The 45,312-nt window shown below is 39.1% G+C and carries 48 protein-coding genes; 16 read left to right on the forward strand and 32 right to left on the reverse strand.

Features of this window, described 5'->3' with window-relative positions; genetic code table 11:
- The 4 genes from ASU00_RS21410 to ASU00_RS21425 form a co-directional block, all read right to left on the reverse strand.
- Positions 1-1,427 (reverse strand): aldehyde dehydrogenase family protein (locus tag ASU00_RS21410; protein ID WP_082630558.1); only part of this gene is annotated, 1,427 nt, incomplete at its 3' end.
- Between the two features lie 29 nt (positions 1,428-1,456).
- Complete coding sequence (locus tag ASU00_RS21415) at positions 1,457-2,182, reverse strand: GntR family transcriptional regulator (protein WP_236712802.1); 726 nt, start codon at positions 2,180-2,182, stop codon at positions 1,457-1,459.
- A 92-nt stretch (positions 2,183-2,274) separates the two neighbouring features.
- A complete protein-coding gene (sftI, locus tag ASU00_RS21420; protein WP_057915494.1) occupies positions 2,275-3,615 on the reverse strand; it encodes a sulfoquinovose isomerase in 1,341 nt (446 codons plus the stop codon).
- 289 nt (positions 3,616-3,904) lie between these two features.
- Complete coding sequence (locus ASU00_RS21425; protein ID WP_057915495.1) at positions 3,905-4,258, reverse strand: winged helix-turn-helix transcriptional regulator; 354 nt, start codon at positions 4,256-4,258, stop codon at positions 3,905-3,907.
- A gap of 133 nt (positions 4,259-4,391) precedes the next feature.
- On the opposite strand from ASU00_RS21425, the gene ASU00_RS21430 reads away from it, so the two are divergent.
- Positions 4,392-5,033: an NAD(P)-dependent oxidoreductase gene (locus ASU00_RS21430; protein WP_057915496.1), complete on the forward strand. Its 642-nt coding sequence runs from the start codon at positions 4,392-4,394 to the stop codon at positions 5,031-5,033.
- A 64-nt stretch (positions 5,034-5,097) separates the two neighbouring features.
- Positions 5,098-5,736 carry an FMN-dependent NADH-azoreductase gene (locus tag ASU00_RS21435; protein ID WP_057915497.1) on the forward strand — a complete coding sequence of 213 codons (639 nt, stop codon included), beginning with the start codon at positions 5,098-5,100 and terminating at the stop codon, positions 5,734-5,736.
- Between the two features lie 175 nt (positions 5,737-5,911).
- Here ASU00_RS21435 and ASU00_RS21440 read toward each other — a convergent pair whose 3' ends face one another.
- The 9 genes from ASU00_RS21440 to ASU00_RS21480 form a co-directional block, all read right to left on the reverse strand.
- Positions 5,912-6,238, reverse strand: a complete 327-nt coding sequence (locus tag ASU00_RS21440; protein WP_057915498.1) for a PTS lactose/cellobiose transporter subunit IIA — start codon at positions 6,236-6,238, stop codon at positions 5,912-5,914.
- Positions 6,239-6,268: 30 nt separating this feature from the next.
- Complete coding sequence (locus ASU00_RS21445; protein ID WP_269085347.1) at positions 6,269-6,607, reverse strand: PTS sugar transporter subunit IIB; 339 nt, start codon at positions 6,605-6,607, stop codon at positions 6,269-6,271.
- A gap of 26 nt (positions 6,608-6,633) precedes the next feature.
- The gene (locus ASU00_RS21450; RefSeq protein WP_057915500.1) at positions 6,634-7,716 is read right to left on the reverse strand and encodes a DUF871 domain-containing protein; all 1,083 of its coding nucleotides are present in this window, start codon (positions 7,714-7,716) and stop codon (positions 6,634-6,636) included.
- 8 nt (positions 7,717-7,724) lie between these two features.
- The gene (locus tag ASU00_RS21455) at positions 7,725-8,003 is read right to left on the reverse strand and encodes a hypothetical protein (RefSeq protein WP_057915501.1); all 279 of its coding nucleotides are present in this window, start codon (positions 8,001-8,003) and stop codon (positions 7,725-7,727) included.
- Entirely contained in the window at positions 7,996-9,324 is a 1,329-nt protein-coding gene (locus tag ASU00_RS21460; protein WP_057915502.1) for a PTS sugar transporter subunit IIC, read from the reverse strand. Before ASU00_RS21460 ends, ASU00_RS21455 begins: the two co-directional genes overlap by 8 nt.
- Before the next feature lie 411 nt (positions 9,325-9,735).
- Positions 9,736-10,158, reverse strand: a complete 423-nt coding sequence (locus tag ASU00_RS21465) for a VOC family protein (protein WP_057915533.1) — start codon at positions 10,156-10,158, stop codon at positions 9,736-9,738.
- Positions 10,159-10,646: 488 nt separating this feature from the next.
- Positions 10,647-11,516: a cation diffusion facilitator family transporter gene (locus tag ASU00_RS21470; protein WP_057915503.1), complete on the reverse strand. Its 870-nt coding sequence runs from the start codon at positions 11,514-11,516 to the stop codon at positions 10,647-10,649.
- 770 nt (positions 11,517-12,286) lie between these two features.
- On the reverse strand, positions 12,287-12,838 hold the full coding sequence (locus tag ASU00_RS21475) for a dihydrofolate reductase family protein (RefSeq protein ID WP_057915504.1): 552 nt from the start codon (positions 12,836-12,838) through the stop codon (positions 12,287-12,289).
- Between the two features lie 89 nt (positions 12,839-12,927).
- On the reverse strand, positions 12,928-13,728 hold the full coding sequence (locus tag ASU00_RS21480) for a nucleotidyltransferase domain-containing protein (RefSeq protein ID WP_236712800.1): 801 nt from the start codon (positions 13,726-13,728) through the stop codon (positions 12,928-12,930).
- 231 nt (positions 13,729-13,959) lie between these two features.
- Here ASU00_RS21480 and ASU00_RS21485 point away from each other — a divergent pair, with 231 nt between their 5' ends.
- The 3 genes from ASU00_RS21485 to ASU00_RS26735 all read left to right on the forward strand — a co-directional run bounded on the left by ASU00_RS21485 (position 13,960) and on the right by ASU00_RS26735 (position 17,474).
- The gene (locus ASU00_RS21485; RefSeq protein ID WP_057915506.1) at positions 13,960-14,286 is read left to right on the forward strand and encodes an antibiotic biosynthesis monooxygenase family protein; all 327 of its coding nucleotides are present in this window, start codon (positions 13,960-13,962) and stop codon (positions 14,284-14,286) included.
- A gap of 615 nt (positions 14,287-14,901) precedes the next feature.
- Positions 14,902-16,722, forward strand: a complete 1,821-nt coding sequence (locus ASU00_RS21490) for a laminin G domain-containing metallophosphoesterase family protein (protein WP_057915507.1) — start codon at positions 14,902-14,904, stop codon at positions 16,720-16,722.
- Between the two features lie 617 nt (positions 16,723-17,339).
- The gene (locus ASU00_RS26735) at positions 17,340-17,474 is read left to right on the forward strand and encodes a hypothetical protein (RefSeq protein ID WP_269085345.1); all 135 of its coding nucleotides are present in this window, start codon (positions 17,340-17,342) and stop codon (positions 17,472-17,474) included.
- 323 nt (positions 17,475-17,797) lie between these two features.
- Here ASU00_RS26735 and gloA2 read toward each other — a convergent pair whose 3' ends face one another.
- Complete coding sequence (gene gloA2 / locus ASU00_RS21495; protein ID WP_057915508.1) at positions 17,798-18,190, reverse strand: SMU1112c/YaeR family gloxylase I-like metalloprotein; 393 nt, start codon at positions 18,188-18,190, stop codon at positions 17,798-17,800.
- Between the two features lie 343 nt (positions 18,191-18,533).
- Here gloA2 and ASU00_RS25700 point away from each other — a divergent pair, with 343 nt between their 5' ends.
- Positions 18,534-19,019, forward strand: a complete 486-nt coding sequence (locus tag ASU00_RS25700) for a hypothetical protein (RefSeq protein WP_057915509.1) — start codon at positions 18,534-18,536, stop codon at positions 19,017-19,019.
- Positions 19,020-19,239: 220 nt separating this feature from the next.
- On the opposite strand, the gene ASU00_RS21505 is transcribed toward ASU00_RS25700, so the two are convergent.
- Positions 19,240-19,611, reverse strand: a complete 372-nt coding sequence (locus ASU00_RS21505) for a MerR family transcriptional regulator (RefSeq protein WP_057915534.1) — start codon at positions 19,609-19,611, stop codon at positions 19,240-19,242.
- Positions 19,612-19,701: 90 nt separating this feature from the next.
- Here ASU00_RS21505 and ASU00_RS21510 point away from each other — a divergent pair, with 90 nt between their 5' ends.
- Positions 19,702-20,472: an SDR family NAD(P)-dependent oxidoreductase gene (locus tag ASU00_RS21510; RefSeq protein WP_057915510.1), complete on the forward strand. Its 771-nt coding sequence runs from the start codon at positions 19,702-19,704 to the stop codon at positions 20,470-20,472.
- Between the two features lie 330 nt (positions 20,473-20,802).
- On the opposite strand, the gene ASU00_RS21515 is transcribed toward ASU00_RS21510, so the two are convergent.
- From ASU00_RS21515 to ASU00_RS21525, 3 genes are all read right to left on the reverse strand, one after another.
- Positions 20,803-22,242, reverse strand: a complete 1,440-nt coding sequence (locus tag ASU00_RS21515) for a DHA2 family efflux MFS transporter permease subunit (protein WP_057915511.1) — start codon at positions 22,240-22,242, stop codon at positions 20,803-20,805.
- A 556-nt stretch (positions 22,243-22,798) separates the two neighbouring features.
- Complete coding sequence (locus ASU00_RS21520) at positions 22,799-23,551, reverse strand: TerC family protein (protein ID WP_057915512.1); 753 nt, start codon at positions 23,549-23,551, stop codon at positions 22,799-22,801.
- A gap of 219 nt (positions 23,552-23,770) precedes the next feature.
- The gene (locus ASU00_RS21525) at positions 23,771-24,541 is read right to left on the reverse strand and encodes a GH25 family lysozyme (protein WP_057915513.1); all 771 of its coding nucleotides are present in this window, start codon (positions 24,539-24,541) and stop codon (positions 23,771-23,773) included.
- A gap of 343 nt (positions 24,542-24,884) precedes the next feature.
- Between ASU00_RS21525 and ASU00_RS21530 the strand changes: the two genes are divergently transcribed.
- Positions 24,885-25,346 (forward strand): general stress protein, encoded by a 462-nt coding sequence (locus ASU00_RS21530; protein WP_057915514.1) that lies wholly within the window; start codon positions 24,885-24,887, stop codon positions 25,344-25,346.
- 263 nt (positions 25,347-25,609) lie between these two features.
- Positions 25,610-26,044, forward strand: a complete 435-nt coding sequence (locus tag ASU00_RS21535) for a ferritin-like domain-containing protein (protein ID WP_057915515.1) — start codon at positions 25,610-25,612, stop codon at positions 26,042-26,044.
- A gap of 163 nt (positions 26,045-26,207) precedes the next feature.
- On the opposite strand, the gene ASU00_RS21540 is transcribed toward ASU00_RS21535, so the two are convergent.
- The 5 genes from ASU00_RS21540 to ASU00_RS21560 form a co-directional block, all read right to left on the reverse strand.
- Entirely contained in the window at positions 26,208-27,140 is a 933-nt protein-coding gene (locus ASU00_RS21540; protein ID WP_057915516.1) for a D-2-hydroxyacid dehydrogenase, read from the reverse strand.
- A 316-nt stretch (positions 27,141-27,456) separates the two neighbouring features.
- Positions 27,457-27,786, reverse strand: a complete 330-nt coding sequence (locus ASU00_RS21545; protein ID WP_057915517.1) for an AzlD domain-containing protein — start codon at positions 27,784-27,786, stop codon at positions 27,457-27,459.
- A complete protein-coding gene (locus ASU00_RS21550) occupies positions 27,777-28,511 on the reverse strand; it encodes an AzlC family ABC transporter permease (protein ID WP_057915518.1) in 735 nt (244 codons plus the stop codon). Before ASU00_RS21550 ends, ASU00_RS21545 begins: the two co-directional genes overlap by 10 nt.
- Before the next feature lie 370 nt (positions 28,512-28,881).
- Positions 28,882-29,532 carry a GNAT family N-acetyltransferase gene (locus tag ASU00_RS21555; RefSeq protein WP_057915519.1) on the reverse strand — a complete coding sequence of 217 codons (651 nt, stop codon included), beginning with the start codon at positions 29,530-29,532 and terminating at the stop codon, positions 28,882-28,884.
- Positions 29,533-29,721: 189 nt separating this feature from the next.
- A complete protein-coding gene (locus ASU00_RS21560; protein WP_057915520.1) occupies positions 29,722-30,069 on the reverse strand; it encodes a hypothetical protein in 348 nt (115 codons plus the stop codon).
- 314 nt (positions 30,070-30,383) lie between these two features.
- On the opposite strand from ASU00_RS21560, the gene ASU00_RS21565 reads away from it, so the two are divergent.
- Entirely contained in the window at positions 30,384-30,686 is a 303-nt protein-coding gene (locus tag ASU00_RS21565; protein WP_057915521.1) for a hypothetical protein, read from the forward strand.
- A gap of 261 nt (positions 30,687-30,947) precedes the next feature.
- Here ASU00_RS21565 and ASU00_RS21570 read toward each other — a convergent pair whose 3' ends face one another.
- The 6 genes from ASU00_RS21570 to ASU00_RS21590 all read right to left on the reverse strand — a co-directional run bounded on the left by ASU00_RS21570 (position 30,948) and on the right by ASU00_RS21590 (position 34,599).
- On the reverse strand, positions 30,948-31,823 hold the full coding sequence (locus ASU00_RS21570) for a R2-like ligand-binding oxidase (protein WP_057915522.1): 876 nt from the start codon (positions 31,821-31,823) through the stop codon (positions 30,948-30,950).
- A 310-nt stretch (positions 31,824-32,133) separates the two neighbouring features.
- The gene (locus ASU00_RS21575; RefSeq protein WP_057915523.1) at positions 32,134-32,658 is read right to left on the reverse strand and encodes a GNAT family N-acetyltransferase; all 525 of its coding nucleotides are present in this window, start codon (positions 32,656-32,658) and stop codon (positions 32,134-32,136) included.
- A 115-nt stretch (positions 32,659-32,773) separates the two neighbouring features.
- Positions 32,774-32,905, reverse strand: a complete 132-nt coding sequence (locus ASU00_RS26740) for a hypothetical protein (protein ID WP_269085346.1) — start codon at positions 32,903-32,905, stop codon at positions 32,774-32,776.
- A 127-nt stretch (positions 32,906-33,032) separates the two neighbouring features.
- Positions 33,033-33,818 carry a DUF817 domain-containing protein gene (locus ASU00_RS21580; RefSeq protein WP_082630559.1) on the reverse strand — a complete coding sequence of 262 codons (786 nt, stop codon included), beginning with the start codon at positions 33,816-33,818 and terminating at the stop codon, positions 33,033-33,035.
- A 69-nt stretch (positions 33,819-33,887) separates the two neighbouring features.
- A complete protein-coding gene (locus ASU00_RS21585; RefSeq protein ID WP_057915525.1) occupies positions 33,888-34,106 on the reverse strand; it encodes a helix-turn-helix domain-containing protein in 219 nt (72 codons plus the stop codon).
- Between the two features lie 10 nt (positions 34,107-34,116).
- Complete coding sequence (locus ASU00_RS21590) at positions 34,117-34,599, reverse strand: DUF2975 domain-containing protein (RefSeq protein WP_057915526.1); 483 nt, start codon at positions 34,597-34,599, stop codon at positions 34,117-34,119.
- Between the two features lie 336 nt (positions 34,600-34,935).
- On the opposite strand from ASU00_RS21590, the gene ASU00_RS21595 reads away from it, so the two are divergent.
- Positions 34,936-35,244 carry a hypothetical protein gene (locus tag ASU00_RS21595; protein WP_057915527.1) on the forward strand — a complete coding sequence of 103 codons (309 nt, stop codon included), beginning with the start codon at positions 34,936-34,938 and terminating at the stop codon, positions 35,242-35,244.
- Positions 35,245-35,527: 283 nt separating this feature from the next.
- On the opposite strand, the gene ASU00_RS21600 is transcribed toward ASU00_RS21595, so the two are convergent.
- The 3 genes from ASU00_RS21600 to ASU00_RS21610 all read right to left on the reverse strand — a co-directional run bounded on the left by ASU00_RS21600 (position 35,528) and on the right by ASU00_RS21610 (position 38,034).
- Complete coding sequence (locus tag ASU00_RS21600) at positions 35,528-35,911, reverse strand: hypothetical protein (RefSeq protein ID WP_236712801.1); 384 nt, start codon at positions 35,909-35,911, stop codon at positions 35,528-35,530.
- A 322-nt stretch (positions 35,912-36,233) separates the two neighbouring features.
- On the reverse strand, positions 36,234-37,286 hold the full coding sequence (locus ASU00_RS21605) for a Gfo/Idh/MocA family protein (protein ID WP_057915528.1): 1,053 nt from the start codon (positions 37,284-37,286) through the stop codon (positions 36,234-36,236).
- Between the two features lie 22 nt (positions 37,287-37,308).
- Positions 37,309-38,034: a ThuA domain-containing protein gene (locus tag ASU00_RS21610; RefSeq protein ID WP_057915529.1), complete on the reverse strand. Its 726-nt coding sequence runs from the start codon at positions 38,032-38,034 to the stop codon at positions 37,309-37,311.
- Between the two features lie 746 nt (positions 38,035-38,780).
- Here ASU00_RS21610 and ASU00_RS21615 point away from each other — a divergent pair.
- The 5 genes from ASU00_RS21615 to ASU00_RS21635 all read left to right on the forward strand — a co-directional run bounded on the left by ASU00_RS21615 (position 38,781) and on the right by ASU00_RS21635 (position 44,549).
- Complete coding sequence (locus ASU00_RS21615) at positions 38,781-39,773, forward strand: LacI family DNA-binding transcriptional regulator (RefSeq protein WP_057915536.1); 993 nt, start codon at positions 38,781-38,783, stop codon at positions 39,771-39,773.
- A 142-nt stretch (positions 39,774-39,915) separates the two neighbouring features.
- The gene (locus ASU00_RS21620) at positions 39,916-41,145 is read left to right on the forward strand and encodes an ABC transporter substrate-binding protein (RefSeq protein ID WP_152983814.1); all 1,230 of its coding nucleotides are present in this window, start codon (positions 39,916-39,918) and stop codon (positions 41,143-41,145) included.
- 46 nt (positions 41,146-41,191) lie between these two features.
- Positions 41,192-42,025 (forward strand): carbohydrate ABC transporter permease, encoded by an 834-nt coding sequence (locus ASU00_RS21625; protein ID WP_082630560.1) that lies wholly within the window; start codon positions 41,192-41,194, stop codon positions 42,023-42,025.
- Entirely contained in the window at positions 42,025-42,846 is an 822-nt protein-coding gene (locus ASU00_RS21630; protein WP_057915531.1) for a carbohydrate ABC transporter permease, read from the forward strand. The genes ASU00_RS21625 and ASU00_RS21630 overlap by 1 nt, the downstream gene beginning before the upstream one ends.
- 29 nt (positions 42,847-42,875) lie before the next feature.
- Positions 42,876-44,549: a glycoside hydrolase family 13 protein gene (locus ASU00_RS21635; protein WP_057915532.1), complete on the forward strand. Its 1,674-nt coding sequence runs from the start codon at positions 42,876-42,878 to the stop codon at positions 44,547-44,549.
- The last annotated feature ends 763 nt before the right edge of the window (positions 44,550-45,312 follow it).

The raw sequence follows: 45,312 nt of genomic DNA on the forward strand, positions 1-45,312 counted from the left end.
TTCAAGACAATGATACGCTCTTCCGTCATTTCTTCAATCGCATATTTTGGGCCTTCTTTTCCATTACCACTTTTCTTCACGCCACCATAAGGCATATGGTCGACCCGGTATGCTGAAGCATCATTTACTATCAGTCCGCCCACTTCTATTTCACGCGCTGCTTTCATCGCTACTTGCAAATCGTTCGTGAAAAGTCCAGCTTGCAACCCGTAATCAGAGTCGTTAACTTTAGCGATCACTTCGTCTATTTCTTCATATGTGGCGATTGATACAACTGGGCCAAACACTTCTTGTCGGCAAACTTTCATGTCATCATTTACATTCGTTAAAATTGTAGGCCAATAGAAGGCACCTTCACGTTTGCCACCAACCTCAATCCGTGCACCTTGTTCCACTGCTTCTTTCACCCATGCCTCTACTCTCTCCGCTTCAGTAAGGCGAATCATTGGCCCAATATCTGTTTTTTCATCCATTGGGTTACCTACCACGAACTCTTCCGTTTTTTCTATTAACTTAGCAACAAAAGATTCATAGATATCTTTATGAACATAAATGCGTTGGACGGATATACAAACTTGTCCTGCATTGCTAAAGCTTTTTTGTGAAACTAAAGTTGCAGCTTTTTCTACATCTGAATCTTTATGAACGATGGTCGCTGAATTGTTTCCTAATTCAAGAGACACTTTTCGTAAGCCAGCTTTTGAACGAATTAATTCTCCCACTCGTGGACTTCCTGTAAATGTGAACATGTTAACATCTTGATTTTCCAGTAACCATCCACCGATTTGCGCACCATCTCCAGTCAGCACTTGGAGGCGTCCTTTAGGTAGCCCAGCTTCTTCCAATAAGCTTGCCAGTTTAATCGCACAGATTGGAGTTACTTCAGCTGGTTTTAAGACCACACTATTACCAGCCGCAAGTGCCGGTCCGATTTTATGGCAGACCAGATTTATCGGAGCATTAAATGGAGTGATAGCGGCAATGACACCTACTGGCACACGGACGGTAAAGGCCATCCGATTTTCGGAACCTTGAGCTGACTCAACAGGCACACCTTCTCCATGAATCCGCTTTGCTTCTTCTGCAGATATTTGTAAAGTTTGAGCAGAGCGGTCTACTTCTACGCGTGATTCACGAATGGATTTTCCAACTTCTATCGCTAAAATTCGGGCAAATTCTTCGCGACGCCCTAATAACAACTGAGCGGCTTTCATTAATACCTCATATCGATCATATGATGAGAAATTTTGCTTTAGAGCAGTTTTTGCACTCTTTACGGCTGAATCCACATGTTGTTTTGTTGCTATTGAAATTTCTGCTGCTGGTTTTTGTGTATATTTGTTTAATACGTTCATCGTTTCTGATGTTGTTTCCCAGAGACCCGCCACATATAAACCAAATTGCTCAACTTGTGTTGCATTCGTCATTCTCTCCACTCCCTTAGTCATATTAAAATTTATCTAAGAAGATCAATATCGTAATGATATTTATCACTGCGATATTTCGTTATCGTAAATTCAAGTGGTTTATCATCAAATCCAAAGCTTAGTCTTGTCATTTCAAGCAAAGCTTCTCCACCACGAATCCCAAGTAAATCCGCTTCATAAATAGTGGCGTTGATCGCGCAAATCTTTTCTTTTGCACGTTTTAAGAAAATTTCATTTTCCTCTAGGATGTCATAAAATTTCGCATTATTTAAATCATGCTTTTTAATGATTTCTCCAATATGGAGCGGCCAACATGAGCGTTCGATCGCAATCGGGACATCATCAGCGAAACGGACCCTTTCAATTACGCAAACTTCTGCCCCGTCTGCTAATTGAAGCATGGATGTTTCGTAAAAGAGGTCTTTTTTAAAATCGGCACGCAGTAATTTTGAATTAGGTGTTAAACCTCTCTTCGTTACTTCTTCCGCTAATCCCTTTAGCCTTCCTAAACTTCCACCGATAAGGGGCTGGGGCTTTACGATTGTCCCTCTTCCTTGTTTCTTCTCCAGTAAGCCGTCTTGGACGAGAATGGAAATGGCCTGCCTTAATGTAGTGCGACTTACATCAAATTCTTGCATCAACTCTTGTTCCGTTGGAATTAAAGCGTTTGCCTTCCATACTTTTTCCTGAATCCGCTTAACTAAAATGTCTTTCACCTGTAAATAAAGTGCCATATTTTTATTGGCATCTATCATATTTTTCACGTTGTCCAACTCCTTCAAGCCAGTCTTTAAGATAAAGTATATATCATGTCCTAGCTTTTGCTGTAAGGGAGAGATACTATTTCTTAAACATATACTTCGGTTTGTAATTGAAGCATTCGTCCCAATTCGATTAGGTGTTCGGTTACATCTCCGTAAACTAAAGCGAAGTGGGGTTCGTATCCTGCATGCATAAGTTTGTAAAGTGTATCCGTTACATCTGTTTTCAATTCAACTTCCACGGAAGTCCCTGAAAAAGGCTGCTCTACATCCAATGCATTTCCTTTCATGACTAAAAGGCGATAGCCTTCAGGTGTATGACTTACTCTAAAGATCGTCACGACTCCTGCTTTCAAACCAAAATCCATTGCAAATCCTATTTTCCGATTCGGATGTACACCGACTGTTGCTCCTGTAGAAGGATTGGCAAGAGAGTACGCTCCGGCACCGCAATGCCAAAATACGACCGAATTTTTTGCTTCATCCACATGGACCATGTCTCCCAAATATGGTGCATTTCCATCAGCTAATTCACGTAAAATAAACATGGAAACTGACCCGTGAATATCGGATTCACAAGATGTCACCATTCCGTCTTCCGTGAACTGAGATAAAGTCGAGCATGGCGCCGCTCCCAACTCGTTAAAAAAGTCAGGCCAACAACGCATCGCTAATGCGTCCAACTCTTCTTGCTGAATATGTTTTTTTATGTACGTTGAAAACTGAGCGAATTTCGTTACGGTTTCATCCTTTCGGTTCAACCCTATGACCTGTCTCTCTGCACGATCTATTTCACCAATCCATTCTTGCTCTGGAAGTTCCACGCACCGAGCAAACGCCTCTTGTAAATCAATCTTATGAAGTGTAACCCCAAGTGCTGTTTGCAGTTCTCCTTCATTTGCCTGTGAAAAGAAGAAACCTGGTGGATAATCCCCTACAACGCCTATTTTCAGTTCACTTAATGCCTTGAACACACGCATCACATTAAATTGCCTTAGTAAACGCTTTCTTAAATCTTCTTCATCCGGATTTCCGAAAACAAAAGCAAAAGGATGCTGATGATTACGCAGTACATTGCTTGTACTATTCCCACCCGTTAACGAGTTCAGGCGAAGACGACCTCCCACACTAGGTTCACGGACTGACCAAACAATGACAGGCTGCTTGAAATACTCCAATATCTTGACCATGAACTCTCCATCTGCAAACGTAACACTCTGATATAAAATCGAATCGATTTTCACATCTTTTATCGAATCCAGAAAATCTTGAAGTTCCTCAACGGATGTCACAGTTTGATCTGGTGCTACAAGATGGCTGCAACTTTCTTCTAACCACTTCATACTTTGTTTACGATATGTTTCAGCGGCTTCTATATCAAACGTTTTTCTACCAATAGGTACATATAATACGACCGTGTTAAGCATGTACGAACCCCCTCTTATCTGTTACAAACGATTCATTATAACCATTATAAAATACATACCTATCTTTATCAATGAAAATATACATATAAAAATGGAAAGAGTAAAGCTGTACGAACCTTTCAGGTAAAGAGGTGTAAAAGTAGCATTAAAAACACCCCGTCAATGTATGGTCGGTGGCTCCAGTTCAAGTTTTTCTACAGCTTGATATATATTTCATACTGGAAGTTCTACATGCTGGCAAAACTAAAGGCTCTCGGGATTTAGAAACCTCGAGAGCCTAATATATTTATTAGGATTTTTTGCTGTGGATAGCATATTTCTTTCCCCATTCACCCATACTTTCTAGTATAGGCATGAAACCCTTCCCTGCCTCAGCTAGCGAATATTCTACTTTTGGGGGTACTTCTGGATATACTTTTCTTATGACCATTTGGTCTTTCTCCAATTCCCTTAACTGACTTGTCAATATTCCTTTTGAAATTCCGGGTACCAATCTTTGAAGCTCACCAAATCGTCTTGTCTCTTTCAAATGCCATAATATTATAATTTTCCATTTACCTGAAATCACATTTTGCGTTTCCGTTACGGGGCATACCTCTATTTGTTCCTTTGGAATTTCCCCCTGAAATGAAGTCCGAGCCATGTCTAATCCTTCCCTTCCCTATTGGTCTTGTTTTTGTGACTATGTTATAAAAAAATCACTACTTACAAAATTACGTCCAATGTAATAATATATGACTGTACTTTAACACACAATAGTTTTGGGAGGACTTAAGATGAAAATTGGAATTATCGGTGCAAGTGGTAAAGTTGGAAACCTAATATTGAGAGAAGCGAAAGATAGAGGATTCGACGTAACGGCAATCGTGAGAAATGCTTCAAGAATTACCGAACCAAACGTTAACGTTATTGAAAAAGATATTTTTGCGCTAACAGGATCAGATCTTACAGCCTTTGATGTAGTGGTCAATACGTACAAAGCACCAGAAGGCGAGGAGCATTTATATGTAGATGCTGGAAGGATAATGATCAAAGCACTTCAAGATGCCCCAAATACAAAATTGATCGTCGTTGGCGGCGCCGGAAGTCTCTTTGTTGATGAAGAAAAAACAAAAAGACTTATGGATACACCCGATTTCCCGGACTTTGTATATCCGACTGCATCCAATGCAGCGAAGCAGCTTGAGGAATTGCAAGAAGCAAATTCCATTACGTGGACATATATCAGCCCTGCAGGTTTCTTTGATCCGGAAGGAAAAAAAACCGGTTCCTATCAGTCAGGGAAAGACCATGTCATTTTGAATGGTAAAGGGCAAAGCTACATTAGCTATGCTGACTATGCCATCGCCGTAGTTGATGAAATCGAAAAACCACAGCATGTGAATGAACGCTTCACTCTTGTTGGTGAAGCAGAATAAATGAAAGAGCCTTGATGTTACAGGTCGAGGCTACTTTATAAACTTTGGAAAGCGGGTATTGATTATGGCAAAAATCCTTTATATTACAGCACATCCACTTGATGATTCACATTCTTTTAGTATGGCGGCGGGAAGCTCTTTTATTGAAGCCTATAAACAGAGTAACCCTAGCGATGAAGTGGTTCATATCGACTTATACAAGGAGCATATTCCTGCACTTGATGCCGATATATTCAGTGGTTGGGGGAAACTTCAAACAGGAAAAGGATTTGAAGAGCTTTCAGATCAGGAAAAAGAAAAAGTAAACCGTCTCGGAGAGCTGAGTGAACAATTTGTCTCCGCTGATAAATATGTATTTGTTACGCCTATGTGGAATTTTTCCTTCCCTCCTGTCATGAAGGCATATCTTGATTCAGTTGCAGTAGCCGGAAAGACATTCAAATATACGGCAAGTGGCCCCGTCGGTTTATTAACGGATAAAAAAGCACTGCATATTCAAGCGCGTGGCGGCATTTATTCTGAAGGACCGGCAGCTGATCTAGAAATGGGACACCGTTATATTAAAAACCTACTTGTGGGATTCTTTGGTGTTCCTTCTTTGGAAGGGATATTTATCGAAGGGCACAATCAATATCCTGACCGGGCACAGGAAATTAAAGAAAAAGGGATTCAGGAAGCAAAACAGTTAGCAACTACCTTTTAAAGCGCATGGTCTTGTGAATAAGAGGTATCTAATGGATAGCAGGCGGCACGATACATCCGTATAGCGTCCGCAAAATATTACAGTTTAGAGTTCATTCTTTAAACTGTAATATTTTTTTGCTTAAATCATCAAAAAAGGCTGCCGCAGCAGCCTCTTTCATTGACTCATTGAACCATCAAACCTTTTGTGTTTTTTCATGTAATTCCACGATTTCTATCGCTAAATCTTTTGTTGTCATGGAGGTCATCAGGTGATCTTGAGCATGAATCAGCAGCATGGGTATATCGAAATGCTCACCATTCACTTCTGCTTGGATCAAGGCGGTTTGGATTTTATGTGCCGCGACAAACTCTTGCTCCGCTTCTCTTAACTTTTCTTGAGCATCGCTGGATTTACCTTGCTTTTGCAAGGAGATTGCTTCCATTGCACAACTGCGGGCATTCCCGCTATGAAGAATCAATTGAAAGGATAGTTCGGATAAATCCTCTTTCGTTTTCGCCATTTTAGCACCCTCTTATCTTTTGAAAGTAGTTTATTTAGCTATTAATTCGATGGCGGTTTTCAACACTTCCTTGCCATTGCATGATCCATAGTGCATCGGATTTATCGTATCTACCGGTACACCCTTTTCATCTCCTATTTTCCTTATATCATTGAGTAGATAACGAACCTGTGGTCCTAACAAAACCACATCCACATCGTTAATATGATTTCTTACTTCGGTAGTGGCTACTGCCTGGATTTTCGCATTCACGCCTTCTTCCAATGCGGCTTTCTCCATTTTATTGACCAATAGACTTGTAGACATTCCTGCAGAACAGCATAATAGTATATTCATTCCATTTTCCTCCTCATAATTACTTTGTTTTATTTGTTTCCTGCAAACTTTGATCCTGCTTAGTTAATCAGTCTAAATGAGCTCCATGGCTTAATATAATCCAGTAAAAACCGTTCTTCCTCCACAATTTGTGCAACGAGGTTCTTCCGTTCATCCAAGGGCATGTCCCGTAAAATTACTTGAAGCTCTCCTTTATATTTTCCAAAGGAATCATTGCCGATGAAAACGGCCCCTTCTTGCTGTGGAACACTTTTTCGAATCGCAAAATTTTCATTTCCGTATTTTTTCCGGACTTCAACAGATCGGACCATATACTCACTAATATCCCCACGGCGAATATGTATTTCATCCAAGGCGACTTGATGCTCGATGGGAGATGCATCCGAATGGAGCTCCACTTTGAACTCGATCATGTTCCGCTGTAAAGCTCCCAGCATTTTCAATTCCGCTTCACTGGCATAAGCGTTTCCAATGATCACATCATCAATTAAGTCTGTGGCCCATAAATGCTTGGCTTGTACATCAATGGAAAGTTCACGATGCTGTTCCAATGTGCACAATCCATCGTTGATGTTCCAAGGCCCTATGTCGCCCGTTTGTGAAGTAACAAATGCCGCTGTCCGGATGCCATGTTCTTTAAATCGCTTGCTGCAGGAGATGAAGAATTCATAAGGCAGTCCAGTGAATTTTTGCGGATAAAAATTATGACACCCAATCAACTGATTCTTATTGGCTTGATGCGACAAGATATTAGCTAAATAATCGACATCATTGCTCATATTCAATTCAATTTTCAATCCATAAGGGTTATACGTCATTTTAGCTTCCTTCAAACCATCAAAACCCAAATCCAGTCGAACGCCATCCGCTCCCATTTCCGCGAAAAATCCTAAATCATCATAACTTATATTAAAGTTGTCAAAAACAGCCGGCGCAACATCAAGGATGACTTCCATATCCAGCGTTTTCGCATAAGAAATGATATCTTTATATTCTTCCATGACGACTTCATAAGGTTTTGAAACCGATAATAAGCACGTGAATATCCGTTCAAACCCATAATGATGCGCCAGTTTTATATATTGCTTGTCGAGATCCGGTGTAGAATGTTCCGGATAAATCGATATTCCCAATCTCCTCATAGCTTCATTCACTCCTTATTTTCTTTCCATTGAACCCGCCTTGCCTGTACCCTCATTAAATAGTCACGGTAGCGGGAAGATACCATTACAGAACAAACAATGGTTGGTATGATGACAATCAAATAATAAGTTGACCCTAATGCGCTAAATAAAATGATGGAAATGCTAATAATTAAAATGGTAAAGCCGACAGATTTCCAAGGTGTTATCCATTCAGCTAGCTTCGTTCGCGAAAAAAGGATTTGGGCACCGACAAAGGCTAGCACTGCGCCTATAATTTCAAGCATATTTAATGCCTGCCTTTTTTTCTTCCGGTCCATCTTCGATTTTATTTTCATCACGCAGGTGCTGCTTTTCGAACATCTTGAAAAACGGAAAATAAATCATTAATGAAATGGAGAAATTCAATATAACGAGAACTCCTGCCATGATTGTCCAATCCGTGCTGATTACAGCGGCAATCGGGCCGAAGACCGTAAACGGAAGCTTGGCCATGATCATAGGTATCAATCCTAATTGAAAGAACGTGTATGAAACGACGACATTCACTAAAGGAGCAACAATGAACGGAACCATCAATATCGGATTCATGACGATAGGTGCTCCAAAGATGACAGGTTCATTAATATTAAAAATCCCTGGTACAAAGGACAGTTTACCCAGCTCTTTTAAATACTTCGATTTTGAAAATAAGAACAGTACTACAAGCGATAAAGTCGATCCTGCGCCACCAATCCAAACGAACCATTGAATGAATTGCTCGGTAAATAAATTTGGCAAATTCGCCGCATTACCCGTTCTTGCAAATGCATCCATATTCTCGAGTATCGCCGAATCCCACATCGGCCGTATGATCGGACCCAATATGGCCGGTCCGTGAATACCAAGCGACCAAAAGAAAACGATGAGGAAGACTGTAAGCAGACCGCCTATTAAACTATTACCGACCAAAAGATCCTTGAGAGGAGACACCAAAGTCGTGATGATTGAATTAATATCAAAACCTAAACCGTAACGAATGCCCCAGAAAAGAAGGACCACCACCAATGTTGGAATCAGGGCTGCAAAAGAGTTGGACACCATTGGCGGGACACTTTCCGGTAATTTGATTTTAATGTCCCGTTTTATAAGAAAATGAAAAATTTCAACGGATATCAATGAGGTAACGATCGCTCCGAACAAAGAAGCAGCACTTAAAGCGCTAATAGGTAACCAGCGCCCCGCCTCAATCACACCTGGAACTGTTTCCATGACTTGGGTAGGCACCACACATGTAATCAGAAAAGCTAAGACTGATAGAAAGCCTGCACTGAGCTGATCTAATTTATAATGACCAGCAAGAGCCGAACCCACCCCGAAAGCAGCATAGAGAGCCATCGCCCCAACTGTAAATCGGAAAGGTACATCCAATGCAGCTCGGTAAGGAGCAATCCATTCGTCATACCCATCAATTGGGAAATTCAATAAAATAACAAAAAATGAACCGATAATCGTTAAAGGAAGTGTAGCAAGGACACCATGCCGGATTGCTAGCAAATGTCTTTGTGAACCTATTTTGTTTGCGACTGGAAGCACTTTCATTTCGAGTAAACCCATAAAATTATTCAATAACTATTCCCCCTTTTGGTTAAAAGTCTGAAAAAACTTAAAATTACAATAAGTAAACATTATAACGTTACATTGATTATGTCAACATTAATAATTGGATTAGCTCATTATATTTTCGAAATAAAGAAGACCCTAATGAAAAAGGAACATGATGCATAGGTCGAGGTTTTCAAATGGGACATGAAGCATAACGCCTAATTGATATAGCGATAATCGTTGCACCCATGCCTATTTTATCGGTCGGCTGGCTGCTTGAGTACATGGGAATATTGAAAAATCCAATGCCGAATTCCGTAATACATAAATAAAAAAGGAAGCACGCCTTCCCAGGTTATGTGCTTCCTTCATTTCAATATTCATATATCAGGTTGTTTCAAGTAAGCACGTTGGCGTGGATCAAAAAGGCATCCATTATTCTTTCGAGTCCCACTGAGGATTCCAGACTACCTCCCAAAGGTGGCCGTCAGGGTCTTTAAAGTGTCCAGAATATCCTCCCCAAAATGTATCGTGTGCCGGATCGGTTATGACGGCTCCCGCTTTATTCGCCTGCTCCAACACACTATTCACTTCTTCCTTGCTTCCTACATTATGGCCAATGGTAAATTCCGAGGAACTTGCCTGTGATAAAGGAACCTTAGCCTCATGCGCTATATCGCTTCGTTTCCAAATGGCAAGCTTTAGACCTGCTTGCAAGTCGAAAAAGGCAACGGCGCCATGCTCAAATTCCTTTCCTATAATCCCTTCAGTTTGAAATCCCAATCCATCACGATAAAACGCAAGCGATTTTTCCAGATCATCCACACCTATCGTTAGTACAGTAATACGCGGTTTCAACATATGTTCCCCCTTTATGATTCTTCCCATGGTAACCACCACAATCACACTTATTTATTTTTAGTCAAATTCCTTTAGTGAAAGGAATAGATTCAAACAACTCTTCTCCCCACATGTCTAATCTGTAATAAGACAGAAAGGAACTTTGATTACAAATTATATCATTTATCCTTCCCTTTAAACGTTTTAAAGGAGCTATGGTCCGCTTCGTCCTGGTTATGTTCCTTTACTGACCCATCTTCTATGTTAAGCAGCACTCCCTTTTTTAATCAACATTCAGTATTTATGTATAACATTCTGGTGATGATCTTCAAATTCTTTTGTTTTGATCTCCCTTAAAGTACCTAGCTATTTCTACAGCTTTCATTAATCCCGATAGGAAAAAATCTCCCTCTAAGAATTTAGAGAGAGATCGCCTGCCACTGCATGTATATCTTAAGCATTTGTATTATAGTTTTGGAGTATCATCTCGTTCAAATGAAAGCCATTTAATTCGGCTCTACATGGACATGAACATCGTAAACTCCATGATCCTTCGTCATTACTTTTTCTACATGTGTCGCAATATCGTGAGCTTCTTTAATATCCAACGTGGAATTAACAAGAATCACAACATCGATGACTTCATTATTCCCATAATTTCTTCCTTTAATTTCTTTTATGCCCTTAACGCCTTCCACGTTTGTGATGACATCTTTATAAAGATAAATTTTATCTTCATCAAATCCATCAGAAAGTTCATGAGAAGCTTGTATAAATATCTCCCATGCCGTTTTGCATATTAGTAGTCCTACAATGATTGCGGTCAACGGATCCAGCCAAGGCATGTTTAGTTGGGAGCCGAAGATTCCTATGGCGGTTCCGATACTTACCCAAGCATCCGAAATATTATCTTTCGAAGCGGCCATAACGGCTTTGCTGTTAATTTTGAGAGCCAATTTTTTATTATATCGGTATACAAAATACATGGCGATGGCTGATAAAATACCCACATACCCTGCCAGTATGTCAGGTGATTCCTTGCCGCCTTTTAGCATGGACGAAATGGCATCGATTAACACCTGTATACCAACGGCAAACATGATGAATGAAGCAACCATGCTGGCAATCGTTTCACTTTTCCAATGACCATATGCATGATCTTTATCGGGGGGCCTTTGTGCTAGCCTTAATCCAATCAGTACGGCAATGGATGCGATGATATCAGTCGTATTGTTCAATCCATCTGCCTTTAGAGCAGCTGAGTCACTTATGTATCCAATGACCAGTTTTATAATAGATAGACAAATATAAGCAATTATACTTATGATTGCACCGCGTTCGCCTAATTTGAGGTCATTATATTTTTGTTCTTCCATTCAACTTCCCCCCACAATTAAGTACTCAATTATCATACCAACTTAAAATTGGGTGGGTCTATAGCAACCTTTTTGTACCGTTTTATATAAGTAAGTACTAGGTAACTATGTTGCACGAAGCAAACTGTCTGAAAAGAAAAAATATATTTTTTCGTCTGACCAATTGTATTATAAAAGTGCGACATCTAAAAATATGACTGTTTTCGCATAATTTGCTATTCACCAAGTAATACCGGTGTGGTTAATTTCATTTTTAAAACAACAATCTTTACGAAAAGAGCCAACAATAAACAAAGAAAACCCATGAATCCTTCGTGTAATATGAAGGCAAACAACCCTTACACGGAGGTATTTAGAGCTGTACACTTCTGCCCAAATTTGAAAGTGGAACACTAGAAGCCCTAAAAAAGATTAGCTGGTCTACTAGAAAAATGACTAAAGAACTATATCGGCGCCATTCTATTTCCTTTATGACGAAGGACGGTTATATGTACCGCTTAGCCGACCTAGATAGAGCCATCGATAAATGGTTTTGAAAGAGTTCAGGAGACCACACCCAATGATAATGAAAACTCATGCATTTGGACATGGGAACTAGATACAGGTGCCTCAAGTCGATGTAAAAGCTATGGGTGCCTGGCTACCTTCACTTAACGGAAAACACGGAAGTATCTTGCTGTAAAGAGGGAGAATTTTTCTGATGAATTTTCACACTGCAAATCTTTTTACAGCAAAAAAAGGGTCGCTGATGCAACCCTATCACTTTATCCCTACGTATAAATAATCTTATAAGTCGGTTTGATCACACCGTTTGGATACTGTTTCAAATCAACTAAATCCAGTTTAAGCATTGACTTTACGCTGCCGAAAAGAGGGATGCCTTCTCCGATGATGATGGGATTCACTTTCAGTATCAATTGATCGATGAGTTTATGTTTAATTAAACTTCCTGCAAGTTCGCCTCCGCCGCATAGCCATAGCTTTCCTTCTTCTTGCTGCTTGAGGTTTTTAATGAAAGCCACGGCATCTCCCTTGATAAGCTCCACTTCCTCGTTCGATTCGAACTGAAGGGAGCTTGAAAAGATGTAATGCTTCAGACCCTTGTATCCAGGTTCACCCGGTTTTGCGCCGAAATGAAATCCGAACTCATATGTTTTTCGCCCCATCAACACCGCACTATATTGCTGAATTTCCGTTAAAAAATCCGGGACATGCTCTCCTTCGAAAAGAAAAAACGATTTATTTATTTCCCCATCCACTATGCCTTGGTCCGCAATGAAATGGTCCAGCGATACTGCTACATGATAGATCAATTCTGCCACTTTAGCTCTCCCTCCGTACCTGTTTATCAATTGAATTTAAAATCGAAATGCAAACTCATTCATCAATCGTCTCACTATGAATACTGAGATCAAGTAGCCATTTTTATAACCCTGTTTATCTGAACTTCATTCCGTTCGATGTCCAAGCGGATACTAAGGCATTCATTTATCCTAAGAAATTCCGGGATCATATCTCTCATCGTTTTCATGATTTCATGACCATTACGATCACTGCCCCATTCCTTTAACAGATTTAATTTCTTTCCATCCAATTTACTTCTTTTTCCCTCAATTTTTGTCCACGCTCCATAGGGACCGTCTATATGCTCCCCCATTTCCATATACCAGCCTAACACGATGAGCCAGCGAAATTTATCGAGATTAGCTCGTGCATATAATCTTTCTTCCCTCATAACAGCCCGATATGTTTCATGGATAAAAGCAAGCAGCTTCCCCCTCCAAAGCTCCACTTCCTCCACGGAAGGCTGGTAAACATAGTCCGCCGATGCCTTAACAATTTGTTTCATGATGGTAAAGGGATCATAAAGGATTTCAATTTCTTTCATCCAGATGGAAGGTACCACTTCCTCAGGAGAGTGATACCAGCTATCGACTTTTACGAAAGTATCATAATGAGTGACGATATATGGTGTAGAAGAATGGTGATCTTCATGAAAAGCAGCATTTCCCCAACGATTGGCTCGTTCCAATTTCCCATTTATATATTTCGCTTTTTGCTCTTTTGTGACAACTGTATGCAAATCTATATCTGAGTATTCATCAAAGTTTCCTTTCGCTAAAGACCCTGCAAGGTATATGGCCAATACATCACCGTCGTCCGATAAATCTCTTACAGCGTTATGCAACAGAATATCGCGATGCTTCGGCAAAAAAGAATCTCTTTTCAAATGTTCACTAAAGAATCCCACACATAAAACCATCTCCTTTTATTAACAAACCGTCAAAGTAATATATTCGTCCAAAAGTAAATAAACCCCTTCTTCCTCTTGAATAAAGGTCTTTACTTGGCTTGAATTTCAACGTCCTCCACTATCTCTATCCTTGCTAATCCCGTTATGGTATTATTTTGAATAGTAAGATAACTAAAGGGGGATTCATTCATGTTTTTTGCAAATACACCCGAACCGCCATATTACGCTTGTATTTTCACATCCAAAAGAATTGAAGGAGATGCAGCAGCCTATGATTTAACCGCTGAACTCATGGATGAGCTTGCCGCTCAGCAAGAAGGTTATTTAGGAATCGAGAGCGTAAGGGATCAAAATGGTTTAGGAATTACCGTATCTTATTGGAAATCCTTGAATTCAATAAAGCATTGGAAGGAACATGCTCTTCACAAAAAAGCACAAGAAAAGGGCATGAAAGATTGGTACTCATCATACTACACGCGTATTTGCAAAGTTGAAAGAGAGTACCACAATAAGTAAGCAAACTTAACCGCTTTTCGTGGTCTTGAAGAAATCAAGAAACGGAGTAAATTATTTTCAATTTTTTTATGAAGCATTACATCAAAAAATCATTAATTTTAGTGAGATTGTCGTTACGGTATCCTTACGTGAAGCACTCCAAGGCTTCACTTGCTAAAGCTAAATTCCGCCCGGGATGTTTTCAAAAACCTACCGATTACATTCCGGTTTATATTTCATTGTAATTCCCTCTAATTCGTGTACCCTCTTTGCGTATGGACAGATACAAGTTAATTTCCTCTAAAACTACATTGTTTGTGGCAAGCCTCAGTTTAGACTTTCAACCTCTTTCAAAAGATGCTTACTCGTCTTGATCTATTTTTATTAATCAGCTGTTATTCCACAGACTAAATAGAACTTAAGTGGCGTTATCTTCCTAAGGTGAAAGGGAGGAATAGGCCTTTTTTACCTATCCTTAATAAGTTAACAAGAAGATAAGCAAACTATATGATATTGCAGTTTGAACCATCTTTCCCTACATACATAATTCGTTATTCGGTGACGAGATGACTTAAGGAATAACAATATAGCGGCTCGTGTAATAGTTCATTATACTGGAAGGAGGTGCATGTTTTTATGAGAATGAAAAAAGCATTTATTGGTTTATCACTATTATTCATGATTGTTCCTGGCATTGCCAATTCGGCAAACTCCATACCTCACAATGCAAAAAATGGTCGAGACACAATCTTGGCAGATTGGAAATTCACAAGACAGCATGTCAAAAGTGGTTCAATCGATGAAGGAAACTTAATGATTGAGGATGCAAGCAAGCACGGAAACGATTTAGAGATGGTAACGATCGGGGATACTGCCTCCCCTGAAATAAAAAAATTGATTCAATGGTCTGAAGATGATATTCATGATCGTGAAGATGTGGACAGCCTGGAATTCACTAATCGCGAAAATGGCCCTTCAGGAAGATACTTCAAAACAAAGAAAGGCGCACCGATCAATTCAGAGAAATTCGAAAATGGGTTTACCGTTGAAGCGATTATCAAGTTACCAAGTAAAACCAACAATGGTTTAGGGCTATTCTCCAGACAAGGAAAAGCGGCCGACCTCCATAAAATGGACGGCGACACAAAAATCCTTTCTGCACTAACTGTATCAAGTGATCAAAAAATACATTGGACGAGCCATCCTTCCAATCTAAATTATAATGTAAGCAATTGGTCCAGATCGTTAAATGCTGATGAATGGTACCATTTGGCAGTCGTTAATGATGGCAGCGCGACCACCTTAACTTTGAATAACATCAGTGATTACGGAGAATCGGAAAAAGTTATCGGCATTGCAGCAGCGACAGGAAAGGGCTGGAACATCGGTGCATCGGAGTGGGGCAATAAACTGGATAAACTATTTGCAGGGAATATCGAGGAAATCCGGATAGCCAACAAGGCATTGCTAAAAAAAGACTGGCTTGTGCAGAATTCCCGTGACGATAAACCGTTTGAAGGTACTAATAAAGCACTTCCCTTTTTGACGAATAAAAAAAATTATAATTTCGTTTTCATTCCCGATACACAGAAATATTCAAGCCAGAATCCAGAAATCTTCAATAGCCAAATGAGTTGGATTGCCAATAACGCGGAAAAGAAACATATCATTATGAATACATTCGTTGGCGACATTGTCGATAGTGATACAGAAAAGCAATGGCAAAATTCTCTTGCAGCCATTTCCAAATTGGATAAAAAGCATATCCCATATATGATGGCGGCAGGAAATCATGACTATGCTACCGGGAACCCTTTCCTGACACACTATGGTCCGCAACGTTTCCAGAATAAAGAATACTATAAGGGCTCATCTCGATCCGGGTATAGCTCTTATGCGATCGCTAAGGCAGGAAGCTATCAATATCTGGTCTTGATCGTCGATATGAAAAACCTGCATAAAGACTTACAATGGGCGAAAAATGTACTTGAAGGGCATCGAGATAAGCCTACGATCCTCGTCTCACATGATATCATTTTCCCTAATGTGCAAAAAGATAAGACCATCGCCGCCGAATCGGCTAATGGCCGGCTCATTTGGAATGAACTTGTGAAAGACCATAATCAAGTATTCATGACGGTCAATGGACATTATTTTGGCATTGCCCATCAGGTAAAGCAAAACACAGCCGGAAATGATGTCATCCAAATGCTTGTCAATTATCAATCAAATTATCGGGGCGGGAATGGCTGGCTAAGACTTGTCGAATTCAATGAAAAGAAAAAACAATTGTTTTTCCGTACCTATTCCCCCTATGTGGATGACATGACAAAAAAGGAAAGAACCTATATCGATTATAAGTTTTTAACCGGGGAAAATAATTCATTTATATTGAATTGGGATTTCAAACGGCGATTTACCTTTAAACAAAGCCACCCGGCAGACGCTAAACATTAAAGAATAAATGGAAGGAAAGCACTTTCGTTTGGACCTGTTACCTTGTTCCAACAAGGTCCCTCCGTTCTCCATGAATCGTTTTCGGTTATATGATAATTTCCTATGTATTTCTTTATTGTTAATCGTTCTTCAAGAAGAAATTTTACGCTTTGGCACTCTCGGCTTCTTCAGAAAAAAAAGGAGGGGACGTTCACAGAAAAATAAACGGACTGGAACATCCCCCTTACCCTGTCACAAGATTAATGTGCAGCTTGTTTGATTTAATTCTTTAAATAAAGCAAATGAATCTAAATCTTCCAAAAATCAGTTAAGGTTAGTCCATTATAAACATAATCCCACATCGAATCATCATTTGGGCTTTAGCTAGGCACTTGTACTGTACAAGTCCCGTCTATTCCCCAATCTAGTTCCTTAACACTTGGTTAACCGGCTACTGGATCTAGGAAAAGGATGTTACATTTTCCCGGTGTCATGCTTGCTAAGACAGAGCGTAATTCAGCTGCTTGCGGAATGCTTACTGCCCCCCACCTTACAAATTGAACGGATTGGCTGTTTGCGAGTATATTAAAGAACTTTCTTATTCGGGAATGAAGTATTTCTTTGTAGGAGGGGTATAGTTGGATCCAATCTTGGTCTTTAATTATGGGGAAATGCTGAACCGAAATTATGTTATACATGTTGTCCTGGATAAAATGCGCCTTTTGCAACTTCGTCGTGCCCTCGCCAGTATAGACGGTTCTGGTGTAATATAGACGATCCAGCCAAAACGATTCTTCAACTCTTCTGCCATTATCACGGCCGCTTCCAGGTCATTAAATGTACTGGTAATTAAGCGAAATCGAGCTTCTTTTGGTCCGCTGTTTTTATTAATTTTGTTGTACTTCTGTACAGTACTTAGTAATGCTTGACAGCCCTTTTATGTTCATGACAAAAAAAAGAAGCCTCATTCATGCATGTTCCAGAATATAGACAAACTTTTTGAATTACGACTAGAGTATGTCTAAATTTTTTATGCATGAACGAGGTCTCCAGGCACCCGCGCCAATCAATTTAGTTTTATCCCTTTAGATATCATTCAGCGAGGCTTTTCGTATAATTCCAGAGGCAAATCATCCGGATCACAAAAAAAAGTAAACCTTTTTCCGGTTATTTCATCAACCCGGATAGGTTCGACGAAAATATTATCGATACCTAACTCTTCAATCGCTTGATCAATATCCTCCACTTCAAAAGCCAAATGCCTCAGCCCCAGTGCTTCAGGATAACTTAGTCTTAAGGGACTTTCCGGAAAGGAGAATAATTCCAGCTGATATTCCCCGCCAACCAGCAAATCCAATTTATACGACTTCCTCTCTGCCCGATAAGTTTCCTTCTTAATTTCGCACCCAAGAATGTTCACATAAAAGTTTTTTGACTTTTCATAATTCGAACAAATAATTGCTACATGATGGATTTTATTTACCTTCATTTGCTTCCTCCAGTAAAATTTCGTTTTAAGAACTTGCTTACAAAAGAGTATACTATCATATCCTAGTATCTTCTTCCTTTTTTATAAAGCCCGTTTCTAAAATGAACGATATCATGTAGGCAAAGTATATGATGATTTCCACAAAAAGAGGAAATAATAGAACTTTGAACGACACTTTCGTCCTAGCTTCTCTTTAAATAAGATGCCAACTATACGAAGCCCTAGTATATATATTGGTGTGCAATAATTAGGCAGCCCAATCTGCTTGTCCATCTTTGTCCATCTAGGACACAAACCTTCTTTATACATATTTTATAATGTACCTAAAAGGGAGGATTTCGGAATGTATAACTATAACTACCCGTATCATCAAAACAATGTACCAAATTATTATGATAATTATTATGCTAATACGCCTAATTATTACACAGATAGAGTGCAACCTTCATTAGTTCCTATTGCAACGATCCAAAGTCATTTAAATGCAGGGCGCCAAGGGCATTGCTTCAGAGGTTTTTGGGGTAATGCGACACACACATTCATTTTAATGGGGTTTAACGGCACAACTGGTATGGTTCAAATTCTGGAAAGTGGGTTTCCAAATGAAATTCATCATAATGATATCGTAGGATTACAATATTTAGGTTTACAGTGCCCACCAGTACAACAGCCTGGTGGACAGCAAGGCGGACAGCAAGGCGGACAGCAAGGCGGACAGCAAGGCGGACAGCAAGGTGGACAGCAGGGTGGACAGCAGGGTGGACAGCAGGGTGGACAGCAGGGTGGACAAAATTGTATTTTTTATAATGGAAAATGGTACTGCTCCTAATAAGACAGGACATCTTTTTTCACTTATTCCGTTTCAGCTAGTAGAAAAAGAAGAGGCAGCCCTCGAGAGCCGATCTTCACCCGGAGCTCGATGGCTGCCTCGTTTTGTTACCAAAAAGGTCATAATTTCAAGAATTTGAAGCAGTTTGGTACTGTGACCCTCCATCAGCAAAAGGCATACACGATAGAAGCGCTTAAACTTTCGTGATATTCGATACATACTAGCTTGAAAGATTTACAGTAGATAAGTGTTGTTTGTATGATGTGATTTTCTTATCAAGCATTGCTTCAGTGGTTTTTAGAGTTTCAATTTGAATTTCAATGGTACGGCGATGGTTCTCTAACAGATTTAAGCGGTCGATCGATGTATGGGCTCCTTCCTTGAACAGCTGGGTATATTTTTTTATTTGTTCGATGGGCATTTGTGTTTCCCTCAGTTTTTTTACAAACTCCAACCATTTGAGGTGTGAATCGGTATATCGTCTATTTCCTTGGGCATCTCTTTCTGGTTTTATGATCTCTTCTTTTTCATAATAACGTAGAGCATGTGTACTTATTTCGAGCATTTGCCCAACTTCACTAATCGTGTAAATAAAAAACACCTCACTATGACTAATAGTTGACTTAGAGTGAACTCTAAGTAATACAATGACATCCTATCATAAAATAATGGAGGTATAAACATGAAATATACTGTTATCACAGGAGCAAGCTCTGGAATTGGATATGAAGCTGCTTTGGCATTTGCATCACGAGGGAAAAATTTAATTCTCGTTGCCAGGAGAAAACAAAATTTAGATGAATTAAAAACAAAAATAGAAGAAATGAATAAAGAATTGGATATCGTTATACATGCAACAGATTTAACGGTTGCCGAAAATGTTTACGGACTGTATGAAAGTCTAAAGGACATGCAGATTGAAACGTGGATCAACAATGCAGGTTTTGGTAATTTCGATAAAGTCGGGGAGCATAGTCTACCGAAAATCGAGAAAATGCTTCACTTGAATATTGAGGCATTAACCATATTGTCCTCTCTATACGTTCGCGACTATTCAAATGTGGAAGGCACACAGCTAATCAATATTTCATCAGGTGGTGGGTACACCCTTGTCGCAGATGCCATCACGTATTGTGCCACTAAATTTTATGTCAGCGCCTTTACAGAAGGTCTTGCACATGAGCTTAAAGGTCAAGGTGCTAAAATGCAAGCTAAGGTGTTGGCCCCTGCCGCAACTGAAACTGAATTTGCCAAACGCTCCTTTGATGTTGACGAATTCAACTATGACGTCACTGTTCCGAAATACCATACGGCACAGGAAATGGCTGAGTTTTTAATTGAACTATATGAACATGAAAAAGTCGTCGGAATTGTAAATGCAAAAAACTATGAGTTTGAACTTAAAGATCCCATATTCCCATATGCTTCTCGAACAACGAATACGAATTCTTAAAACATGAAAAAACCATCCTCCTAACCATACGCAGTGACCCTTGCGTTAATTAGGAGGATGTTCGTCTTTATGGGATACGTTCGTTACATCTCGGAATTATCAGGTAAGACACTCCGCTTACCCGATTTTTGGTATTTTTCTCGAAACTGAACCAGCCAAACGTTTCGATAAAAACGGCCATAATAAAAGATAAACATCTATTATTATGGCTCTTTTAATAAGGATTGTTGTTTTAAAAACGAAACTAATTAAGGGTGATTGGAGCGGAAATCAACCACACCGCATTACTTGGTGAGTGGCAACAAAGTATGCGAAAACAGCCATTATTTATTAGTTTAAAGACTCGGATTCGTTTTTTAAATTCTTCTCTCTGTACTCTTTCCCTGCTGATTTTTGATCCTTTATTTTAAAAGAAATGAGGAAGCTGATTAACGAAAGTACAGCGATGACAATAAATGAGATTTGCGCGCCATACATATCTGGATGTACAATCTCGGGACGCTGCTGAGCATTTTCGGTAGCTGATGTCATAACAGTAACAAGTATTGCTGTACCTACAGAAGCGGCAATCATTTTCATCGTATTATCCATTGCTGCACCATGAGCAATTAACCGTTTAGGAAGCTGGTTTAAGGCGGCCGTTGAAACGGGCATCATAACCATGGCCAATCCGAACATCCGAATACTGTACACGACCATAATAAAGGTAAAACTTGTCGAAGGACCAACATCTATAAAAGTAAAGGAGGAAGCGGTTATGATGAGTAATCCACCCATAACCAACCACCTCGCCCCAACCCTGTCAAAAATACGTCCAATGAATGGGGACATCAATCCGGTGATAAGTGCCCCAGGGAGTATAGCTAATCCAGCTTCAAACGCAGTAAATCCGCGCATGTTTTGCATGAATAGCGGGATGAGTGTTTCAGCACCAATCAGACCCATAAATGTAATGGCTCCAATTATAATGGCATACGGGAATAATGAATACGTGAACACTCGGAACTCCAGCATTGGATGCTTCAATCGCAATTGTCTTTTTATAAACCAAACAAGTGAAATCGTTCCAATGCTTAGGGATATGATCGTACTCACGTCTGCCCAGCCATAATTACCAGCAGCTGTGAATCCATACAATAATCCACCGAAACCCATGGAAGATAAAACAATGGAGATCACATCCACTTTTGGTCGTGTAACTTCTGTTACATTTTTTAAAGCGAAGAACGCAACTATGATATCAATAATTGCAACTGGAAGAATGATAAAGAATAACACCCTCCAAGAGTAGGTCTCTGTAACCCAGCCCGATAAAGCGGGCCCAATAGCAGGCGCGAAGGAAATGACCAGTCCAACCAGCCCCATAGCTGTACCCCGTTTTTGAACCGGAAAAATCATTAGGAAGACTGTTTGCATTAAAGGGAGCATAATACCGGCACCGCTCGACTGAATTATCCGTCCTAGAAGCAGTATTCCAAAACTAGGAGCCAGCCCTGCAACCAATGTACCCGTAGCAAAAATCCCCATGGCTGAAAGGAAAAGCTGCCTGGTGGTAAAGCGCTCCAGTAAAAACGCGCTCACAGGAATCATAATCCCATTAACTAGCATAAAAACGGTAGTTAGCCACTGTGCACTATTTGCTGTAATATCCATTTCCTTCATTACGGGAGGAATCGCGGTAATCATTAATGTTTGATTCAAGAGCGCAATAAATGTACCCGCAAGCAATAGGGCAACAATTGTTGAATGTTTACTGTTTGTTAAATTCAATTCTGGTCCTCCTTTACGATTGGGAATAAAACGTACTTTTGTAGATTACATGAATTCACAACGGATAACCACTTATTTGCTGTATCCTAACCTGCCTCTTATTAATCCATAAGTACCCGTTTGTTCATTAAGGTATTACTACATATTCCACTCCTTAGCTAACATAACGTAAACAATATAGTAAACATTAATCCTTTCTTGGTCGTCGCGCTAGCCTCTATTTCATTTGCCATTATTGGAGTTTTATTGTTTAACGATTTACCAAACTCAATCAGATCACTCCTAAGCTCTGCCCTTTTTTTAAACGTTTTTACAAAAGAAATAGGCTGCCGCAGCAACCTCTGTTAATTGAAGTAATGCACCCTTTAGTTTATTATCATTTATTTTAAAGATGCCCATCAATCTGAAATACCGGCCCCTTATTTCCAAATAAGGGGGGAGAACTTAGATACCGCACCAAATAAAAAAAGACCGAATTTTTCAAAACGGTCTTTGCTTACCAATGCCATTGACACATCCAAACATACTTGATCTTCTTAATGAAACCGGATCTTCATCATTCATTTTGTTCATCATTTTTTTCTGTTTTGCCTTTAGATAAAAACCAGCCACCTAAGGCGATAAGAAGCATGACTGACCAGAAGATTGTATTCCAGATAGGTCCTTCGACAAAATCGTGTGGAATGATGTGAACGGACGGATGAGCGAGGGTATGCATAAGTAACTTAACCCCAACCCAACCGACAAGTAACATGGCTGCAGTCTCTAGGCTTGGGCGCTCTGTCAATATCTTAACAAAATACGCTGCTGCAAACCGGATAACAATCAATCCGGCTATCGCTCCTAATAAGATAACGATGAATTTAGCGCCATCCATGCCTCCGATATCCCCCATGGGAGTATCCGGCAACGCCAAAACAAGTGCGACTGCCGCTAAGATCGAATCAACGGCAAAGGCTATATCCGCTAATGCTATTTGCGCAACAGTCATACGGTAGCTTTTCCCTTTTTTGTCTTTTTCGCCATGATCCTTTTTCAATAGATGTTTTAATGAGATGAAGATTAAATACGCTGCACCGATTGCTTGAACTTGCCAAACGTGGAAAAGGTACGAAATGATGAAGATTGCACCTATCCTGAATATAAAAGCTAAAAGCAATCCGATATTGATCGCTTTTTTTTGCTGCTCCTTCGGTAAATGCTTTGACATGATGGCTAATACCAATGCATTATCAGCAGATAATAATCCTTCCAAAATTATTAAAATAATTAACACCCAGCCATACTCCAATAATAAAGTCAGTTCCATATTAGCCCCCTAATTGATTCTTTTAAATCTATAAGTAAGCTACCCTGGCTTAAATCCTTTTTCGATCAGGATAAAGTCATTCCGGCTTTTTCTTCATTAATATTGTCCCAATGAAGCGGATTTCTTATTCAAACTCTTCAGACACGATACTCGGCAGGGCACCTTGGCTTTATAATATATTCCAGTACACTTGCATTAAGTTCCTTTTGCGAAAAATCGCTATCTCACCCGTAATTTTTGACCGATATAAATTTTGTTCGCATCTTTGATTCCATTTAAACCGACTAGCGATGTTATGGTCGTTTTATATTTTTTTGCGATCGAGCTAAGTGTATCTCCTCCCTTTACGATGTATATCGATGATGGTTCTTCGCATGCATTTATCCTGTCGAGAGTCTTAAAAGAACGTATGGTCTTTGAAAAATCCCGATAGGCGATATTTAAATCCACCTTCGTCCTGATACCATCGACTTCTCCCGAATTAGAGTGCTGCCAAATATCCGCACTGCGTCCCAGTTTGCTGTTGTATCTGGCAATCCACAAGGGATACTTCATCAATTTTGATTCATCTAACGCATTTTCAAGAAAAGATTTTCCAGTATAAAGCATGGCAGTATGCCCAGCTTCTTCAACTGTTTCAAGAAAAGCAATGGCCGAGTCGGTTAGTGCTTGTTTTCTTGCAGCCTTTTTATTTTCTTCAAGGTCAAGCACGAGCGGATAATTTAATGAAAAAGAGCTTATGGCATCTAAAAAATAGGCGGCCTCAGCCCTTGCTTCGGCTTCAGTAGCAAATTTCGCATAGTGATATGCCCCCACCTTCAATCCAGCCGCCAATGCTTCGGGTGCATTTTCTTTAAAATAGGAAAGCTTAGAATAGCTCGTTCCCTCCGTTGCTTTAATAAATACGAACTCCACACCAGCTTTTGCAACTTTTCTCCAATGGATAGCACCTTGCCAATGTGATACATCAATGCCCTTCAACTGAGTCATCTAATCACGCTCCTCTTGTTCTATAGCTTTTATGTATTGGATCACATAGACATCGCTTTAAGTAATCACATTCACCTCTTTTATTTTAGGTGTTCGTTTTATTATCAATACCCCATTTCCCGACATCTAGACAAAAGGAATCAAGATTCATACATACTGTACTGACAGCATTCACTGGAAAATTTTTGACCCCTTTTTCGCGAGTAACCGGTTGGGTCTATTGAATCACTGCTAATTTCTTCGGAACATCTCTTTTATCTGTCATCATAGCGTAACGAATATTACCCATTCAGGCTTCATAAGATGAGAGGAAGAAAAAATGAAAATTAAAGGAGGCTATATAATGAGCAAGCAAGTGGTTGGCATATATGAAGACGGTGAAGATGCAGTGAAAGCCGTTGAAGAGCTTTTAATCCAAGGATACAAGCGCAATGAAATATCCATTGTTGCGAAAAATCGCAAGGAGACTAAGGTGATAGAAAGAAAAACGGGTACGAAAGCTGAAGAAGGATTGGCTACAGGTGCTGCAACAGGGGGAGTCATTGGCGGGACGGCGGGTCTTCTTGCCGGCGCAGGTGCATTGGCGATACCAGGAATAGGACCTCTGCTTGCCGCAGGACCTATTGTTTCTGCATTGGCTGGAGTGGCGGTTGGCGCAGGAACCGGCGGATTGGCTGGTACGCTGATCGGATTGGGAATTCCTGAAAAAGCCGCGGAAAGGTACGAAACCGGTATAAAAGCTGGGAAAGTTTTAGTATTAGTGGATAATGATATTAAAGAAGGACCCCCTACTTATAGGAGATGAAGCTAAAATAACATAGAGTGCCAGGCAACACTAAAAATCTTGAAGACATCGTTTGCTAATGATTATTTAATGCCCTTCATTGGAGGGCTTTTTTTTTTTACATAATTCATTACGTTTTGGATGATCATCGTTCCAGAACTTATTTAAATCAGGATTCACTTCATTATAGCTTGAAGGTTACAAGCAGGAAAAGAATTTCAGCCCAACAAAATAATTATTTCTCTAATTGGAATGATAAGAATATCATGTGAAGGAGTGATAGAGTGGACAAACAACAATCGATTAAGACACTGAATAAATTCTTACAGGGATTATACATGGGCGACCACAGTTATGGACATTTTATAAAAAAACTGCAAGATTCTCCATTAAAGGAGTCGTTTATTTCCATTCAGCAGGACCAAAAAAAACATGCGGCACGGATCTCAGAAAGGATTCAAATTCTTGGCGGTACACCTGTAACGAGTGAAGGAGTCATTGGCAAGGTTGAAGGGGTAATTGGAAATATATTCGAAAAGTACAATACAGACGAGGAAATTGTTAAACATGCCATAAAAGGAGAAAATATATATGGGATAAGAATGTCTGAAGACCTGGTAAGGGATAAGCTTGATGAAGAAAGCCTGAGACTGGTTCAAGAAATTCTTGATCAAGACAGAGAACATGTGGATTATTTAAAGTCCCTTCTACATTCCTAGATCAGCCTTCTTCAAGGAAGGTAATTTCATCAAGAACGTTCGACAACATAGATACTCCGACTCATTTATTATGAAAGCTACTGATTGATATCAGTAGCTATTTATATCTTTATTGAAGCATGTTTTTCTATGATTGTCATATATTAACGACATGTTTACTTGTTCAATAGCCCTTATTTACCTGTACTTGGTTGTCTAGTGGTTCTTCTTTTTCTATTTTCGAAAGCGTTTGTAAAAAACATTCCACCCCTTCTTCCGGTGAAGTGATGGCTGATATGTGAGGTGTGATGAATATGTCAGGATGTTCCCAAAGCCATGATGTTTCCGGCAACGGCTCCACTCCAACCACATCTAAAATAGCCTTACGGACCCGATTCATCCGGAGCGCTTCCCTTAAAGCCATTTCGTCGACCGTTCCCCCTCTTCCGATATTCATGAACCCGCTTCCGTTCAGTTGATTGAAAAAATCTCCATTAAATAGCCTGGAAGTTTGTTTAGTTAATGGAAGTGTACTAATGATCCAATCTGCATCCATCAACAGATCTGGAACATCCTCTGACTTCAACACATCCTCAAAATGCTTGGCCGCTTTTCCGCTTCGTGACACTCCCGAAACCCTTATCCCAAATGAAGAAAGAATCCGCGCGATTTCCTGCCCGATCTCCCCAGTGCCGTAGATGACAACATGTAGGGTATTTAGTAATCGAGGTTCCGCCTGCCTCCACTGTTTTTGACGTTTTAATCGGGCAAATTCATCATGCATTTGAACATCCTTTAATATATAGCTTAAACAATATTCCCCAATTCTTTGCCCAAACGAACCAATTGTCCGAGTAAGTACCACTCGTTCGTCCCACTTTCGTTCAAATAAATACTTATCGACCCCTGCCCCTGTCGAGTGGACCCATTTTACGTTTCCGAACTCGAAATTGGCGGTAGGCGATAGACTTACATACGCATCTGCCCACAAAAAATCATCATGTGATACAACATCTTCTTTAAGAAAACGAAATTGTTTGGACAAGTTCTTGGATGTTAAAATGCTCTCCATTTCTTTATAAATATGACCGGTAATTAAAATGTTTTCTATGTTCAAATTTATCCCTCCCTATGTATAAGTCCTATTATAAATGGTATATCCAGCTATGCTAGTTTTTACTTTATATTAACGTTCAATCCACTCAGTATACATATCCTGTCAAGTTCCTTCCTAACTTGCTGCTAGGTAGCCTTTCACTTCCTCCTCCTTGCCTCCCTACAAAGTTTCATAGGAAAGCTTTAATGAATGGGCTTCAATTTATTTTCATGCTGTATTAATGGAGGAAAACAATTTTATTCATCGCTAGAAAATCCCGCCAAAAAAACCGATTTCCAGGGCAAGTAATCGGTTCCAATCTTTGCTTTTCTTTTTATTAAGGAACTGCCCAGCGTAAAAACATAAATAAAATGACGCCCGAGAGTACGGTTGCCAGTAAACTACGTGTCTTTATCGCAATTAAAAAAGTGGGAATGGCCGCTAAAAGGTGTACATTATCGGTTATAGAAGGAAACTTTCCATCATGAATCAATATTTCCTGACCTATCAACGCTGCCATAACAGAAATAGGAACATAATTTAACCATCGCAATCCCCACTCTGGTAATTCAATCCGGCTAAGAATCATTAATGGCAGTACCCTTGGGATGAACGTTACGATAGCCGCTCCTACAATTACCAAAAAAACACCCAAGCTTATTTCCATTTTTCCACCACCATCCCTATCGTTGAGGCAATGACTGTAGCGACAATGATTGCCATACTGCTGGACATGACCAAAGAGCTTCCCACAGCAACGACAACTGCAATTATAGCCACAGCTACATCTCTTTTGATTTTACTTCTGCCTAATATAGACAGCACGAGAATGCCGATGAACATGGCCGGCAATGCAAATTCCAGGCCGAATTTTTCAGGGTCTGAAATCCATTGGGCCAGAAGAGCTCCTGCCATATTGGCGATAAACCAATTTAAATAGGCAGTTATATTGAGGCCATGCATCCACTTTTCACTAATGTTTGTCTTTTTCGCAGTTTGGTTAATAGCCACACCAAATGTCTCATCCGTGAGCAAAGCCCCTACAAACATGTTCCTCAGTGGAGAAAGATGACGAAAATACGGCGATAGCGCTGCACTGAGTAAAAGGTGACGCAAATTGACAAATAATATGGTAATAATAATAGCCATGGGTGAACTGCCTGCTGCGATCATTCCTGCCGCAATGAATTGAGCTGATCCAGCATAAAGTACCAAACTCATCAACGCAATCTCTGCCATGCTTAAACCCGCTGTTTTTTGAACTACGCCAGCGGCTAACCCAATACTTAAATAACCGAGCAACGTAGGAACGCAATCTTTCACCCCTTTCATAAAACGATCTTCATCTCGTGGTAATGCAGTTGTCTCCACATGGACGTTCTCTAGACTCACCTTACTTCCTCCTTACTCTACATTTTTCAACTTAAGGTATAACGCTTCAGCATACTGGATTTTACCTATACCCTCGTTGCCGGCCAGAGGGCTTCCACTTTCTAGAACCCATTTCTTTCATGCCCACTTAGCTACAAGAAAACGTTTTCCTGTTTTTGTCGTTCATTCATTATATTAGTAGTTAGTATAATACTTACTTAGCAAACTTTCAAACCTTCCCCCTAAATCATTAGTTGAATATTTTCATCAAAAAAACGCGCTTCTTTCTTCCATTAAAAATACGCTATTCCTTCCGGTATTTCTACAGAAGGAATAGCGTATTTGTTAAGAAGGGTGATTGCGTCATCAAAACATATCAAATCTTCTTTTTTTATATCCTTTGCTGCTTCTTCTGAAGAATGTTCTTATGAACATCTGGCCATTCACTAGCTACAATTGAATAATAAGCTGTATCCCTGATACCGCCATCACTAGCAGGGACGTGTGCCCTGCGCACACCTTCAAAAGTGGCGCCAAGCCTTTGTATGGCGGAACGGGAACGTACATTTCGCGCATCGGTCTTCAACGTGACCCTGATCGTTTGCCACAAGTCAAACGCATGGGCAAGCATCAATAACTTGCATTCCGTGTTGACACCAGTGCGCTGGGCCGAGGCTGCATACCAAGTGCTGCCTATCTCCGCCACTGTTGGCGGGTTTGGATTGGCAGGTGATGTGCCTTTGGATGCTCCTGGTGGCCATGACGGAGGCCATGTGAACACTTCAAGGTCAAGAAACCTGGTCGTTCCGACAATCCTGCCCGTATCATTATGGCGAACAACGAACGGCAACACGCTTCCTTCCGAGTGGGCCTTCAAGGCTCCTTCAATATATCGTTCAGTTTCTTCCAGTCCATCAGGCACGTTGGTATAACGATAGGTAGACCTATCTTCCGACGCTGCCTCGCAAAGGTCATGGACATGATCAAGAGTCATGGGCTCTAAGCAGACTAGATGACCACGAAGCGTAACCGGCTTTAACATGGGAGCATCTCCTTCGATTTGTTTGTTTTTCGTTCAGAATCCATATTTTATCATTATCTACTATCCCGTAATAATGGATAAAAAATAAATTCCACTTCAACCCGTAATTCCTCCTGAATCTCTTCATTTATATGTGCTATGCCTGAATTGAAGCTGTTAACCTTAACCAAAACCTATGGAGTACTGTGATCAGTGTTCGTGGTACATATGTTTAAGCTTCTCTTGATCGGATACATGAATCCAAGGGAGATCCATATGGTCTAGATTATTGCCGGGCGTAATTATCCGGCTATTTAATAGTTCATAGATACAATCATTCATTAAACGCATATCTTCATCGGATATTTTCCTATTATAAGTTGCAGCAGCTCCACTGATATGTTCAGTGACACCGCTAATCAGCCCGCGCTGCTTCAAAGAACTTCCAATCACTTCTCTAATGGCCGCCAGACTAGTCAAAGGGAATACACTCAGATGTCGAACAATCATTTTTAATATATCATCTTTAGTTAAATCCATTTCATTATGATTCCGCATTTCAACAACCCCCTTTTGTCAAAATATTCTCCATACAAAAGGGTTTTACCTCCTTTATCCATAAAGAAAGACAATATCAGGTACAATTAATGGGAACCGTTCCCTTTACCCCTTGAATGTTGGCGTCATCTATTTTAAGAGAGCATATTATTTATCTATGTACTTTCTATATCGTTATGGACGTTTTAGCAGATAGATTCATTTTTATCTTAATTGTGCCCCTCTGGATTTTCGAGGGCATTATACTAATCTTGCCACATCATTAACTCGGTATGGTATAATATACCTGTATAAATAAAAAAGGAAGTGTATAAATGACTAATTCACAAAAAATTAAAGATGTTCTGGTTCAGATAAAAATTGACGCTCAAACAATCGATCCTGATTCAAACACGATTGAAAATCACGATTTGATATTAATTGGCGAGAAGTTCAACAAAATCGACAGCATAGAATTTTGTCATAGCTTGAAAGAAATTCATGAAATTGATATCTCCTATGCAGATTTACTGAATATCATCCCTATTGTATGCAATGCCCTTAATATGAAAAATGAGCCCGCGTTTTTTGGAGAAGATACTAGCAAATTAGCAGGATACTATATTGAACTATTTTAATACAGTCGCCGAAATGGGTTTGATTTACTCTCATTTACAACGACTTTCCTTAAGAACATTTTATGGCTAATTGTCTGTGGGGGTTTTATGCTTTTCACTCACTTTTTTCAACATCCTGCCCCCGCTCTGACAACAAGACCTCCCCGTATTACCTAACTCCTTATGGATCATACTCCTTACAATTATTGGTCCATATACTATTTTATTTGCACCTCATCTTCTGGACATTCTCTTTGAGAAAGCGCCTTTTTGTTGTTTTTTTCAATTTGCTCCTGACGACCGATATATCTCCTCAATTGTCTGTCCCTTTGCCCGTGCAAGGATCTCAATTCGTACCATAAGCTGTTTTTCAGAGTATTTTCTAATTTCAGATCTGTATTGCTTTAATTTTTCCCCCTCGCCAATAACGCCCTCAGCGTTTAAGCAGACAGAAAGTGGTGTCAATTCTTCGAGCTTTTTGACCACCCGATCAAACAGATGAGGATGTTCACAAATCATGCGCTGAAGTAGAAATGTTCCATATGCAATATGCCTTGATTCATCTTTCTTTAAGTGATCGATTCCCTCGATAAGGCCAGGCATTTTACCAATCGTTTTCAGTCCATCGTAAAATGATTTATATCCCGTTTCAGCCAATACACCTTCTACGAACATATTGTATACTGTTGCTGCGTCGGCTATTGCTTCGGGTGTCTGTTCATGCCATAGACGCTCCATTGTTTCGGGTAAGATTTCATAAAATATCTTACGATAGCTAGTTGAATGCAGGTGGGAAAGATCACCTTTTTCATCAATAGCATTCAAAACGAGCCGAAAAAACTCAGTATGTTTAGCTTCATCATATAAAAATGTAGTCAGGAACATCTCTTCCTCCAGCCTACCTTCTCCCGCAATCACCCGAAGCAATGGAAGTAAGTCAAGCGTAACCGCTTCTTCCCCTCCCTGAAATTGGGCAAGAAGTCTTAACATCCAGTCTTTTTCTTTAACGGATAGTGTTTTCCAGTCTTCTTGATCTTGTGAAAAATTAATATGCTGTGGATTCCAAATTCCAAACTTTTTTGCTTTTTGATACAACTGGTACGGAAAAGAATCTTCCATTAATCCTTTCGAGCTCGTCGTTAAAAGTTTCTTTCTCACATATATTCCTCCTTGTTATGTATCAGTTTATGCAAAGAAGAAAATATACGTTTGGACAAAGCATTTTTAGGCACGAAAAAAACCCGCATCCTTCTTCGCAAAAATAGTCACTAATCCTCCAGCAAGAATGCCGAAGGAATTTCACCAAACATCACTCCGAAACCAAAAAGCATTCCAGAATGTTCCGTTACATCACGGAGTGACTACTCCAGTAAATTACTGTGCTGATATCTTTTATTTCCAACCTATCTCATAAAAAAAAGCTTCCGCACAATCCCTTGTACGGAAACTAACCATAAGATATTTGTTTTCAATTTAACAAAGAATAAATATTGGCATCAAATGGAACGTTATTCTGATACATATAATTTCTCAATAGCCCTTCTCTTTTAAAGCCTAGTTTTGCTAATACTTTACTCGATGCTTTATTTTCAATAAAGACAACTGCTCCAATACGCATCAACCCCAGCTCATTAAATCCATAGGAAATCACTTCTCTAACAGCTTCTGATGCATATCCTTGACCCCAATGTTCAGAAAAAAGAGCATAGCTGATATCCGCTCGCTTATGTTCTTGAGACCAATCTTGAAACCCAATAGTACCGATAATACCATCCGTACCTTTGCGCTCAATTCCCCATTTCATACCATTTTTATCATCGTAATTTTTCGAAAAATTCCTGACAATTTGTTTCACCTGATCAATACTCGTCAATGGCTTTTGTCCGTAATACCGTAATACATCCGCACTAGAAAAACACTTTAAAATATTTGGTGCATCCTCTTCAATAAGTTCTCTCAAGACTAACCGTTCGGTTGCTAATATAGGGAACATAATCCCACTCCTTTTGTTTACACCCAATTTCCCTCATGTCCTTACATTATAAGGAAAATAACTAATATCAGTATACAACAAACCGTTTTTTTCGTTTATTAAGAGTGCTGTTTGCTCATACTTTGTTGCTATTCACGAAGTAATACGGTGCGGTTGATTTCCCCTCCAAGCTCGCTTTCAGCGGTGCAGCTCCAATCGACCTTAAATACTTTCGTTTTAAACCAACAATCTTCACGATAAGAGCCATAAAGAAAACTGCTCCTCCATCGTTTGAGTGCCTAACAATGGGGGTGCAGTTTTCACATTTGGGTTAGTTAACAGTAACTCACCTATACATCTTAATGGTCCAGCAAGGACGATTCCTGCTGACCACATTATGTCCCAATGTGTGGCCTTGTGGCAGTTTTCCCTTTAACCTGCTTTAACGTCGCAACTATAAGAAAGCTAACAATCACTAGTAAGAGCCATGAACTCACCTTTCCTAGATGAACGAGACTCCACGCATCAGTTTGGTTTGGGTATTCCCAAGCTCCAAAGAACGTTGCGATATTTTCGGCTATCCATATAAAAAATCCGATAAGTACAAAAGAAAGTGCGAGTGGCATGCGATAGCGGGTTCCATCAATCTCATATATGACCCACGATTGCCAAAAGACGATAATGACAAGCCCGGATAGCACCCAACGAACGTCCAGCCAAAAATGATGGATGAAGAAATTCAAATAAATTGCAGCCGCAAGAGATACAACCAATAAAAACGGTGGCCACTTAACCAATTCAACCTTTAGCCTTCTCCACGCCTGGCAAAGATAACTCGCTACACTTGCGTACATGAACCCGCTATACAAAGGCACTCCAAAAATCTTCATATATCCTTCCTCTGGATAAGACCAGGAGCCCATATGTACCTTGAAAAGCTCAAGCGCAAGTCCTATAAGGTGGAACAACGTAATAACCTTAAGTTCATCCCGGGTTTCAAGCCCGGAACGCAGCATCAACCATTGCATCAGGAGGCAGATAATGAGCATCCAGTCATACCGTGGCAGGAAAGGGAGAGGCAGGAGTTTCGTTAAAGCCAAAGAGGCAAATATGACGACTGGAAACAAACATGATAAAGCCTGCTCCCAACCAAAACGACCGAGCTGTTTAAATGCTCTCATGAATTGTGACTCCGCTTTTTTAACGGTTACATGCATAAGTACCCCTCCTCGCAGCATTTCCCTTTTCGTTTACTGTATATCTGCATCATTTCGGTATTCTATAATATCTCCGGGCTGACATTCCAAAGCTTTACAAATTGCCTCTAAAGTTGATAATCGAATCGCTTTTGCTTTTCCATTTTTCAAGATTGAAAGGTTTGCCATCGTTATCCCGACCCTCTCCGAAAGTTCCGTTACGCTCATTTTCCTTTTAGCTAGCATCACATCAATATTGATTATAATTGCCATATCATTCACCTCAGACCGTTAAATCGTTTTCTGATTTTATATCTATGGCATTTTTTAATAGCCGTTGAAGAACAGCAGCAAAAACCGCAATCACCATAGAAGCAAAAATAATGACCAACCCAATTACGATGATACCTGGTGCATCGTCCAGCTCAGCCATGAAATAAAAAAATGGCATGCCCACTACATACAAACTACTGATTGTCATCGCACAATATTTTATCTTTTTTAAAGCCATTACAGATAATCCCGAGAATGCCTTGTTTTTGTCAATATAGCTTAAAAGCTTAAGCGCTTGATATAACGCAACGTAAAAAGGTATTGCCGTTACATACATATAAATAAAAACAAGAACATTCAAAAAAGGAATATTTGGAAATAACTCTACTGCAAACCTTGCTATTTCAGGCACCAAAAAGATGCACAAAGCAAGAACCGGCAGCCCAATAAGAATAACAGCTATCTTTAAAAAGAGTGTCGACACTCGATTCATGAAAAAACACCTCACTAATTTATTGTCAAATTTATTTTAATACAGAATTTATTGTTTTACAATAAATAAATGTTGTTTTTAATTATATTCTTATTGTTACAAACTTATCTAAAAATTATTTTTTCGGATAAATGCCTCGATTTCATTGAGTTCATCAAGTTATATATATCTATAGATATGACTTCCGCTGACTCTTCCTTTTACCGCAAAAGGTTATTTTTGTCCCGCCACTTAAGAACCAAAAGACACCAAGAAAAAAGCTAATTTAGACGTTCACACCCGATTCCTCTTTTTTTCTGGTATAATATACCTGATATGATTGGAGGTGTTAACAAAGTGAAACGACAAATAATAACCGAGGTATTGATCGAACTAAGAAAATCCGCCTTAACAATCGATTCAAAAGAATCTTGGAAAGAAGTCATGAAAAAATACGATATGATCATAGGAGGTGCAAGGTTCAATAAAATAAGTACTATAGAACTGGAACATTCATTAAAATCAACCTTTAATTATGAAATTGATAATGATGAAATGCTCGAGTTAATTCCTCAAGCATGTCATGCACTCGGAATGAAAACAAAACCAATGGAATTATTAAATCACCCCCTAAAAATAGATGCATATACTATTGATTTATTTTGATTAGTGTTTGTAATCTTTGCAGTCACCTCTGTATTCCCATTCACAAACTCCTTTTCATTCCGTTGGAACTTAAATCCTCACATCCTAAAGAGCAGTTTGTGAGGTATTTTTTTAACCTTTCTTTTATCTCCCCACCCTTCAGCAGAATCAAAAAAAGTGTCCACACCCATAAGCCTCAATGAGTTTTATTCAGCTGGCCCTCTAGTAATTTTGTAAAACACAAAGAGCGTTACCTCTATTGGCTAACGCTCTTTGTGTTTTATTCAAATAAGTAAGGTAACGATTAACCTTCTTTCTCTTCGGTATCTTCTTCATATAAACCGTTTCCAAGATAAATAGGGCCGTTTGCATGATCAATTCTTATTGGCCATTCATACGGAACTGATATACGACTAGCGACATTTCTCCAAAATTTACAAGAATCGGCTTCAAAGTCTTGAAACTCTTTTAATAATTCTTTATAAGAAGAACCGTCAAATTGGATATTCATATCCTGCAACCTCATCAAAGCACAATGTCTTATTTCAAGCTCTGCTGCCTTCTCCATTTCTTCATCAGTTGCCTCATCAATAATGGTTCCTGGCGGGGGTAAGAAAGTATATATATTATCCACTTCTTCTCCCATTCCTTGTGTGGGAATAAATTTATTCCGGATCCTATTAAGCATAAACTCAACTCCCATTGGTTTTCTTCTAGTATATATTACCTATCCTACCGAGTAAACTAAATAACCTTAATATTCTATTTATATTTTAAGTTGTGGACGATTTTTGATGAAACTCAAAGCGTCTGTATTTTGATTTTAAGATAACATTGCAAAAGCATGCCAAGGGTAGTGGTTCTTCTTAAGTGCGAATGTTTTCAAACAAGAACGAGAAGATTATACAACTCATCAAGGTGAAAAAGGCATGAATCCGGTTGATCACCGGGTTCATGCCCTCTAAGTTGACTGTTTACCTTTTAGGTTCAATTCATATGTAATTTAGATATTAAGCAACTGGCTCTTTTACCTTGAAAAGCGTACTTACAATTTGTTTGGATTCATGAGATTCTAAAGCGGCTAGAATCACAGATAGAGACTTTGCCCCTTCCTCTCCTGATACGGCTGGCTCTTTATCTTCTACGATAGCATATACGAAATGTTCAATGACATGTGAGTTGTTTTGACCGCCATCATCGTTCGATTGAATTTTGCCAAGCTCATAATTTACAACTTCTCCTGTTGCGTATTGTACAATTAAGGAATACGTTGGATGATCTTCTAAACGTAGAATTCCTTTCTCACCGTAAATAATCGTGGAGTTATCTTCTTGACCAACATACGCCCAGCTAGATGCAAGCGTTCCAATAATTCCACTTTCTGTTTTTAAAACACATACTGCGTTGTCATCGACATTTGCAAAATCTTTAGCAGTCGTTTGAACAAATGCACCTACTTCAACGATTTCTTCACCAAGAATGTAACGAAGTAAATCTGTTTTATGTACACCTAAATCTCCCATAGCACCAATAAACGCTTCATTCTTCTTAAAGAACCAGCTCTCTTTTCCGTCAACACTCCATTGCTCAGGTCCACCATGACCAAAAGTTGTGCGAAAACTGTATATTTTTCCAATTTCACCAGTTTCCATCAGCTGACGTGCTTTTTGATGGGAAGAAACGAAGCGTTGATTGTGACCGATCATAAGTTTTTTACCACTTTCATTTGCAGCTTGAATCATAGCCTGTGCTTCTTCGCTTGACGTCGCCATTGGTTTTTCACACAATACATGAATGCCTTTGTTCAGAGCTAATATTGAAATAGGCGCATGCAAATAGTTTGGTGTACAAACACTCACTGCATCCACCGTACCGCTTGCGAGTAATTCTTCATAATTTATGTAAGCTTTTGCACCATACTGCTCAGCAACTTCGATGGCGCGCTGTTCGTTTATATCACAAACTGCTACTATCTTTACTTCCTTATTCATTTTATATTCTGGTAAATGGCGGTTTTGCGCGATACTTCCACAGCCTATAATTCCAACTTTAACTGTTTTCATAATCATCTTCCCCTTTTGTTTCTTAATTTTTCACTTCGATTTTTTCCAGTGGTTGTGCATTTCCGTATATAGGACGTTTTCTGTCAACTCGGTGTGCCCATTTAACCCCATTTATAATGACACGTTGAATATCTTTATTGTGATAGGTTGGATACGTTTCGTGTCCTGGTCTAAAATAAAAGACTTTTCCATTTCCTCGTGTATATGTGCAGCCACTGCGGAAAACTTCTCCGCCTTCGAACCAACTCGTAAAGACTAATTCGTCTGGAGCCGGAATATCAAAATGCTCCCCGTACATTTCTTCCTTTTCTAATTCGATATACTCTCCAATTCCTTCTACAATTGGGTGGCTTGGCGCGACAACCCACAGACGCTCTTTCTCATCCGCTTCACGCCATTTCAAATCACAGCTCGTCCCCATTAATGCTTTGAAGATTTTGGAGAAATGACCAGAATGCAATACGATTAAGCCCATTCCATCCAATACACGCTGCTTGACCTTTTCAACGACTACGTCATCTACTTCATCGTGAGATAAATGTCCCCACCAAATCAGCACATCTGTTTCTTTCAATACAGCATCTGTTAAACCATGTTCGGCCTCATCTAATGTAGCTGTTTTTGCATCCAATCCACTTTCTTTTAAAAATGCTGCGATAGCACCATGAATACCTTCAGGATAAACTTCCCTTACAACCGGATTTTTTTGTTCATGTCGATTTTCATTCCATACAGTTACTTTTACCATCATACATACCCCTTCTCATTTTCATTTTATGCATTGAATTTATTCTGCGGATCAACTGCTTTTTAAGGCTCCCATTTAGCGGCCTGTTATCATGCTATCGGTGGTCATTCCCACAAATGATGGTTGTTGTGCTTGCAACTTTTTTAGTAAAACTTCACTTGCAAATAAATCCGATACTGTCGGTTTACGATTAATTAAACCTCGTATTGTTGCATTAAACTGATAATGCAATATCTACGTAAACGTTTTCTAAAAACACACTAGCACATGAATAAAACGTTTTCAATATATTTTCAGATATTTTCGAATTTTGTTGTACTTTATAGATTACCTGATTTTAGCTAAATTGACTGCCTGTTGCATGGTTTAAAAAAGGGTTTTTATTGCTTCACGCATTGCTGTTTTCCCAACTTTTTTCTAAAGTAGCTCATTCTGATAGAACCATCACAGTTCTCATTTTTTGTTCATATACGTTCCCTGATTATATCTGGCAGTTTATCGTTCGTTATCGTTGTTTGCATGCACCATGACCGTTTACGATTGGCATTCTCTATTTCTCGCGCCATAATTAGTGTAATTGCCTCTATTCAACGGAGATACTATTCGTTTTGAAAAAGAAAAAATTGAGCATTCAAATCATCTACCGGAAGTTAGAATATTCAAAAACTGACATGAATTGTATTGAAACCGCTTTATTTATATGTTACTGTTTTTTAGAAAACGTTTACGCAGAAAGTTGGTGCAACATGTCGATTACCATTAAAGATGTAGCAAAACAAGCAAATGTATCCGTTGCGACTGTTTCTCGCATTTTAAATAATTTGCCTGGCTACTCGGATGAAACGCAGCAGCGAGTAAAAAAAGTAATCAAAGAACTTGGTTATCAACCTAATGCCGTTGCACGCGGTCTAATTAATCGCAAAACAAAAACGATAGGGGTACTTGTTCCCAATGTATCCGATTTATTTGCCAGTGAGGTTTTAGCAGGAATTGAGGAGCAAGCTCATGAGTTTGGTTACAGCGTAATGATATGTAAAACGAATCATGATGGTAAACGAACGATCAACTACTTGCATGCATTGTATGAAAAACGGGTGGATGGAATTATTATCGTCAGTGAATTTATCACACTAGATTACTATAAAGCAATTGAAACAAATAATGTACCTGTTGTATTAGTGGCAACTCAATCAGACTATCCCCTTCCCTTTATTAAAGTTGATGATTATCAAGCTGCTTACGATGCCACGACGTATTTAGTAAAAAAAGGGCATTCACATATTGGAATGATTGCAGGAACAAAAAGCGATGCCATTTCGACAACTCCACGTGTAAAAGGCTTTACAGACGCATTGAATGACGTAGGGATAACCGTGACCAATGAAATGATCACGTATGGGGATTTTTCTTTCAAGAGTGGTATAGAGGGAATGGACAAACTATTAAAAAGTTATCCAAAAGTAAAAGCAGTATTTTGTGCAAGCGATGAAATGGCTGTAGGAGCCTTATCACTTTTATATAAAAGAGGAATCAGAGTGCCTGAACGTATATCACTGATCGGCTACGATAATACAGCTACAGCTGAGAAGGCCATTCCCCCGCTTACAACGGTAGCGCAGCCTTTATATAAGATGGGGAAGGATTCCATTCAACTATTATTGAATCCAGCTTTAAAAGTAAATCCGCTTTATCCTCACCATATTGCTGAACGTGATACAGTCCATTCATATAGCGAATAAAGGGGAAGTTACAAGTTGGGGTGATTACACTGTTATCACTCCACTAATAAAGAACTTAACGTAAACGTTTACTATCATGGATGGTTCCGTTTGAGTAAACGTTTACTTAAACATAAAAAATCGAAAGATGGGAGAAAAGAATATGAAAAAAATGTGGAGTTGCCTCTGTACCACAGCTTTGATAGCCAGTTTACTAACGGGCTGTACTAACCAAACAACAGCTAATGAAAAAATCCATATTGAATTTTTTCAAAACAAGCCTGAAGCTGTAGCGACGTTTGATCAACTAATTGAAAGGTTTGAAAAAATGCACCCAACTATTGATATTGAACAGAATAACGTTCCTGATTCGGAGACGGTATTACGGACGAGGTTGGTGAAAGAAGATGTACCAGATCTGTTGGCAATTGGAGGAAATACTACATATGGCGATATTGCAGAAGAAGGCTTGTTTTATGATTTTTCGGAAGATTCCGCCATCGAAAAAGTTATACCAGATTATGTTAATATGCTAAATTTATTAGGCAGAACGAATAAAGAAGATAATGGCATCCCCTTCGCGACGAATGCAAATATGCTCTTGTATAACAAGGACAAGTTTAAAGAGTTAGGGTTACAAGTACCTAAAACATGGGATGAATTAATTAACGTATCAAAAAAGATTCAAAAACAGGGGGAAATACCTTTTTATTTTACGTATAAAGATGCTTGGACTGCAATGGTCCCATTTAATGCCTTAGCAGGAAACTTGCAAGGTGACAACTTCATTCAAGATCGTAATTCTAATAAAACAACTTTTACAGAGCGTTACAAAGAAACGTTAAAAAAAATGCTTACATTGCTAGATTACGGTCACAAAGATAATTTTGGTCGTGACTATAATGCAGGAAATCGGGCGTTTGCAAATGGAGAATCAGTTATGTATATCCAAGGAAGCTGGGCGATCTCAGCAATTAAAGCCATTAACCCAAAGATTAATCTCGGCTCCTTTCCCTTACCTGCATCCAATGATCCATCTGAAAACAAACTCGTATCAGGCGTGGATACTGCCTTAACCATGTCAAAAGATACACCCCATAAAAAAGAAGCGTTAATGTTCATTCATTTTTTATTAGAAAAGGAAAATTCACAGTATTACATAAACGAACAAAACAGTTTTTCAGCTGTTAAACAAGTCTTACAAAAGGACGAAGCATTAAAGGAGCTAAACCCTTACTTTGAACAACAAAAAATCACTAGTTTTCCGGAACACTACTTTCCTGCGAGTATGCAAGCTGCCAATTTAATTCAGGACTTCCTGATTAAAGGACAAGTCAAACCGTTCCTGGCAAAGCTGGATAGTGAGTGGAATAAGATCAAAGCGAGAGAATAACAAGGGGGAAAAACGCGTGGCTAAACAATCCAAAGTTTATTACTGGATGGTGCTTCCAGCATTTTTAATATTTTTCATATTTCATACAGTTCCGGTTTTTCAAGGTATGATTTATAGTTTTACAAATTATAAGGGGTATGGAGATTTTAATTTTGTCGGCTTTAAAAACTATGTGAACTTATTCAAAGACCAGCGTATATTGGCTTCCTATGGCTTTACATTTAAATTTGCCATAGTTTCCACTATACTCGTAAATATCATTAGCTTGGCTATTGCCCTCGGACTTAATGCAAAGATTAAATTTCAACATACACTTAGAGCGGTGTTTTTCGTGCCAAATATTCTAAGCGTATTAATCGTTGGTTTTATCTTTAATTATTTATTTGCTTTTTTCATACCTCAAATTGCTGAACAATTGAACATTACATCTTTAACACAAAATATTCTTGGTAACCCGGATTTAGCATGGATAGGGATTGTAATTGTGGCTGTATGGCAAGCTGTGGCATTTAATACCATTCTCTATTTAGCAGGATTACAAACGATTCCAACTGAATTGTACGAAGCTGCCAGCTTAGATGGTGCGGGAAAATGGAAAAGTTTTTTACACATTACCTTCCCACTTATCGCATCTTTCTTCACCATTAATATGGTGCTTGCAATGAAGAACTTTTTAATGGTATTTGACCATATTATAGCCATGACAAATGGAGGTCCTGGTCAGTCTACGGAAGCCATTTCGGTATTGATATATAAAGGGGGCTTCTCAGGAGGGGAATTCGCTTATCAGTCAGCAAATTCCGTAATCTACTTTATTTTAATTGTCGTTATTTCCGTCCTGCAAATTAAATTCCTTCAAAAACGTGAGGTGGATATGTAATGGAAAGTAAAAAAGTAAATTGGCCTTTAACCATACTGCTAATATGTTGCTCACTGGTTATCTTATTTCCCCTCTACCTAACAGTCGTAACAGCATTCAAGTCGCCTGATGAAATGAGTAGATCCCTTTTATCTCTGCCAAATACATTAAGATGGGAAAACTTCACAGAAGCCATTCGTCTGACGAATTTTTTTCAATCCATTAAAAATAGCTTTATCGTTACAGTCTTTACAGTGGCTCTTACACTTTTGACAAATTCGATGGTCGCATATGCCATTGCACGTAATATGCATAAGCGATTTTTTAAGTTTCTTTATTACTATTTTGTTAGTGCGATGTTTGTACCTTTTCCAATCATTATGCTGCCTGTCGTCAAGCAAACTAGCCTTTTTGGATTAAATAATATGACAGGACTTATCTTTCTGTATATTGTATACGGTTTGGCTTTTAATATTTTTATTTATGTTGGCTATATACGATCGATACCCAAATCATTAGAAGAAGCGGCTTATGTAGATGGAGCAAGTATTTGGACTGTTTTTTGGAAAGTTATTTTTCCATTATTAAGCCCTATAAACGCAACTGTGGGGATTTTAACATGTTTGTGGGCCTGGAATGACTTTATGTTACCGCTTGTTATTTTAAGTGATCGTGATTCGATGACATTGCCACTAGTTCAATATGTTTTCCAATCACAGTTTACTACCAATTACAACTTAGCATTTGCCTCGTATTTAATGGCACTCTCCCCCATGGTCCTTGTTTATGTCATAGCTCAAAAATGGATTATTAGTGGTGTGACAAAAGGTGCTGTCAAATAACGAGAATCATATGAGGAAGGATGATAAACTTGGAGAAAAAATGGTGGAAAGAAAGTGTTGTTTATCAAATTTATCCACGAAGTTTCATGGATAGTAATGGGGACGGAATAGGAGATTTACGTGGAATTATTTCAAAGCTTGATTATTTGGAGGAATTAGGAGTCAATGTCGTTTGGCTTTCTCCTGTTTTCAAATCTCCAAACGACGATAATGGCTATGATATTAGTGACTATCAAAACATAATGGATGAGTTTGGTACCTTGAATGACTGGGATGAACTTTTAGAAGGATTACATTCACGTGAGATGAAATTAATGATGGATTTAGTTGTTAATCACTCATCAGATGAACATCAGTGGTTCATTGAATCACGTTCATCAAAAGATAATCCGTACAGAGACTACTATATTTGGCGCCCCGGCAATGATGAAAAGGAGCCAAACAATTGGACCTCAGTCTTTAGTGGTTCAGCTTGGCATTATGATAAAGAAACAGATGAATACTACCTTCATCTGTTCAGCAAAAAACAGCCTGATTTAAATTGGGCAAACCCTACAGTAAGAAAAGAAATTCATGACATGATGATATGGTGGCTTGATAAGGGCATCGATGGTTTTCGCATGGATGTGATTAACCTCATTTCGAAAGCGGAAGGATTGCCAAGCACTCCAGGCGGAAAGCTTTACGATTGGGGTGGCGATTTCTTTATGAATGGTCCTCGTGTGCATGAGTATCTACAAGAGATGAATCGTGAGGTACTTTCGAAGTATGACATGATGACGGTTGGCGAATGTCCGGGGGCATCCGTTGAAGATGCCACTAAATATGCGAATCATGAAGGTACTGAATTAAATATGATTTTCACATTTGAACATATGGAATTAGACTCAGGACCAGGCGGAAAATGGGATGTAAAGCCTTTAAAGCTGATCGATCTTAAAGAATGTATGACAAAATGGCAAATAGGGTTGGAAGGAAAAGGATGGAATAGCCTTTATTTAAACAACCATGATCAACCAAGAATGGTCTCCCGCTTTGGAAATGATACATCCTACCGAGTCCAATCCGCAAAAATGCTGGGAACATTCCTTCATATGATGCAGGGAACGCCTTATATTTATCAAGGTGAGGAAATAGGCATGACAAATGTTACATTTGATATTGATGATTATAATGATATTGAGATTCTGAATATGTACCGCGAAAAAGTAACGGAGGGCCAAGAGGATCATGCAAAAGTCATGGATTCCATTTATATGAAAGGACGTGATAACGCCAGGACTCCTATGCAATGGGACGATAGTCAAAATGCTGGCTTTACAACAAGTACTCCTTGGTTAAAAGTGAATCCAAACTATGGCGAGATAAATGTGAAGCAAGCATTGGCAGACTCGAATTCTATCTTTTACTACTATCAAAAGCTAATTAAGTTAAGAAAAGAATATGACATAATCGTATATGGTGCATATGATCTTATTTTAAAAGAAAATGAGCGAATTTATGCGTATACACGAACTTTAGATAACGAAACATTACTTGTTTTATGTAACTTTACAGAAGAAGCAGCCTCCTTTGAATGGCCAGAACATCTTAGCTTTGAAGCTGGACAGTTGCTAATCCATAACTATGCGGATCAAGGCAGTGAGGATATTTCTTCTACTACATTAAAACCTTATGAAGCGCGCGTTTATCTTTTAAAGTAACTTTATATCGGAAAAACTTAACCTTTTGGTACGTTTCAGGCTGTAGACAAACTTGGATGAAAATCGAGTTTGTCTATAGATTTTTTATGGATGAGTGCCATTTGAACGTTGGTTTCCACTATGCGGGAATAATAAGTTAGTATATCATAGCCCACATAGCTGGAAGAGCTGTACTTGGCCCGTTCCTTTCCACTGCAGGCGCTCCCTTATCCAGAGGCGGTCCTTGAGCCTCCTTGTCTTTCAGCCTGCGGGGTCTCACGTTAACGCGCATTTCTAAGCAGGAGACTCGCGCCCTCCGTTTCATTCCACTCTGCATTAGAAATTTTAGATGGAACCACAAATAACCAATGTTTTGGAAGAATTCGAATTTGATAGCTTCTTTTCATTTCAAGCACTCGCTCATTAAGGGTGAGAGTTCCATGGCGTATGCCTCCCTGTTCTCGACCTTGGATATGTATTGAGACTACTGAAAAAGTGTTTTCTTTGAATAAACTACAGAAATCTTTATCAATATCTAATAAATTTAAAAGAAGTTGATTATCTACATATAGTAGGCATTCAACTTCTTTTTTTCTTTATTATGACTTTATCAATTTATCAGTGTACTCGCTTGAAAACTAATGTTAGAATCGAAATTGCAATCTTTATTGAATGCTTTGTACATGTACGTTTTTTTTCACTGCAGGCGGTCCGTGAGCCTCCTCGGCTTTTGCACTGCCCCCAATAAATTGGACATCTTTTTACTAAGCAGCTTGCTCAAAAC

Origin of the sequence: Peribacillus muralis (assembly GCF_001439925.1) — a bacterium.
In the GTDB taxonomy this organism is placed as follows: domain Bacteria; phylum Bacillota; class Bacilli; order Bacillales; family DSM-1321; genus Peribacillus; species Peribacillus muralis.

What these genes read in the sequence shown, in the direction of transcription:
- ASU00_RS21415 (WP_236712802.1), bottom strand. Translation starts at nt 2,182, where the DNA reads ATGATAGATGCCAATAAAAATATGGCACTTTATTTACAGGTGAAAGAC.
- sftI (WP_057915494.1), bottom strand. Translation starts at nt 3,615, where the DNA reads ATGCTTAACACGGTCGTATTATATGTACCTATTGGTAGAAAAACGTTT.
- ASU00_RS21425 (WP_057915495.1), bottom strand. Translation starts at nt 4,258, where the DNA reads ATGGCTCGGACTTCATTTCAGGGGGAAATTCCAAAGGAACAAATAGAG.
- ASU00_RS21430 (WP_057915496.1), top strand. Translation starts at nt 4,392, where the DNA reads ATGAAAATTGGAATTATCGGTGCAAGTGGTAAAGTTGGAAACCTAATA.
- ASU00_RS21435 (WP_057915497.1), top strand. Translation starts at nt 5,098, where the DNA reads ATGGCAAAAATCCTTTATATTACAGCACATCCACTTGATGATTCACAT.
- ASU00_RS21440 (WP_057915498.1), bottom strand. Translation starts at nt 6,238, where the DNA reads ATGGCGAAAACGAAAGAGGATTTATCCGAACTATCCTTTCAATTGATT.
- ASU00_RS21450 (WP_057915500.1), bottom strand. Translation starts at nt 7,716, where the DNA reads ATGAGGAGATTGGGAATATCGATTTATCCGGAACATTCTACACCGGAT.
- ASU00_RS21455 (WP_057915501.1), bottom strand. Translation starts at nt 8,003, where the DNA reads ATGCTTGAAATTATAGGCGCAGTGCTAGCCTTTGTCGGTGCCCAAATC.
- ASU00_RS21470 (WP_057915503.1), bottom strand. Translation starts at nt 11,516, where the DNA reads ATGGAAGAACAAAAATATAATGACCTCAAATTAGGCGAACGCGGTGCA.
- ASU00_RS21485 (WP_057915506.1), top strand. Translation starts at nt 13,960, where the DNA reads ATGTTTTTTGCAAATACACCCGAACCGCCATATTACGCTTGTATTTTC.
- ASU00_RS21490 (WP_057915507.1), top strand. Translation starts at nt 14,902, where the DNA reads ATGAGAATGAAAAAAGCATTTATTGGTTTATCACTATTATTCATGATT.
- gloA2 (WP_057915508.1), bottom strand. Translation starts at nt 18,190, where the DNA reads ATGAAGGTAAATAAAATCCATCATGTAGCAATTATTTGTTCGAATTAT.
- ASU00_RS25700 (WP_057915509.1), top strand. Translation starts at nt 18,534, where the DNA reads ATGTATAACTATAACTACCCGTATCATCAAAACAATGTACCAAATTAT.
- ASU00_RS21510 (WP_057915510.1), top strand. Translation starts at nt 19,702, where the DNA reads ATGAAATATACTGTTATCACAGGAGCAAGCTCTGGAATTGGATATGAA.
- ASU00_RS21520 (WP_057915512.1), bottom strand. Translation starts at nt 23,551, where the DNA reads ATGGAACTGACTTTATTATTGGAGTATGGCTGGGTGTTAATTATTTTA.
- ASU00_RS21525 (WP_057915513.1), bottom strand. Translation starts at nt 24,541, where the DNA reads ATGACTCAGTTGAAGGGCATTGATGTATCACATTGGCAAGGTGCTATC.
- ASU00_RS21530 (WP_057915514.1), top strand. Translation starts at nt 24,885, where the DNA reads ATGAGCAAGCAAGTGGTTGGCATATATGAAGACGGTGAAGATGCAGTG.
- ASU00_RS21545 (WP_057915517.1), bottom strand. Translation starts at nt 27,786, where the DNA reads ATGGAAATAAGCTTGGGTGTTTTTTTGGTAATTGTAGGAGCGGCTATC.
- ASU00_RS21555 (WP_057915519.1), bottom strand. Translation starts at nt 29,532, where the DNA reads ATGTTAAAGCCGGTTACGCTTCGTGGTCATCTAGTCTGCTTAGAGCCC.
- ASU00_RS21560 (WP_057915520.1), bottom strand. Translation starts at nt 30,069, where the DNA reads ATGCGGAATCATAATGAAATGGATTTAACTAAAGATGATATATTAAAA.
- ASU00_RS21565 (WP_057915521.1), top strand. Translation starts at nt 30,384, where the DNA reads ATGACTAATTCACAAAAAATTAAAGATGTTCTGGTTCAGATAAAAATT.
- ASU00_RS21575 (WP_057915523.1), bottom strand. Translation starts at nt 32,658, where the DNA reads ATGTTCCCTATATTAGCAACCGAACGGTTAGTCTTGAGAGAACTTATT.
- ASU00_RS26740 (WP_269085346.1), bottom strand. Translation starts at nt 32,905, where the DNA reads ATGGCTCTTATCGTGAAGATTGTTGGTTTAAAACGAAAGTATTTAAGG.
- ASU00_RS21580 (WP_082630559.1), bottom strand. Translation starts at nt 33,818, where the DNA reads ATGAGAGCATTTAAACAGCTCGGTCGTTTTGGTTGGGAGCAGGCTTTA.
- ASU00_RS21585 (WP_057915525.1), bottom strand. Translation starts at nt 34,106, where the DNA reads ATGGCAATTATAATCAATATTGATGTGATGCTAGCTAAAAGGAAAATG.
- ASU00_RS21590 (WP_057915526.1), bottom strand. Translation starts at nt 34,599, where the DNA reads ATGAATCGAGTGTCGACACTCTTTTTAAAGATAGCTGTTATTCTTATT.
- ASU00_RS21600 (WP_236712801.1), bottom strand. Translation starts at nt 35,911, where the DNA reads ATGCTTAATAGGATCCGGAATAAATTTATTCCCACACAAGGAATGGGA.
- ASU00_RS21605 (WP_057915528.1), bottom strand. Translation starts at nt 37,286, where the DNA reads ATGAAAACAGTTAAAGTTGGAATTATAGGCTGTGGAAGTATCGCGCAA.
- ASU00_RS21610 (WP_057915529.1), bottom strand. Translation starts at nt 38,034, where the DNA reads ATGGTAAAAGTAACTGTATGGAATGAAAATCGACATGAACAAAAAAAT.
- ASU00_RS21615 (WP_057915536.1), top strand. Translation starts at nt 38,781, where the DNA reads ATGTCGATTACCATTAAAGATGTAGCAAAACAAGCAAATGTATCCGTT.
- ASU00_RS21620 (WP_152983814.1), top strand. Translation starts at nt 39,916, where the DNA reads ATGAAAAAAATGTGGAGTTGCCTCTGTACCACAGCTTTGATAGCCAGT.
- ASU00_RS21625 (WP_082630560.1), top strand. Translation starts at nt 41,192, where the DNA reads ATGGTGCTTCCAGCATTTTTAATATTTTTCATATTTCATACAGTTCCG.
- ASU00_RS21630 (WP_057915531.1), top strand. Translation starts at nt 42,025, where the DNA reads ATGGAAAGTAAAAAAGTAAATTGGCCTTTAACCATACTGCTAATATGT.